Raw genomic sequence first — 55,698 nt, forward strand, 5'->3', positions numbered from 1 at the left:
CCGCTCCAGCCAAAAAGGTAGCAGCCAAGAAAGCCGCTCCCGCCAAGAAGGCCGCAGCTCCTGCTAAAAAAGCAGCCGCTCCAGCCAAAAAGGTAGCAGCCAAGAAAGCCGCTCCCGCCAAGAAGGCTGCAGCTCCTGCTAAAAAAGCAACCGCCCCTGCCAAGAAGGCCGCAGCTCCTGCTAAAAAAGCAGCCGCTCCAGCCAAGAAAGCCGTTGCCGCCCCTGCGAAAAAGCCCGCAGCCCCCAGCGCTCAAACCACTTTGAGCCCCCAAGCTGCATGGCCCTTTCCAACAGGGAACAAACCTTGAGAAAAAGGCTTTGCCTTTGTAAAAAACCCAAGCCTTGCTTGGGTTTTTTTATGGATAAAAAGCAATCAATCGATAACCAGAAACCACTTTGTCTGCATCAGGCAAGCTGATTTCCAAAGCAAACTCGGTCGCTGCCAACTCTTGTGCTGTCAGGGTCTTTTTGGCCCCCCAGACCTGCTCGGGCAACAAGACTTTGCGAACCACAGGTTTTTCTTGGGTATCCGTCAATGTCAACTCCAAGGCAGGTGCAGCCAACTGCATGGCTGAACGATTGCGGATTTCAGCCTGAATTTGGTAAACCTTGCCACGCAGTTTGACAAAAGACGAGCTCTCCAGCATGAGTGCTTCAACATCGCGCCAAGGATGCAGCGCGCATCCGGTACTGGCACACACTCTCTGCCACAGTGACTCCACCGCTGGTGACGCAGCAGCCATGCGATCGCGCTCACGCCATACAAATTGCCCCACCAATGCGGTAGAGAGCAGTATGGCAAAAGCCAAGGTGAGGCGGCGCTTCCAAACACTGATTGGCGCTGTACCCTGCATGAATGAAGGCACCGATGGCTCTGCCTCATGGTGCACAGCAGGGGTCCCGAGCTGCTCAAGCTCTTCAGTCCAAGGCTCAGAGACCAGCAAAGGCTCCGTATCGGGCATCAAGGACGTCGTTACCTGCTCAGGCGTGGCCACCGCACTAGGGCGAGCACCGTCCACTGGTGTGGCGGGGACGCTTGGCGTTTCTCGCCCAGTGGCTTGGACTCGCACCTCTGGCTGGGGCGATACATCCAAGTGAATGGACTTGGGATCTATGAGGTGTGCTTGGGCATCAAATACCTCATCGCATTGGCCACAACGAACCCACCCCTCTGACACACGCAATTGGTCTGGCACGACCTTGAACATGGTCATACAGGCTGGGCATTGGGTGATCAGACTCATACCGCCATTGTAGGGAGTCCAGACCATCCCACAGTAGCCACTCGCCCGTGCAGTGGTGCCGTTAGAAAGATGCGGTCATCAAAATCCAGCCATCTTCACTATCGGCCACTTGCAACGCGCAATAAGGTGCGTATGCGGCCTTGAGTTCATCGGCTTGGCGCTCCAAAATGCCTGCCAGCACCAGATGCCCGCTGGCTTGCACATGCGCACACAGCAGTGGTGCCAGCACCTTGAGTGGGGTGGCCAAAATATTGGCCAGTACCACCCCGTATTGGCCTTGGGCCAGTTCCGGCAAACCTGCTTGCACAGTCACACCATTGGCTTGGGCATTCTGCAAAGTGGACTCCACGGCTGCATCATCAATGTCCACGCCTGTGATGGAGGCCGCGCCGTACTTGGCAGCACCGATGGCCAAAATCCCAGAACCACAGCCGTAATCCAACACGCGCTCAGGCATGGCATTGCGCGCTATCCAGCGTAAACACATACGCGTGGTGGGATGCGTGCCAGTGCCAAAGGCCAAACCTGGATCGAGACGGATGATGTGCTGCGCTCCTGCTGGTGGCTCGTGCCAAGTTGGCACGATCCAGAACTCGGGCGTGATTTCCACCGGGGCAAACTGCGACTGGGTCAAACGCACCCAGTCTTGGTCTTGCACCTGCTCAATACCCACTGTGCTGCAATCTTCGTAAAAAGGCTGTGCTTCCAACACTTCTTGGGCATAGGCTGCGGCTTTTGCCTCGCTGAACAAGGCTGTGATGCGTGAGCGGTTCCAACCCGCTTTGGGCGGGGGCATACCGGGCTCCCCAAACAAAGCCTTTTCTGCATCGGTTTGGGCATCCGCATCTTCCACACTCACGCTCAGCGCATCGAGTTCATCGAGCGCATCGCTGAGCAGTTCTACCTTGTCCTCGGGAGCCAACAACCGCAATTCAAACATAGCCATCCTTAGCGCTTGCGCTGTTCCAACCAGTGCTCAAGGTAGTGGATGTTGGTTCCACCTTCGTTGAACTTGGCATCCACCATCAAATCACGGTGCAATGGAATGTTGGTCAAGATGCCTTCCACCACGGTCTCGGCCAATGCAGTGCGCATACGGGCAATGGCTTGCTCACGGGTGTCGCCGTGCACAATGATTTTGCCCACCATGGAGTCGTAATTGGGGGGCACGAAGTAGTTGTTGTACACGTGCGAATCCACGCGCACGCCAGGGCCACCGGGTGCATGCCACAGTGTCACGCGACCGGGTGATGGAATGAACTTGTACGGATCTTCCGCGTTCACGCGGCACTCGATGGCATGGCCACGCAGCGTGATGTCGCGCTGGGTAAAGGGCAACTTTTCACCAGCAGCCACCATGATTTGGGTCTTGACGATGTCAATACCGGTCACCATTTCGGTCACAGGGTGTTCCACCTGCACGCGGGTGTTCATTTCGATGAAATAAAACTCACCGTCTTCGTACAAGAACTCGAAGGTACCAGCACCACGGTAGCCAATGCGCTTGCAGGCGGCGACACAACGCTCACCAATGCGCTCAATCAACTTGCGGTTAATGCCCGGCGCAGGGGACTCTTCCAACACCTTTTGGTGGCGGCGTTGCATAGAGCAATCGCGTTCACCCAAATACACGGCGTTCTTGTGCTTGTCGGCCAGCACCTGAATTTCCACGTGGCGTGGGTTCTGCAAGAACTTTTCCATGTAGACCGCAGGATTGCCAAATGCTGCTTGCGCTTCGGCCTTGGTCATGGTCACCGCGTTGATCAGGGCCGCTTCGGTGTGCACCACACGCATACCGCGTCCGCCGCCACCGCCTGCCGCCTTGATGATGACGGGGTAACCAATGGATTTGGCAATGCGCTTGATTTCTGCAGGGCTTTCAGGCAATTCACCTTCCGAGCCAGGAACGCAGGGCACGCCAGCCTTGATCATGGCCTGCTTGGCCGACACCTTGTCCCCCATGATGCGGATGGACTCGGGTGTAGGGCCGATGAACTGGAAGCCACTTTGCTCAACGCGTTCAGCAAAGTCTGCGTTTTCACTCAAAAAGCCATAACCGGGGTGAATCGCTTCTGCATCGGTCACTTCGGCAGCCGAAATGATGGCAGGCATATTCAGATAACTTTGACCCGATGGTGCTGGGCCAATACAAACCGCTTCTTCGGCCAATTTCACGTATTTGGCTTCACGATCCGCTTCGGAATACACCATCACCGCCTTGATGCCCAGTTCGCGGCACGCACGTTGGATGCGCAAGGCAATCTCGCCACGGTTGGCGACCAAAATTTTCTTGAACATGGTCTGGTGCTTATTCGATGATGAACAGAGGTTGGCCGTATTCCACGGCTTGGCCGTTGTCGCACAGAATTTGTGTCACGGTGCCAGACTTATCGGATTCAATCTCGTTCAGAATCTTCATCGCTTCCACGATGCAGATGGTGTCACCCTCTTTCACCACGCTGCCCACTTCCACAAAAGACTTGGCGCCGGGTGCCGATGCACGATAGAACGTACCCACCATGGGGCTCTTGACAGTGTGGCCTGTGACGACAGGCGCTGCTTCCACCGCAGGAGCAGCCGCTGGCGCTGCTGCGGGAGCCGCTACTGGCGCTGCCGCCATGGGCGCTGCATACACTGGAGCGGCCACCGCCACTGCACCCGTACCCCCCTTGACAATGCGCACCTTGCCTTCGGCTTCGGTGATTTCCAACTCAGACACATTGGATTCAGACACCAGATCAATCAGGGTTTTGAGTTTACGAAGGTCCATGAATACTCCATCAAACCGGAATTTAACGAAAGCGCGACTGTAGCGCAGAAATGCACCAATTCGCGCCGAAAATCACTGATCTACAGTCAAAAAATAATAACTTCGATCATCTTTACCTGCATCCAAAAACTGGGCGAGGCGAGAAAAGCCCGTCGCAGGGCTAGAGAGAGGTCTCTATTTTAGCGCCTTCCAAGCAGCCAAATCCCCCTCTTGCAAGCGACCCATTTTGCGCTGCAGCACGCGCCCTTGTGAATCCAACACGATGGTAAAGGGCAAGCCCCCCACCAAATTACCCAGCGTGCGCGACAGGGCAATGCCTGCCGTATCCACCACCGCAACCGGATAGGTCACAGGATGTTGGGACAAAAACCGCTGCACCGACTCCATTTTGTCGGCGGCCAAACCAAGCACCTGCCAACCTGCGCCTTGGGTTTGGGCAAAAAAATCGTCCAGCATCGGCATTTCTTGCACACAAGGCGCACACCAACTGGCCCAGAAATTGAGCACTATGGGTTTGCCACGCAAAGACTGCATGGCCAGAACGCCACCACTGGGCGTTGGCCATTGCTGCTGCCAAAGGGCGGCCAAGGCCGCATCAACGGTGGTATCGGCCATGGTATCTGCCCCATGGGCTGCAGATTGTCGCCGCCAAGACCACCACGCCACGCCTGCCGTAGCAGCGACCCCCAAACCGGCCCCCATCCAAGCCAGCCAACGGCGACGCCCTTGGTCTGCCATGCGGTCAACCATGGTGAGCCTCCAGCAGACGACTCAGTGCGGCCGCATCGCCTCTCGGTTTGCGTCCCAAGCCATCGGCTTGCAAGGCACCGCGCAAATCATCAGCGTCATATATTTGCAAATGCACTCCCACAGTGGTGTGCCACTGCGGTATGGGCACATGCACACTCAAAGCCTCTACGGGGTCGCCGTGCAGTCCCCGCATGGTATGGGGTTCGTAGGAAACGCCTGCATCGATCAAAGCAATTTCGGCCGATTTGGGGTCATCACAAAAAAGCTGGATAAACACATCACTGTGCTGCGTAGCCCAGCCGTGCCACACCGCGCCGCTGATATGCGGATGGAACACAGCCATGCGCTGCATCCACTGCAAGGCCAGTTCGCGCAGCACGCGCAACTCTTGCGGCTGCGTGTCGGCGCAAAAAATGCTGATGTATTCCTGCACGGCCTCTTCCAGCTGCAGGTTGTCGGGCAAGGGCGCACGAGCCCCCAAACCCAGCGCCTTGACCGCGCGCTGCTTGGCCGCCGCAAAGTCCAGCCCTTCTTCCACCACCCAACGTGCCGCCACAGCGGCTATTTCTGATTTCTCATCGTCCATGGCTGCATTGTGCCTGCTGCTCTGCTCCAACAGTTTTCACATGCTGTTTGCTATTGTTTTTATAGCGCCTCCAGCAATATCCACGGGCTCAAGCGGCATAAAATACCTGTATGCACATTCATATATTGGGTATTTGCGGTACTTTCATGGGCGGCTTGGCCGCCTTGGCGCGTGAAGCAGGCCATCGTGTGACCGGTTGCGATGCCGGTGTTTATCCACCCATGAGCGACCAATTGCGCGCTTTGGGAATCGAGTTGATAGAGGGTTTTGGTGCCGAGCAAATGGCGCTCAAGCCCGATGTATTTGTCATTGGCAACGTGGTCAGCCGCGCCCGCTTGGCCGATGGCAGCCCCAAATTTCCCCTGATGGAAACCATTTTGGACAGCGGTGCACGCTACACCAGCGGGCCCCAGTGGTTGGCTGAAAACGTGCTGCAAGGCCGCCATGTACTGGCCGTGGCAGGTACCCATGGCAAAACCACCACCACCAGCATGCTGGCTTGGGTGCTGGAACAAGCTGGTTTGCAACCTGGCTTTTTGGTCGGCGGTGTGCCGCAGAACTTTGGCGTATCGGCCCGCTTGGGCCAAGGCGATTGCTTTGTCATCGAGGCCGATGAGTACGACACCGCCTTTTTCGACAAGCGCAGCAAGTTCGTGCACTACCGCCCCCGCACAGCGGTGCTCAACAACTTGGAATTCGACCACGCCGATATTTTTGACAACTTGAGGGCCATCGAGCGCCAGTTTCACCACTTGGTACGCACCGTGCCCAGCCAAGGCCGCGTAGTCGTCAATGGCCTAGAAGAAAGCCTGCAACGCGTGCTGGGCATGGGCTGCTGGAGCGGTTTGCGCAGCTTTGGCGCGACCGACTCGGACTGGCAAACCCATGGTGAACCGCACGACTTTGCCGTGCTGCACCAACACCAGCCCGTAGCCCACGTGCGCTGGGAGCTGACTGGGGTGCACAACCAACTCAACGCCTTGGCCACCATGGCAGCCGCTGACCATGTGGGTGTCTCTCCCGAGCAAGCCGCAGCAGCGTTGAGTCGTTTTGAAAGCGTCAAACGCCGCATGGAGGTGGTGGCCCAAGGCGTGCTCAAAGGACAAACAGGTAGCCCCGCCGTCACCATTTACGACGACTTTGCCCACCACCCCACGGCCATTCGCACCACCATCAACGGACTACGCCGCCGTGTGGGATCTGGGCGCATCTTGGCAATTTTTGAACCCCGCTCCAACACCATGAAGCTAGGCACCATGAAAGCGCAGCTGCCTTGGAGCTTGGAAGAAGCCGACTTGGCCTTCTGCCACAGCGGCGGATTGGACTGGAACGCCCATGAAGCCCTGCACAGCATGGGCGAACGCGCCCAAGTGGCCCCCACCATTGCTGCACTGCTGGAGCAAGTCGCCCACGCCGTGCGCCCCGGTGACCATTTGCTGTGCATGAGCAACGGCGGCTTTGGTGGTATCCACGGCCTGCTGCGCAATACCTTGCTGGAAGGAGCCCCCGCGTGACCACCCCCACCCCTGACACCACCCTGACCCTGAAACTGCCCGATGGCGCGCGCTTTGCCGACCTCAAGCTACGCCGCTGTGATGACCAAGCCATTGACATGGATATGGACTTGATCACCCGCATTTGCCTGCTCAACGGCTGGGATGTGACCAAGGTGCAATCCGATCCTGGCCCCATCGTCAGCACTATTTTGAGTGTCTGGTACCGCACCCACTTGGCAGAAGGCGGTCAGCCCGATCCGGTGATGGAGTCTCTGCGCCCCCAGCGCACGCTGCACTAAAACGGAGCCCAAGCTAACGCAGCACGACTAATCGCGCAGATAGTGGCGCAATGTGTCCTCTGCGGCTTGGCTCAGGGACAAGAAATTCAGACCAATCTTGAAGCCACCGGCCTCGCGCGCCAAAACGCTGTAGTTGATTTTGGCGCGTGCAGAGAACTCGGCCACACCGTACTGCAGTACCAAGCGCATGAACACGCTGCACGTATCACCTGGATGCAAGTTCAATTGGGAGGACACGCACATGCCTGAGTCACTGATGTCCAAGCTGTATTCATCGAGCTGCGTGCCATCTTGCAGCGTCAAAATGACGTGGGTGTGTAGCAACTTGCGGTTTTCTTTGCGCCTATCGTTTGCAACTTGATGGGGCGCTGCAAACGCAGGCGCGGAATCATTCTGTTCTGATTCTGACTCGGACATAGGGTCAATACAGAAGAGGGGCTGTGGATACCCCATTGTGCAACAAGCAGGCCAGCCACCACGCAACTGGCCTGCGTTGTTACAAATCACTCTCCATCAACCACGGCGGGTTTGCACCGCTTGCGACAGCACGCTGAGCACCGTTTCTGAGTCATCCCAGCCCAAGCACGCATCGGTGATGCTGGTGCCATAAGCCAACTTGCTCGGATCGTCTTTGCCGGGTGTGAACTTTTGGGCGCCCGCGCACAAATGGCTTTCCACCATCACCCCAAAAATGCGGTGCGAACCACCCGCCACTTGGGTGGCAATGTCTTTGGCCACATCCAATTGGCGCTCGTGCTGCTTGCTGCTGTTGGCATGGCTGCAATCAACCATCAGCGTTTCAGGCAACTTGGCTTTGGCCAGCTCAGCACAGGCAGCGGCCACGCTCTGGGCATCGTAATTGGGGGTTTTGCCGCCACGCAAGATGACGTGGCAATCGGGGTTGCCTTGGGTTTGCACAATCGCCACTTGGCCGTTTTTGTGCACCGACAAGAAATGGTGACCACCTGCGGCTGCTTGGATCGCATCGGTGGCGATTTTGATATTGCCATCGGTTCCGTTCTTAAAGCCAATGGGGGCAGACAAACCGGAAGCCAACTCGCGGTGCACTTGACTCTCAGTAGTGCGTGCACCAATGGCACCCCAGCTGATGAGGTCGCCCAAATACTGGGGCGAAATCACATCCAAAAACTCGCTGGCAGCAGGCAAGCCTAAACGGTTGATCTCCATCAGCAACTGGCGAGCGATGCGCAGGCCTTCGTCGATGCGAAAGCTCTCATCCAAATACGGGTCGTTGATGAGCCCTTTCCATCCCACGGTGGTGCGGGGTTTCTCGAAATACACGCGCATGACAATTTCCAGCGTGTCCTTGTACTGCTCGCGCAGCACCTTGAGGCGGCGTGCGTAATCCACGGCGGCTGCGGGGTCGTGGATGGAACAAGGGCCGATGATGACCAGCAGCCTGTCATCCTTGCCCGCCATGATGCGGTGGATGGTCTTGCGCGTGTCGGTCACCAGCTTTTCCATGGCCGTGCCGCGGATGGGGAAGAAGCGGATCAGGTGTTCGGGAGGAGGCAACATGGTGATGTCCTTGATACGGGCGTCGTCGGTCTGGCTGGTGCGATCGGCAGGTTGCTGCTGGCCTGCCCAAGCGGTTGCTGCGTCTGTCATGCGGTGGCTCCTGGTCTGAATAGGTAAAAAAAAACCGCCGGGGGTGCCGGCGGTTGGGTGTCTGGGTACTTTTCTGTCTTGGTACGTTCAGACCTCTCGACCGCCGGTGCAGCCAGAGAACCAAAAGTAACCAAAGAAGAAAGATGTCTTGAACATGGGGTTCAATGTAGCACAACTTTTTTACGCAGTACCACCGACGGTTAAACCATCGATGCGCAAGGTGGGTTGCCCCACACCGACGGGCACGCTTTGGCCTTCTTTGCCACAGGTGCCCACACCGCTGTCCAGTGCCAAATCGTTGCCAATCATGGACACCTTCTTGAGGCTTTCGGGGCCACTGCCAATGAGTGTTGCGCCCTTGACGGGGTACTGAATCTTGCCGTTTTCCACCCAATACGCTTCGCTGGCCGAGAACACAAACTTGCCACTGGTGATGTCCACCTGACCACCGCCAAAATTGACTGCGTACAGGCCCTTCTTGATGCTTTGCACGATCTCTTGCGGGTCTTTGTCTCCAGCCAGCATGTAGGTGTTGGTCATGCGCGGCATGGGCAAATGGGCATAGCTCTCACGGCGGCCATTGCCCGTGGGTTTGACACCCATGAGGCGCGCATTCATGTTGTCTTGGATGTAGCCACGCAAAATGCCATCTTCAATGAGCACAGTGCGCTGGGTAGCATTGCCTTCATCGTCTACGTTGAGCGAGCCACGGCGGTTGGCAATGGTGCCGTCATCGAGTACCGTCACGCCCTTGGCAGCTACGCGCTGACCAACACGACCACTGAATGCACTGCTGCCCTTGCGGTTGAAGTCGCCTTCCAAGCCATGGCCTACCGCCTCGTGCAGCAGCACGCCAGGCCAGCCGTTGCCCAGTACCACCGTCATTTCGCCAGCAGGCGCAGGGCGGGCATCCAAATTGGTCAATGCCGCGTGCACAGCCTGATCCACGTATTGGCTGATTTGCTCTGGACTGAAATAGGCCAAACCAAAACGCCCACCACCGCCACCGGAACCCACTTCGCGGCGGCCGTTTTTCTCGGCAATCACGGTAACGGACAAACGCACCAAGGGGCGCACGTCGGCTGCCAAGGTGCCATCCGCACGGGCCACCAGCACCACGTCGTATTCACTGGCCAAGCCGGCCATGACCTGCACCACACGCGGGTCTTTGGCGCGGGCGAGGCGCTCCACTTCTCCCAGCAAAGCCACTTTGGCGGTGCTGTCTAGGCTGTCGATGGGGTCTAGCGCACCATACAAACTGCGGCTCTTGGCAATCTTGCTTGCTATCTTTTTACTAGCAACCTTAGCGCGTCCATCTTGGCCTGCAGCCGCAATAGTGCGTACGGTTTGGGCTGCATCAAGCAGTGATGCAGCCGATATGTCATCCGAATAAGCAAAGGCGGTTTTCTCGCCCGCTACGGCACGCACACCCACCCCTTGGTCGATGGAGAAAGATCCGGTTTTGACAATGCCCTCCTCCAAGCTCCACCCCTCGCTGCGGGTGTATTGGAAGTACAGGTCTGCATCATCCACCTTGTGCTGCTGGATGACAGCCAGCGCCCGGTGCAGGTCTTGTTCATCCAAACCAAAAGGAGATAGCAACAAATGCTTGGCCGTTGCCAGCCGTTCAAGAGTAGGTTCACGCGCAATCATTGGGCCATTGTAGGGGCTGCTAAAGTTGAGTGCATGGCTATAGCAACAACCCCAACGGCCACACCGTTTTACCTGTCTCTTCTTCTCGCGCGACTGGCAGACCAAATCCTGCTGTTCATCGTCCCTCTGGTGGTGTACCAGCACACCCAAAGCACCTCGCTCACGGGCTGGGCGTTCTTTGTGGAGTCCTTGGCGCGCTTTGGTTCCTACCCCATTTGCGGCATTTTGAGTGACCGCCACCCGCCCCTGCAGCTACTGCGCCAAAGCCAAATGTGGCGCGCTGCTGTCAGTGCCTGCGGCGTACTGCTGTGGGTGCTGCCTTACATCGCCCCGCACCTGCTGCCGGGGCACACCGACATCGTGGTGCTGGTCATTATTTCCGCTGCCTGCGGTGTCTTCACCACCCAAGGCGTAATGGGTCGCGAAGTGCTATTGCCCCTGGCATTTGAAAGCGGCCACGGGTTGCAGCGCATCGTGGCACAAACCCAAATTGCCGACCAAATCGGCATGGTGGCGGGCCCAGCCTTGGCTGGTTTGGCCTTGGCACTGCTGCCTTGGCAAGGCGTGCTGGTCATCACCGCCGTGCTGTTTGTACTGGCCGACTTATCACTCGCTTGGTGGCAACGCAGTGCCGTGATTCGCCCCCACCACGCCGCCGATGAACCCCAAAACTGGTGGCCCGCCATGCGTACAGCGCTGGGGCATTTGTGGCATGTCAAAGGACTGAAAACCGCCACCCTCATCACCTCGGGCATCACCCTCATGCTGGGCATTACACAAGCCACGGCAGCGGCCATGTTCATGGGTTGGCTGCAGCAGACACCCAGCCAATACGCCCACCTGCAAACGGGCGGTGCTATGGCCACCATCGCCGTGCTGGCGTGGATAGCCCGTAGCCAATGGCGCGGCCACACCAACGGCATGATGGCCTACGCCATGATGTGGGTTGGCGTGCTCATCACCCTGCTCGTACCCCACCCTTGGGCCTACACCGCGGGCTTTTTGCTGGTGATTGGCTTTGACAAGATGTTCGCCGTCTACAACCGCATGCTGCGCCAGCGCTTGGTGCCCGCCCAAGACCTGGGCAAAACCACGGGGGTGCTGGTGCTGCTCAACAACCTGAGCCAACCGCTATCGGGCTTGCTGGTGGGCGTATTTGCCCAAGCGGCCGATGCCAGGCCACTCATCGCCTGCATCGCCGCATGGGTGGCCGCGCTGGGCAGCCTATGGTGGTGGCAGCGCAGGGTGTGAGGGGCTACAACAGTACCTGTTTGTCGGCAAACGCTTTACCCCACACCTTGATCTGGTACTGGCGCTCCCCATACTGGAAATAAGGGTCTAGCGCCAGCAAGGCCTGCACGCGCTCCATGCTGGCTGCTTCGACCACCCACAACCCACCGGTGAAGGCACCACCGGGCTCATCACGCAGACCGCCTGCGATCAAAATTTCATCGGCATGCGCCTGCAAAAACTGCAAGTGGGCTTGGCCATGCTGCTCACGCACGGCATTCATGCTGGGGGGATCGGTAAACAACACAGCAAAACGCATGGGTATCTTTCTAAAAATGGCGATAAAAGGGTAGTTGGCTTTTGCAAAGCAAGTACTTTGTGCAAAAGAGTGCCTATTTTTTCATGGAAAACCATTAATTGTTGGAAAAAACCGACACCACGGTATTTCCAAGGCCCGTACCTTCCGGGCCATGCCAAAAACCATCTGGGACATTTCTGCGCCGGTGTACGCCGGCAGCCCCGTCTTCCCCGGGGACACACCTTATCAACAGCAATGGGGTGCCACCATCGGGCCGGGTTGCCCGGTCAATGTGGCCAGCATCACCCTATCGCCCCACGTGGGCACGCATGGCGATGCACCGCTGCACTACGACCCCGAGGGGCAAACCGCAGGCGAGCTGGATTTGACGCCCTATATAGGGCCCTGCCGCGTGATCCACGCCATCCAGCCTGCTGGTGGTGGACTCATCACCCTGGAGCACCTGCGCCACGCGCTGACCGACCTGCCGCCGCGTGTGCTGGTGCGCACCTACGAGCGCATGCCCGTAGCCCAGTGGGACAGCCAACTGAGCGCCTACCACCCTGAGACCGTGCGCGCTCTGGCCGACTTGGGCGTGCTGCTGATTGGCATAGACAGCGCCAGCATCGACCCCGCCGACAGCAAGACGCTGGACAGCCACCAAGTGATTCGCCAGCGCGGCCTGCGCGTGCTGGAAAACCTGGTGCTGGACGAGGTGACCGAGGGTGACTACGAGTTGATTGCCCTGCCCCTCAAGCTCATGAGCGCCGATGCCAGCCCCATACGGGCCATCTTGCGCCGCTGAATTTCGCTGCTGAATCTTTTTTCTTTTGGAGACCTGACATGACCACCGATTTCACCGCTCCCACGATGCTGGAGCAATGCCGCGCTTTGGATGCGCAAGACCCGCTGCGCGCCATGCGCCAACAATTTGACTTGCCTGCAGGGGTGATTTACCTGGACGGCAACTCGCTGGGCCCCCTGCCCCGCCGCACGGCTGAGCGGGTGGCGCAAGCCATCCATGGCGAATGGGGCACGGGCCTGATTCGCAGCTGGAACAGCGCTGGCTGGTTCGAAGCCCCCCAGCGCGTGGGCGACAAGATAGGCCAACTCATCGGTGCCAATGCCGGGGAAGTGGTGGCTACCGATACCACCAGCATCAACCTGTACAAGGTGCTCAGTGCTGCAATTTCTATAGCAAAGAATGACCATCCCACGCGCTCTACCGTGGTATCGGAGCGCAGCAACTTCCCGACCGACTTGTACATCGCCGAGTCCCTGTGCCGCCAGCACGGCCTGACACTGCAACTGATAGAACCCGAAGAACTGGCTGGCCTGCTGGCATCGCCCGCAGCCCCAAACATCGCGGTGCTGATGCTCACCCACGTGAACTACCGCACCGGTGCCATGCACGACATGGCCAGCGTGACCGCCGCAGCGCATGCAGCCGGTGCGCTCATGGTGTGGGACTTGGCGCACAGTGCCGGGGCGGTGCCCGTGGACTTGAACGGAGCCAACGCCGACTTTGCCGTGGGCTGTGGCTACAAATACCTCAACGGCGGCCCCGGTGCCCCCGCGTTTGCGTGGGTGAATCCGCGCCTGGCAGACCGCTTCTGGCAGCCTCTGTCGGGCTGGTGGGGCCATGCAGCGCCCTTCCAGTTCACGCCCGACTATCAACCCGCCCCCGGCATTGCCCGCTACCTGTGCGGCACCCAGCCGATACTGAGCCTGACGGCGCTGGAATGCGGGCTGGACACTTTCTTGGGCGTGCGCGACTGCGTGGCTGGCGAGCCCATGGCGGCGTTGCGCCGCAAGTCACTGGCCCTGACGGACTTGTTCATCGCCCGCGTGGAGGCGCGCTGCGCAGGCCACGGCTTGCGCTTGGTGACACCGCGTGAGCACCAGCAGCGTGGATCGCAAGTGTGCTTGGCCCGCGACGAAGGGGCTTACGCCATGGTGCAGGCGCTCATCGCCCGTGGCGTGATTGGCGACTACCGCGCCCCCGATGTGTTGCGCTTTGGCTTTACGCCGCTGTACCTGAGCTTTGAAGACGTGTGGAACGCTGCCGAACACCTGGCTCAAGTGCTGGAGAGTGGCGAGTGGCGCCAACCCGAGTTCAACCGCCAACACGCCGTGACCTGAGGAGACCTGCATGAACCACAACACCCCAACACACAGCGGCTGCCCTTTCCATAGCGGGCCGTCAGGGCTAGACGCCCCCCCACAAGCCCAGACCAACGGTGTGGGCGAAGGCATCGTGCGCGAGGAAAAAGCCCAGCTCGACTTCAGCCAGAGCATGAGCTATGGCGACTACCTGCAGCTAGACGCCATCCTGAACGCCCAAAAGCCACTCTCACCCAACCACAACGAGTTGCTGTTCATCATCCAGCACCAGACCAGCGAGCTGTGGATGAAGCTGATGCTGCACGAGCTCAAAGGCGCGATAAGCCACATCGCGCAAGACAGCTTGCCCGAAGCCTTCAAGATGCTGGCACGGGTGAGCAAAATCATGGAGCAACTGGTACACGCATGGGACGTGCTGGCCACCATGACGCCACCCGAGTACAGCGCCATCCGCCCCTACTTGGCACAAAGCAGCGGCTTTCAGAGCTACCAATACCGCTGCATCGAGTTCAGCCTGGGCAACAAAAACGCGGCCATGCTCCAACCCCACGCGCACCGCCCCGAACTACTGGCACAGGTGCAAGCCGCATACCAAGCCCCATCGCTGTACGACGAAGCATTGCGCCTGATGGCGCGCCGGGGCTTGACCGTGCCCAGCAGCCACTTGCAGCGCGACTGGAGCCAACCCTACAGCGCAGACGATGGCGTGGAGCAAGCGTGGCTGCAGGTCTACCGCACCCCCCAAGCGCACTGGGACTTGTACCAACTGGGCGAAGAACTGACCGACCTGGAAGACGCCTTTCGCCTCTGGCGTTTCCGCCACCTGACCACGGTAGAACGCGTCATCGGCTTTAAGCGCGGCACGGGCGGCACGGGCGGCGTGAGCTATCTGCGCAAGATGCTGGACGTGGTGCTATTTCCCGAGATTTGGCGTTTGCGCACGGAGTTGTAAGCAGCTTAGAAGCCAAACTAGCCTCTAACCCTTGTGCAGCAAGCTCAAGCAGCTATCAAATTGATAGCTGCCTGGAGCGTCAACGGGCGGGCTTTCTGCTGCAATTTCGGTTGCACTGCCACGCAGTGATGACACATGCAAGTGTCACCATACAGGCAGACTGAGACAAAAAAAACGCCCCTCGAGAGGGGCGTTTTTTGTCAGGCTGATCACTGCGTATCGCGGCAGTTCCAGCGTTCGTAGAAGTAAGTCGTTGTACCGCTAGTCCAATACGCCAGTTCAACTGAGCGTGTTTTAGGATAGGCACTGCGGCATTGATCCCAAGCAGATTGCCAGCCAAGCTGCCAAGCGGCATTGAATGACGTTACCGTCACCGACACATTGCCTTTGAATGGCTTCACCAGAACCCAGCCAAGAGTTCCAGCCTCTGCGCTAGCAAACATGCCAGCAAGCAAAGCCACGGCTGCCAGTTTGCGAATAAAAATACCTGATTTCATAACAACTCCGTTGTAAAACCATGAATGAAAATAGGAAAACTTCAGATAACTTTGTGCGCAAATACACATTAATGACGCACAGCACCATCTTACGATAAGTAAGTATAAAAAAGTTAACAAATTTACTTACAGAACAAAAAGATTGCGCTAATCCCACTTGGGCAAGGCAACTTCGTGCAGACCTTGGCGCAAAGCGGCGTAGTCGGGCACCACACTGGCCACGGTGTCCCAGAAACGTGGGCTGTGGTCCATGACACGCAGGTGGCTCAACTCGTGCGCCACCACGTAATCAATCAGCGCTGGGCGGCAATGGATGAGGCGCCAGTTCAAGCGAATAGATCCATCGCTTTTGGCACTGCCCCAGCGGGTGCTAGCATTGCTCAGGCGCAAGCGCGTGTAGCGCACCTGCAGCAAAGGGGCAAAGTGGTCTAAGCGCTGGGCAAAGTACACCAAGGCTTGGCGCATGAGCCACGCCTGCACGGCATCGCGGACTTGGGTGCTGCTGGCGCTGCTGGGCAAGCCCATGTGCAACTGCTGCGTGCCATCGGCGGCCTGCACCAGCAAAGCACTGCGCAGGCTGCGGGTTTGACCAGACCCCAGCACCAATTGCACCGCATGCCCCAGATACGGAAAAGTAGCGCCATCGGCCCAGTCCACTTGGGCATGCTGTTGGCGCTGGCCGCGTTCTTGCACCTCCAAGAGCTTGCGCACGATCCAGTCCGACTTGCTGCGCAGTGCAGTGTCTACCTCGCTCAATGGCGTCCAGCTGGGTGCTCTGACACTCAGGCCATCGGCTCCAACCGTAAAACCAATGCTGCGACGCCGTGCACGGGCAAAGGCATACGCCACCACCACGCCATCGAGCATGATCTCGCGGTTGGCTTGCGGGTGGCGATAGACCTTGAGGGTGTGCTCCAACGGCAGCTCGGTTTGCAAGGCGACAGGGGCCATGGCGTGGCTAACGTTGGGGGAAAGAGGTGGCCTTTACTGGTAAGCCTCGGGGTCGAGACGGCGCATCTCCGATTCGATCCAGGCCTGCACTTCGCGCATCAGTTCGTCTGCTTCGCGCCCTTCACTGGGGATGGGTTTGCCAATGGACACATCCACCACACCAGGCGTTTTCACAAACGCTTTGCGGGGCCAGCATTTGGCCGATGTCACCGCAATCGGTATCACCGGCACACCGGTTGCCAGTGCCAAGCGGGTACCGCCCGTGCGGTACGTACCCTGCTCGCCCCGGGGAATGCGGGTGCCTTCCGGGAACATGATGACCCACACGCCTTGGTCCAGCAGGCGCTTGCCTTGGCGCACCACTTTGTTAAAGGCTTCGGCGCGCTGTTTGCGGTCGATGTGGATCATGTCCAAGCGCGCCATCGACCAACCAAAGAAGGGCACATACAACAGCTCCTTCTTGAATACATAAGCCAAGGGATGCGGCATGATGGCCGGCAGCAGAAACGTCTCGAAGGTAGATTGGTGCTTGACCAACAAAATGGCCGGATCGCGCTGACCACTAGGCAGGTTTTCCATGCCCGTAATCCGCACTTCAATACCCAAGATGACACGCGCACCCTGCACAGCCAAACGCAGCCACACCGCAGCAATCCACCACAGGGGTTCACCCCGCTGGAACAAAGAGCGCCACATCAAATACAGGGCCACCGGCACTACGGTGGCCATCATCCACAGCATATGCAGCACGGAACGCACCAAACTCCAGCCCCACGATGCGCGGGTGCGCTGGTTCCACTGCTGGGCCCATTGGGCCGCTTGAGTCAGCATAAAAAGCTCCTAATCAGGTAGTAGGCTGATCGCGTGTCAGCAGGTAGTCCACAAAGCCGGACAAATCCTCGTGCACCACGGTGTGGGCGGGGAACGAGTCGGGCAACTGACGTCCCCGGTAGGCTTCGCCCTTGCCTGTGAGCACCAAATGCGGTTCACACCCCACGGCAGCACCGGCCACCAAGTCACGCGAGGTATCGCCCACCACAGGCACTGTGTGCAAATCCACCCCGAAACGCTCACCAATTTGCACAAACAAACCCGGTTCGGGCTTGCGGCATTGGCATTGCTCTTCTGGGGCATGGGGGCAAAAGAAAATGGCCTCGATGCGCCCGCCCACTGCAGCGAGCAGGCGGTGCATCTTGCCGTGCATGGCGTTGAGGGCGGACATGTCAAACAAGCCCCGTCCCACGCCAGACTGGTTCGATGCCACCACCACGTGCCACCCCGCATGGTTGAGGCGGGCTATGGCTTCCAGCGCACCGGGCAGAGGCACCCATTCATCGGCAGACTTGATGTAATCATCGCTGTCCTCATTGATGGTGCCGTCACGGTCCAAAATGACCAACTTCATGTGTTTGCCCTCCGCGCTGTGCATGGTTTATGCCGCCAAACGAGACAGATCAGCCACTTGGTTCATGGCCAGTTGCAAGGTCTTGAGCAGCCCCAAGCGGTTCAGGCGCAAGTCGTCTTGCTCAGCATTGACCATGACGTCATCAAAGAAGGCATCCACCGGCGTGCGCAGCGCGGCCAAGGTCTGCAGCGAGGCGGTGTAATCACCCGCTTGGAACTGCGCGTCGGCCTCGGGCTTGAGCTTTTGCAGCGCGGCATACAAAGCTTGCTCGGCATCTTCTTGCAGTAAAGCGGGGTTGACGTGGGCATCCACCGCCACTTCGGCCTTCTTCAAGATGTTGCTCACGCGCTTGTTGGCTGCAGCCAAAGAAGGCGCTTCGGGCAAAGCGGCAAACGCACGCACCGCAGCCAAGCGTTGGCCCACATCGCCCAAGCGCTGGGGACGCTGGGCTAGCACCGCATCGACCTCTTGCACGCTGTAACCTTGCTCGCGCAGGCTGCCAGCCAGTCGGTCGTAGATGAAGTCTGCCAAGGCTGCCGTGGCATCGGTTATCTTGTCGCCAAACGCTGGCACAGCGCTTTGCAACAAAGGCACCAAGTCCAGCGGCAGGTTCTTTTCGCTCAGCATGCGCACCACGCCCAAAGCGTGGCGGCGCAGGGCGAAGGGGTCTTTGTCGCCAGTGGGCAGGTTGCCAATGCCGAACATACCGACCAAGGTTTCCAGCTTGTCGGCCAATGCCAAAATGGTGCCCGTCTGGTTGCGGGGCAACTCATCGCCTGCAAAGCGGGGTTTGTAGTGGTCTTCAATGGCAATGGCCACACCGTCGCGCAGGCCTTCGTGGCGGGCGTAGTAGCCCCCCATGACACCTTGCAATTCGGGGAACTCGCCCACCATATCGGTCAGCAAATCGGTCTTGGCCAACAGGGCCGCTTCCTGCACCTTGTGGTCCAGCATGTCAAAGTGGTCTTTGTCATCCACGCTAAATGGCGTGGTGGCCATGCGCAGTTGGTTGACGATGGCATGGGCCATCGCGCGCACGCGCTCAGCCCGCTCACCTTGCGTGCCCAACTTGTTGTGGTAGACCACTTTGGCCAGACCCGGCACACGGCTGGCCAGGGTCTTTTTGCGGTCTTGGTCAAAGAAGAACTTGGCGTCAGCCAAACGGGGACGCACCACACGCTCGTTGCCACCGATCACGGCACTGGCGTCAGCGGGGCTGATGTTGCTCACCACCAAGAACTGGTTGGTCAACTTGCCTGCTGCATCCAGCAAGGGGAAGTACTTCTGGTTGGCCTTCATGGTGAGAATCAGGCACTCTTGCGGCACTTCGAGGAATTGCTTTTCAAACGCGCAGATGAGCACATTGGGGCGCTCCACCAGTGCGGTCACTTCGTCCAGCAGGGCATCGTCTTCAATGGGCTTGCAGCCGCCTCCCACTTGGGCAGCGGCGGCCTGCAGTTGGCGGGCGATTTCGGCGCGGCGTTCGGCATAGCTGGCAATGACGGCACCGTCGTCGCGCAGCGTAGCGGCGTAGGCCTCGGCGTGGGCGATGACCACGGGCGACTTGGCGGCCTCAAAACGGTGGCCGTGCGTGCTGTTGCCAGCCTGCAAGCCCAGTGCCGACACGGGCACCACGGTCGAACCATGCAAGGCCACCAAACCGTGGGCGGGGCGCACGAAGCTGACGCTGGTCCAGCCAGGCAACTCGCAGCCGCTTTCCAGCTGGTAGCTCATGACCTTGGGAATAGGCAGCTTGGCAATGGCTTCCTGCAAGGCTTTTTGCAGGCCTTCGGCCAGCGTAGCGCCTGCCACGGTGCTGTGCAAAAACAGGGCTTCGGCTTTGCCATCGGGGGCCCGCTGCAGGCCGGCCACGGCAGCGGCAGGGTTGCTCACGTCCACGCCCAAGGCTTGCAGTTTTTTCAACAGTGCGGGGGTGGCGGCACCATTGGCGTCCAGCGCCACGGCCACGGGCATGAGTTTTTGCGCCACAGCTTTGTCGGCCGCCTTGGTGGCCACTTGGGCCACTTGCACCGCCAAACGGCGCGGCGAGGCATAGGCGGTCACAGCCGCATCGGCTGCGGCCAAGCCTTGGGCTTTGAGGCTATCGGCCAGCACAGTAGCGAAAGCATCGCCCAGTTTCTTCAGGGCTTTGGGTGGCAGTTCTTCGACGAAAAGCTCAACCAACAAGGTGTCTAGCAGGGTGGGGTTTGTCATTGTTCTTGTCTCCGTGCTCAGGCGTTTTTGGCAGGCGTTGCGGGCATTTGGGCAATCCACTCGCGCGGGGCCATGGGAAAGCCCAAGCGCTCGCGGCTGTCGTAGTAGCTTTGGGCCACGGCACGCGCCAAGTTGCGGATGCGACCGATGTAGGCGGCGCGCTCGGTCACGCTGATAGCGCCCCGGGCGTCCAGCAGGTTGAAGCTGTGCGCGCTCTTGAGCACTTGCTCGTACGCAGGCAAGGCCAGCTGCTGTTCGATGAGGTATTTGGCTTGCTTTTCGTGCGCGTTGAAAGCGTGGAAGAGGAACTCCGCGTCGCTGTGCTCGAAGTTGTAGGTGGACTGCTCCACCTCGTTTTGGTGGTACACATCACCGTACTTCAGAGTGTCGGTCCACTGCAGGTTGTAGACATTGTCCACGCCTTGCAGGTACATGGCCAGGCGCTCCAAGCCGTAGGTGATCTCGCCGGTAGCGGGCTTGCAGTCGATGCCGCCCACTTGCTGGAAGTAGGTGAACTGCGTCACTTCCATACCGTTGAGCCAAACCTCCCAGCCCAAGCCCCAAGCGCCCAGTGTGGGGTTTTCCCAATCGTCCTCGACAAAACGGATGTCGTTTTTCTTCAGGTCAAAACCCAGCGCTTCGAGCGAGCCCAGATACAGCTCCAAGATGTTGGCTGGCGCTGGCTTCAAGACCACTTGGTACTGGTAGTAGTGCTGCAAGCGGTTGGGGTTGTCGCCATAGCGGCCATCTTTGGGGCGGCGGCTGGGCTGCACGTAGGCGGCCTTCCAAGGCTCTGGGCCAATGGCGCGCAAAAAGGTGGCGGTGTGGCTGGTGCCGGCCCCTACTTCCATGTCGTAGGGTTGCAGCAAGGCGCAGCCTTTGGAATCCCAGTATTCCTGCAAGCGCAGGATGATTTGCTGAAAAGTAAGCATGGTGTGTTGTTATGCGTTAGGAGCCCTGCGCTATTGCCGGGCACAAGAGCGGCATTTTACGGGCGGGAACCCTGCTGCCAGCGCCACAGGCCCCACCACAGCAGCAGGCACAGCGCCCACAAGGGCCACAGGCCATAGGCCGCTACCCAACGCGCATAGGGTGTGAGGCCACTGCGCCCCTGCACCGCCGCCTGCAGTACAGCGCGTTCGCCATAGGGCAAGGCTACTACCACTTGCCCGGTATGGCTGACGATGGCCGTTGCCCCGGTATTGGTGGCGCGCAGCACGGGACGCTGGAACTCCATGGCCCGCACGCGCGAGATGTGCAAGTGCTGATCCAGTGCCACGGTGTTGCCAAACCAAGCCAGATTGCTCACATTGGCCAAGATGGTGGGCTGCTGGTCGGGCTTGGCAAAGCGGGTGGCGATTTCTTCGCTGTACAGGTCTTCGTAGCAAATATTGGGGGCAACCAACTGACCTGCCACCGGCAAGGGTACTTGGCCCAAATCCCCCCGGGCGAAGGAGTCCAGCGGAATGCTCATGAGCCGCATAAACCACTTAAAGAGGGGCGGAATGAATTCGCCAAACGGCACGAGGTGGTGCTTGTCATAGCGCCACTGCGCCAGTGCTGGGTTAGACCCCCAAGCCAACATGGAGTTGGTATACCCCACCTGCTGATTGCCCAGTGGAATACCGACCAAGGCCGTGGTACGGCTGGCCGCAAAGTGCTGCTGCAGCGTGGACAAATAGTCGCCGGGCAACTGGTAGGGCAACAGTGGAATAGCCGTTTCGGGGGCCAGCACCAAGTCCGACTGTGCGCTGCGCAGTTGCGCGCCATACCAATCGAGCGCGAGCGGAATGCCCGTGCCCATTTCAAACTTTTCGTCTTGGGGGATAGCGCCTTGCAGCAACTCCACCCGCAGCACGCCGCTACTGGCGGTGAAGTTCTGCGCCGCTGGTGGCAACAGCCAACCGAGCAAGAGCCCCGCAGCGCATACCGCCAGCACCACACTGCGCACACGCTGGCCCAGCACCATCCAGACGGCAGGCACTGCCGCCAAGGCGGCTGCCAGCCAACCAGCACCGAACACCCCCACCCATGGGTAGGTGGCGGACAAGGGGCCATCGACCCACGCGTAGCCCACACCACCCCAGCCAAAACCTGTCAGCACCCAACTGCGCAAACCCTCAGCCAACGTCCAGCAGCAGGCAAAAGCCAAGCCCCACGCCAGTGGGCGCTGCAGCATCCAGCGCCGCAGCACATAACCCAACACCGCGTAGTAGCTGGCCAAGAAGGCCGCCAACAAGACCACCGCCACAAGCGATAACCACAGCCACAGGCCGCCATACACATGCATAGCCACCACCAGCCACCAAAAGGTGGCCGCCAGCCATGCGGTGGCAAAGCACCAACCCTGCCACAGGGCTTGGCGTGCACTGACAGCGTGCCGCCAATGCCACGCCAACACCGCCAAGGCCGCCCACTGTAGTGGCCACAATGGGACACCGCGTGCTGGCAGCCATGCCGCGCCGCCATCAAACGGCTCAGCAAAAGGCCATGCCAAGCTCACCGCATGAACCAGACCCGCTATCAAAACGATAGCTGCCACAGCAATATCTGTAAGCCTTACAGGCCGATTCATCATGCAGAAACGTCAGCAACTGGTGACACTTTGAACCACTTCACAGCACCGCCTTTGGTGTGCATCACGACAAAGCGCAAGCCCCCCAATTCGGCGTGCTCGCCGCGCTTGGGAACGTGCCCCATTTCGTGGGCAATCAAACCACCGATGGTGTCAAAACTGGTACCAAAGCTGGTGTCGGGGTCGGAGCTGGCCAAATGGACGTCAAACGCTTCATTGACGCGTTCAATCGGCGTATCACCACTGACGCGCCAGGTTTTGTCGGCCAAGGAGAAGATGTCGCCCTCGTCTTCGGCGACATCGAATTCGTCCTCGATCTCGCCCACGATCTGCTCGAGCACGTCTTCAATGGTGATAAGCCCAGCCACCCGGCCGAATTCGTCAATCACCACAGCCAAGTGGTTGCGGTTGCCACGGAATTCGCGCAGCAAGTCGTTTAGGCCTTTGGATTCGGGCACGAACACGGCTGGGCGCAACAAGGCGCGGATGTGCAGTTCTGGGGCGCGCTGCAGCTTGAGCAGGTCTTTGGCCAGCAAGATACCAATGATGTTCTCGCGCTCGCCTTCGTACACCGGAAAACGGGAATGCCCGGTATCGATGACAGTGTGCAGCATGGACTCCAGCGGTGCAGCAATGTCAAGCAAGTCCATGCGCGGGGCCGGCACCATGACATCTCCGGCGCTCATGTCGGCCATGCGGATCACGCCTTCGAGCATGACGCGCGATTCGGCTCCGATGATCTGATTGTCCTCAGCCTCGGCCAAAGTTTCTATGAGTTCATCCTTGGAGTCGGGCCCCGGGTGGATGAACTCGGCAATTTTTTGCAGCAAGCTGCGTTTGTCTTCTCGTGGCTCACCCGCTCGCGCGGGCGGGGGATGGTCAGCGCCCATAAACGTCCTCAAATCGCACAATATCGTCCTCGCCCAAGTAGCTGCCGGACTGCACTTCAATCATTTCCAAAGGCACTTTGCCGGGGTTTTCCAGCCGATGACGGGTGCCCAAAGGGATGTAGGTGGACTGGTTTTCTGACACCAGCAACACCTGCTCGCCCACCGTCACGCGGGCGGTACCACTGACCACAATCCAGTGCTCGGCACGGTGATGGTGCATTTGCAAGGACAGTGCCGCACCCGGTTTGACTTGGATGCGTTTGACCTGAAAGCGTTCGCCCGCATCCACACTGTCGTACCAGCCCCAGGGACGAAATACCTTGCGGTGGTACTGCCCTTCGCTGCGCTGGGTTTGCTTGAGACGATCAACGATCTTCTTCACATCCTGCGTTTTGTCTTTGTGGGCCACCAGCACGGCATCGGCGGTTTCGACGACGATCAAGTCATCCACCCCCACACAGGCCAGCAAACGCCCTTCGGACAGGGCCAAGGTATTGCGGCTGTCGTGCAACAGCACGTCGCCTTGGGCCACGTTGCCTTGGGCGTCTTTGGGTAGCACGTCCCACAGGGCATCCCAGGCCCCCACATCGGACCAACCCGCCGCTAAGGGAATCACCACGGCTCGGGGCAGGTCTGCTGCTGGCTGGGCCGTAGCAGCGATGCGCTCCATCACGGCATAGTCAATCGAATCGCTGGGGCATGCGGCAAAAGTTTGTGCATCCACGCGCACAAAATCGCCATCGGTGCGACCTTGCCAACTGGCTTGCTCGCAAGCGGCTGCAATGTCGGGGCGGCACACTTGCAGTGCACGCAACCACACCGACGCACGCACCATAAAGAGACCGCTGTTCCACGAGTAAGCACCTTCATCCAAATAGCGCTGAGCGGTGGCCAAGTCGGGTTTTTCCACGAACCGCTGGATGGTTCGCGCCCCCAGTGCATCGGCTTGACCTGCGGCTTGGATATAGCCGTAGCCCGTTTCAGGGGCGTCGGGGGTGATGCCAAAGGTCACCACTTTGCCAGCGGCGGCGGCGGCGGCACCTTGGCGCACCACCTGCTGAAAAGCAGCCGTATCCACAATAACGTGATCTGCTGGCATGACCAGCAGTACTGGGTCGTCTTGACTTAGCTTTTGCGCAGCATGGGCGGCAATGGCCAAAGCCGGCGCAGTGTTGCGCCCTGTGGGTTCGAGCAATACCGTGCCAGGACGCTGCATTTGGCGCAATTGCTCGGCAATCACAAAGCGGTATTCCTCGTTGCACACCACCAAGGGGGAGAGCAAGTGCAAATCTTGGATGCCATCCAAACGGCGCAGTGTGGCCTGCAGCAAAGAATCTTCCCCCAGCAAGGGCAAGAGCTGCTTGGGGTATTTTTCACGGCTCAAAGGCCACAAACGGGTGCCTGAGCCTCCAGAGAGGACAACAGGCAATACGGTCACAAAGTCGGTCATGAACGGTTAGTTAGGCAATCAAACGTGGCCACGGGCATCGCCCCAGCGCAAGTGCGAGCGGTCATCGCCACGGTACAAGGTTTCACCACGGCGATCGACGCAGTAGTGGCGCGACACAATCATCTCGTGGAAGTAAGCGCCTTTGGGGATGCGCACATAGTCAAACAGCACGCTGCGCATCACACAAGCACCACCACTGATGACACTGCCATTGCCAATCCATGCTGGCCCCACGATGGTGGCACCGGGCTCCAAAGTCACGCTAGACCCAATATAAACGGGACCTTCAATCGTTACCTTATCCCAGTCGATACGCGTATTGAGACCTACCCACACACCGGGACGCACCTCGGTACCAGGCATGGGCATATTGTCCACTTCGCCTTTGAGCACACGCTGCAACACCGACCAGTAGTCGCTTACGCGACCAATGTCTAGCCAGTGGAAAGCCCGGTTTTGCACATAAAAAGGGGCTTTTTGCGCCACCAACTGCGGGAACAGCTCAGAACCAATGTCGTATTCCTTGCCCGCAGGAATCATGTCCAGCACTTGGGGCTCGAACAAATAAATACCGGTGCTGGCCAAGGTAGAGAGGGCTTCTTCGGGTTTAGGCTTTTCTTGGAATGATTGAATGCACCCTTCCTCATCAGCCACCACGATGCCATAGGCGCGCACTTGCTCGCGCGGTACATCCAAGGCCACCACACTGGCCAAAGCTTGCTTGGCCTTGTGCTCGGCAATGGCTGCCGTGATGTCCAAATCAATCAGCGCATCGCCGCACAGTACCAACGTTGTTTCATCAAAAAAACCACTGAAATCTTGAATCCTGCGCATCCCCCCCGCCGACCCCAAGGGACGAGGCACGACATCGCCGTGCTCCACCACCCCTTCGTAGGAATAACCCAACTCCACGCCCCAGCGGCGTCCATCGCCAAAGTAGCGTTCAATGGCCTGGTGGTGGTAAGCCACGTTGACCATGATCTGGCGCACACCGTGGCGGGCCAAATGCTCAATCAAGTACTCCATCACCGGTTTGCCCAAAATGGGCACCATGGGCTTAGGCAAATCATGGGTCAATGGTCGCACCCGGGTCCCCTGCCCGGCCGCCAGAATCATCCCTTTTGTCATCTAGTTTCCTTGTTAAAGTGGCAAGCTTACTGCATGCATGTATGCGCCCCTACAGTGGCCCGATAATGGAGACTGTGCGCTATACAGCGCATAACCATACAACAACAAGGTTACACACTATGACGATTTTGGTGACAGGTGGGGCAGGGTTTATTGGCAGCAATTTCGTGCTGGACTGGTTGGCGCAAAGCCAAGAGAGTGTTGTCAACGTGGACAAGCTCACTTATGCAGGCAATTTGGCCAATTTGGCCAGCCTGCAAGGCAACCCAGGGCATATTTTTGTGCAAGGCGATATTGGTGATCGCGCCCTGATCGAAAAGCTGTTGAAACAACACCAAGTACGGGCAGTCGTGAACTTTGCAGCCGAAAGCCATGTGGATCGCTCTATCCACGGACCCGGCGAGTTCATCCAAACCAACATCGTGGGCACTTTTGGCTTGCTGGAAGCCGTGCGTGCGCACGTCAACGGCTTGTCAGACACAGACAAGGCGGCATTTCGCTTCCTGCATGTGAGTACCGATGAGGTATACGGCAGCCTGAGCCCCGACGCTGCTGCATTTACCGAACAGCATCGGTACGAGCCCAACAGCCCCTACTCGGCCAGCAAGGCTGCCAGCGACCATTTGGTGCGCGCTTACCACCACACCTATGGCCTGCCCGTGCTGACAACCAACTGCAGCAACAACTACGGCCCCTACCATTTCCCCGAAAAACTGATTCCACTCATGATCGTCAACGCCTTGGCAGGCAAACCCCTGCCCGTGTATGGCGACGGCATGCAAATCCGCGACTGGCTGTACGTGAAAGACCATTGCAGCGCCATTCGCCGCGTGTTGGAAGCCGGTCGTTTGGGTGAAACCTACAACGTGGGCGGCTGGAATGAAAAACCCAATATCGAGATCGTGCGCACCATTGCCAGCTTGCTCGATGGTCTACGTCCGCGCGCCGATGGCAAGTCCTATGCCGAGCAAATCAGCTACGTGACTGATCGCCTTGGACACGACCGCCGCTACGCCATTGATGCCCGCAAAATCGAACGCGAACTGGGCTGGAAACCCGCTGAAACCTTTGAGAGTGGAATCCGTAAAACCGTGCAGTGGTATTTGGATAACCAAGAATGGGTGGCGCAAGTGCAAAGCGGTAGCTACCGCGATTGGATTGCCCAGCAATACCAAGGCTGAACATGAGTCAGTCCACCACATGCCCCACCATTTTGTTGTTGGGCTGCAATGGTCAAGTCGGCTGGGAGCTCCAGCGCTCCCTGAGCGTGCTGGGGCACTTGGTCAGTCTGGGTAGCCGCAGCAGCCTCAACCCCCATGGTCTGTGCGGCGACTTCACCGATTTGGTGGGTTTGCAAGCCACGCTCGATAGGGTGCAGCCCCACATCATCGTCAACGCCAGTGCTTACACGGCCGTCGACAAAGCTGAGGCCGAACCAGCCTTGGCCACACAAATCAACGCTACAGCGCCCGCTCTGCTGGCTGAGCATGCGGCCAAAACAGGCGCATGGCTGATTCATTTCAGCACCGACTATGTGTTCAACGGCCAAGGTGACCGCCCTTGGCAAGAGGACGACACACCAGCCCCCTTGAGTGTGTATGGTCAGAGCAAACTGGCTGGTGAGCAAGCGGTGGCTCGGCACGCCAAACACCTGATACTGCGCACTAGCTGGGTCTATGCCAGCCGCGGCGGCAACTTTGCCAAAACCATGCTGCGCTTGGCCAGCGAGCGCGATACGCTGCGGGTGATCAACGATCAGTGGGGAGCCCCTACATCCGCCGAATTGTTGGCCGATGTGGTGGCGCAAGCCATTCCGCAATTGCAGCGCAACCCCGCTTTAGCAGGCAGCTACCACTGTGCTGCAACGGGCTATACCACATGGTTTGATTACGCGCGCTTGGTACTCACACTGGCACAAGCCCACGGACACACACTGACAGTAAAGCCCGAGCTGGTAGAGGCGATCCCCACCAGCGCCTACCCCACCCCGGCCCAACGTCCACTCAATTCGCGCCTCAATACCCACAAACTGCAAACCCACTTCGGCCTGCAACTACCCCACTGGGAGTCGGGCGTTCGCCGCATGTTGACTGAAATTACAGGGAGTTAAACAACAATGACCACACCACGCAAAGGCATCATCTTGGCAGGCGGCTCGGGCACACGCCTATACCCAGCCACACAAGCCGTGAGCAAACAGCTACTGCCTATTTACGACAAGCCCATGATCTACTACCCCTTGAGCACACTGCTGCTAGCGGGTATCCAAGAGATTTTGGTCATCAGCACCCCCCAAGACACTCCCCGCTTTGAGCAATTGCTCGGCGATGGCAGCCAGTGGGGAATTCGTTTGCAATATGCCGTGCAACCCTCCCCCGACGGACTGGCGCAGGCTTTTTTGATTGGCGAATCCTTTTTGGATGGGGCACCAGCCGCTTTGGTATTGGGTGACAACATTTTTTATGGCCATGATTTTGCAAGCTTGCTCCAAGCAGCCAACCAGCAAACGGCTGGTGCTACCGTGTTTGCCTATGCGGTGCATGACCCCGAACGCTATGGTGTGGTGGAGTTCAATGCGCAAGGACACGCCATCAGTCTGGAAGAAAAGCCCAAAGCCCCTAAGAGTCGCTACGCTGTAACAGGCCTGTATTTCTACGACCAACAAGTCGTGGAACTGGCCAAGCAAGTCAAACCCTCTGCGCGTGGTGAATTGGAAATTACCGACCTCAACCGCCTCTACTTGGAGCGCGGAAAACTCGATGTGCAAACCATGGGACGGGGCTATGCTTGGCTAGACACGGGTACGCACGAATCCATGCTCGAAGCCAGCCAATTCATCCAAACCATTGAAAGCCGCCAAGGCCTTAAAGTGGCCAGTCCAGAAGAAATCGCTTGGCGCAGCGGCTGGATTGATGATGCACAACTGCAGCGCTTGGCACAACCATTGGCCAAAACTGGCTATGGGCAATACCTGCTGCGCCTGTTAACTGACAAGGTCTTTTAAACACCACTATGCAAGCTATTCCAACCGCTATCGCCGATGTTCTGCTACTCAAACCGAAAGTTTTTGGCGATGAACGCGGCTTTTTCTTCGAAAGCTTCAACGAACGAATTTTTCGCGAAGTGACCGGGGTGGTCTTGCCTTTTGTACAGGATAACCACTCGAAATCGGCCTATGGGGTGTTGCGCGGATTGCACTACCAAACCGAACAAGCACAAGGCAAGCTGGTACGCGTCGTGCAAGGCGCTGTATTCGATGTCGCCGTGGACATTCGGCGTGAATCCCCTACTTTTGGGAAATGGGTAGGGGAAATCTTGAGTGCTGATAACAAACACCAAATGTGGATTCCACCGGGTTTGGCGCACGGCTTCTTGGTTTTGAGTGAAAGCGCCGAATTTTTGTACAAAACCACGGACTACTACGCCCCCCAGTTCGAACGCAGTATTGCATGGAACGATCCCACTTTATCGATAGATTGGCCTGCCCTGAATGACGCCAGCACACCACGTTTGTCTGCAAAAGACGCTGACGCGCTTTCATTTTTGAATGCTTGTGCTTAAATAAGCCGACTTCGGACTGCCTATGGACACCCCTGTTGCACTACCCTCGGATGAATTGCAAAACTTGCCAGGTATTGGCCGTGCATTGGTTGCGGCTGGCAAAGTAGATGCCAACACTGTTTCCAGCATCTTCAAGCAGTCGCAATTAGACAAAAAAGGCTTCTTACCCAGCCTACTGGCATCAGGGGCAGTATCGCCCTACAACTTGGCTCACACTCTATCCATGTCGTTCGCCGTTCCTTTACTGGATCTGAATGCGATAGACCCCAACCGACTCCCCAAATCTTTGCTAGACCCCAAAATTTGTAGTGAGTTTCGTGTTTTGGTACTAGCCAAGAAGGGCAATCGACTCACCGTTGCCACGGCAGATCCATCCAACCAGACGGCGGCCGAACGTATCCGATTCACAACACAAATGGCCGTAGACTGGGTTGTCGTCGAATACGACAAACTCAGCCGATTGGTGGAAGCAGAAACGGCCTCTGCTACCGAAACCATGAATGACATCATTGGCACTGATTTCGACTTTGCAGACGTCCAAGCCGACGTAGTGATTGACGAAACCCAGTCCAGTACAACAGAAGTGGAAGATGCGCCTGTTGTGCGCTTTTTGCAAAAAATGCTGTTGGATGCTTTCAGCATGCGGGCTTCGGATTTGCACTTTGAACCCTATGAGCACAATTACCGAGTGCGCTTTCGCATAGACGGTCAATTGCGAGAAATAGCCAGCCCGCCAATTGCTATCAAGGACAAGTTGGCATCTCGCATCAAAGTCATTTCACGCATGGACATCTCGGAAAAGCGCGTTCCGCAAGATGGCCGTATGAAATTGAAAGTGGGCCCCGACAGAGTCATCGATTTTCGTGTCAGTACCTTGCCTACCCTTTTTGGCGAAAAAATTGTGATTCGTATCCTAGACCCCAGTAGCGCCAAACTGGGCATTGATGCACTGGGGTATGAGCCAGAAGAAAAAGAGCGTTTGCTTAGCGCGATTGGCCGCCCTTACGGGATGATTCTGGTAACAGGCCCCACGGGGTCGGGTAAAACCGTGTCGCTTTACACCTGTTTGAACCTGCTCAATCAACCAGGCGTCAACATTGCGACAGCAGAAGACCCTTCGGAAATCAACCTGCCGGGGGTTAATCAAGTCAACGTCAATGAAAAGGCAGGATTGACCTTTGCCGCAGCGCTGAAGTCATTTCTGCGCCAAGATCCCGACATCATCATGGTGGGGGAAATTCGCGACCTAGAAACGGCCGACATTGCCATCAAAGCAGCCCAAACCGGTCACTTGGTTTTGTCTACTTTGCATACCAACGATGCCCCCACCACACTAACGCGTATGCGCAACATGGGCATCCAACCATTCAACATCGCCTCCAGCGTCATATTGATTACAGCCCAACGCTTGGCGCGGCGTTTGTGCAGCAACTGCAAAGAGCCGTTGGATATTCCAGATACCGCTTTGCTGGACGCAGGTTTCAAACCCAGTGAGTTGGATGGTAGTTGGAAGCCCTATAAAGCAGTTGGTTGCTCAATGTGCAACAACGGCTACAAAGGCCGCGTTGGCATTTACCAAGTGATGCCAATTAGCGAGGCCATCCAAGAAATTATTTTGCGCGATGGCAGCGCACTGGAAATTGCAAGGCAAGCCGAAGCAGAAGGCGTTCGCTCTTTGCGACAGTCTGGTTTGTACAAGGTCAAATTGGGTATGACGTCGTTGGACGAAGTGTTGGCCGTAACCAACGAATAAACAGTAAGAGGATCGTATGGCAACCGCAAAACCAAGCACCACGGGAAAAGAGCAAGTCTTTGAGTGGGAAGGCAAAGACCGGGGTGGCAAACAGGTGCGTGGAGAAATGCGGGCACAAGGGGAAAACCAAGTGCGCTCCTCTCTGCGTCGCCAAGGTATTACGCCGAGCAAAATCAAAAAACGCAAAATGCGGACTGGTAAGAAAATCACGTCCAAAGACTTGACTATCTTCACCCGCCAGCTAGCCACCATGATGAAAGCTGGTGTGCCTTTGTTGCAAGCATTCGACATCGTTGGACGCGGCAACCCCAACCCCAGTGTGACCAAACTGCTCAATGACATCCGCTCCGATGTGGAAACGGGCACATCACTGAGTGCGGCATTCCGCAAATACCCCATGTATTTTGACAACCTGTACTGCAATTTGGTGGAAGCAGGTGAAGCAGCAGGTATTTTGGATCAGCTGCTGGATCGGTTGGCTGTTTACATGGAAAAAACCGAGGCCATCAAATCCAAGATCAAGTCTGCACTGATGTACCCCATCGCCGTCTTGGTGGTTGCTTTTGTGGTGGTCTCAGTGATCATGATTTTTGTGATTCCATCGTTCAAGCAAGTATTCACTTCGTTTGGAGCGGATTTACCCGCCCCCACGCTGGTTGTTATTGCTATGAGTGAGTTCTTTGTGAGCTACTGGTGGCTGATATTTGGTGGGCTAGGAGGTGGTTTGTACTTTTTCATGCAAGCTTGGAAACGCAACGAAAAAATGCAAATCGTTATGGATCGACTCATGCTGCGTTTGCCAGTGTTTGGGCCGTTGGTTGATAAAAGCTGCGTAGCCCGTTGGACTCGCACACTCGCCACCATGTTTGCAGCTGGCGTTCCTTTGGTGGAAGCACTGGATTCTGTCGGTGGAGCATCTGGCAATGCGGTTTTTTCTTCTGCAACCGAAAAAATTCAACAAGAAGTGTCCACCGGCACATCCCTGACAGTTGCTATGACCAATGCCAACGTCTTCCCCAGCATGGTGCTGCAAATGTGCGCGATTGGCGAAGAATCTGGCTCTATCGACCACATGCTTGGCAAGGCGGCTGACTTCTTTGAAGCGGAAGTTGACGACATGGTGGCAGGTATTTCAAGCCTGATGGAGCCCATCATCATCGTTGTCTTGGGCACTGTGATTGGTGGAATTGTGGTCTCCATGTACTTGCCTATCTTCAAGCTCGGGCAGGTGGTTTGATGCCATTGCAAGACATACCTGTACCTTTGTGGATCGCTTTTTGGGGATTTATTGGTTTACTTATTGGCAGTTTTTTGAATGTCGTGATTCATAGATTGCCGCGCATGATGGAAGAAGAATGGAAAGCTGAGTGCCAGCAATTCATCAACCCCGAAGCCCCTCGCACAAGCGTAACCATCAGCCTGCTGCACCCACGCTCACGCTGCCCGCATTGTGACCATGCGATTCAGTGGTACGAAAATATTCCGTTGGTGAGCTATGTGATGTTGCGTGGACGATGCTCTGCTTGCAAACAACCGATTAGCACGCGCTACCCCATAGTAGAACTAATCACCGCCGGGTTATTCGCTTGGTGTGCAGCGCAACATGGCTACAGTGCAGCCTGTGTGCTATGGAGTATTTTTGCAGCAGCGTTGCTGTCATTGGCGTTGATTGACTGGGATACCACGCTACTGCCGGACAGCATTACCTTGCCCTTGCTCTGGCTTGGGCTGATTGGTGCAGCTTTGGGCTGGAGCTCCAATTCTTTATTGCCCCACTTCTGGGGAGCGGTTGTTGGGTACACCTCTTTGTGGAGCATTTACTGGGCTTTCAAGCTCCTCACTGGCAAAGAAGGTATGGGGTTTGGTGACTTCAAACTATTTGCAGCACTTGGAGCATGGTTTGGTTGGCAAGCCTTGTTGCCTATTATTCTGATGGCGTCCATAGTCGGCTCTGTCGTTGGGTTGATACTCAAACTCAATGCTTCACTCAGGCCAGGGGGCTACATCCCATTCGGCCCCTTTCTAGCTGGCGGCGCTTTTGCCTGTCTCTTTCTAGGGCCCCAAACCATCATGATGGGTATTGGCTTGTAGTAGCTAGTCATGTTGCAACAAGGATGGTGCATAGGGCTAACTGGTGGGATTGGCAGTGGCAAATCAACCGCTGGGCGCTTCTTTGCAGAGTGCGGCGGCACAGTGATAGAGGCGGATGCCATATCGCACCAATTGACTGCAGCGGGTGGTGCTGCTATTGCTGCGATACGCAAGCAACTGGGCGACTCTTTTGTTCTTCCTGATGGCTCATTGGACAGACAACGGACTCGAGAACACATTTTCCAAACACCGCATGCCAAACAAACACTGGAGCACATACTCCATCCGCTGATTCGCCATGCCATGCTGGAAAACGCATCAGCGGCACAAGAACAAGGCCAGCGCCTGATCGTTATGGACATACCTTTACTGGCAGAAAGTCCACAATGGAAGCCTTTATTGGACTGCATATGCGTAGTCGATTGTGATGAAAGCACCCAAATCAAACGGGTGATGCAACGCAACGGACTTACATCCGATCAAGTTCAGCAAATCATGCACAACCAAGCCAGCAGATCTGAACGTTTGGCATGTGCAGACATGGTTTTGCGCAATGACACACAAGACTTGATGAATTTGAGGCAACAAGTTACGTCTGTCTGCCAGCAGTTGGGGCTATGATTGCGCAAGCAGAGAGAAATAGCGTGACACTGTACGAATACCCACTCAACGAGCGCGTTAGAACCTATTTGAGGCTTGAGCACTTGTTTCTGCGCTTAAGCCTTCTCATGGCGCGTACAGAACCATTGGATCACCACTACGCCTTGGCAACCATCTTTGAAGTGATGGATGTGGCCTCGCGGGCTGACTTGAAGTCCGATGCTCTGAAAGACTTGGACAAGCAAAAACAAACACTCAACAGTTACCGCGGTAATCCGGCCATTGCAGAGAATGTATTGGATGCCGTGGTGGCGCAAATCGACCAATGCTTTACCAACCTGAATAACCAAACCGGCAAAGCAGGACATAGCCTGACTGAGAACGATTGGTTGATGAGTATTCGCAGCCGCATCAACATACCTGGCGGCACCTGCGAATTCGATTTGCCCACTTATTACGCTTGGCAGCAAAAACCTGCTGCGCAGCGACAAGCTGATTTGCAGCGATGGGCTCAGACACTGTCGCCATTGGCCGAAGCCATCCATCTTTTACTGAAAATGCTGCGTGAGACAGGTGGAGCTCAAAAGGTGGTGGCTAGCAATGGCCAGTTTCAGCAAATTCTTCCACAAGGACGCACATTCCAATTGCTGCGTTTGTCCATCGATCCGCTCTTAGCACTGATCCCGGAAATCAGTGGGAATCGGCTCATGGTGTCCATTCGCTTGCTACAACATCAATCTGACGATCGTTTGCAGCCAAGCCACCAAGATGCGGCATTTGAACTCACTCTTTGTTCTTAAACAGAGGTGCCGCCTTGTCCACTGAACCAAAGCGCATTTTGACTGTGCCGTGTCCCCAATGCGGGGAGCAAACCCTCTACGCCAGCAGCAACCCCTATCGCCCTTTTTGCAGCCAACGCTGTAAAGCCATCGACTTTGGGGCATGGGCAAGCGAAACATTCAGAGTTCCCACTGAAGCACCACCAGAAGATGCCCCATTTGGGGACCCCAAGTTGCACTAGCAAAACGCCACTAGGCAACCTAGCAACTTGAAGCTTGCGGGTTGAAGCACCTAACTGTCAGAATGCGTAGTACCGAGAAAATGGCGCTCGGAGGCAAGCCAAGCCAATACTGGTATGGTGCCGGGCAATACAGGCTTTACAAGCACGGGTAGTTGTTGCCACGCATAGTGTTGTTGTTCACGCATTTCAAGCTCACCCATCCACTGGGTCACTTTGCAAAAATGCAATCGCACCAAGGCGTGCGGATAGTCGACCAACTCTTCACGCCATCGTTCAATGGCTTGTACCTGTATACCCAACTCTTCCTGCAATTCACGGGACAGCGCTTGCTCAATAGATTCACCAGCTTCTAGCTTGCCACCAGGGAACTCCCAATAACCAGCGTACACTTTGTCTGCTGGGCGACTGGTGAGCAAAAAAGCTCCGGATGCGTGCAACAAAACACCGACTGCAACATCGACTATTTTGCGTGGGCCAGTTTCATGGCGTTGCTGGTCTGCATCAACCATCAATACTGTTTTTTGCAGTTCACTCATGTGCTTGTCGCCCAGTAAAATCACGGGCAAATTGGTACGCTACGCGCCCACTGCGAGCACCTCGCTCCAAAGCCCAAAGCAAGGCCTGCGGACGGCAAGCAGCGATGCGCTCGGCACTCACGCCCATATGAGTCAGCCAATACTGCACGATACGCCAATATTCTTCTTGGCTAAATGGGTAGAAACTGAGCCACAGTCCAAACCGCTCTGATAAGGAAACCTTCTCTTCCACCACCTCACCAGGGTGAACCTCCCCCTCGGGTGTATGGGTATAGGTCAGGTTTTCACTCATGTACTCGGGCAACAAATGGCGCCGATTGCTGGTGGCATATATCAGCACATTGGGACTGGCTGCGGCTATTGAACCATCAAGCACCGATTTCAGCGCTTTGTAGCCACTTTCACCTTCTTCAAAACTCAAGTCATCGCAAAAGATGATAAATTTTTCTGGGCGATCTGCAATGAGATCAACCAAATCTGGCAAATCCACCAGATCGTGTTTATCCATTTCAATCAAACGCAAGCCTTGGTCTGCAAACGCCTGCAAACACGCCCGCACCAAAGAAGACTTTCCCGTGCCGCGGGCTCCTGTTAACAAGACATTGTTTGCGGGTGCACCACGCACAAATTGCTCGGTATTACGGAATATCTTGTCCTTTTGCTGATCGATATCACACAAATCACGCAACTGGATGCTTGCCACGTGTTTAACTGCACTCAGCACACCCCTTCCACTGCGCGTGCGCCGATAGCGAAATGCCACGGATTCTGTCCAATCGGGCGCCTGTAGCGGCTGCGGCAAACTCGCTTCTACCCGCTCCATGAATGCCTCTAGGCGGGCTAAGAAAGGAACTAAGACTGACCAATCAGAACCAGAAGACATGGAAAAAGACCATTAAGAGCGGTAATCGGCGTTGATGGTGACGTAGTCATGGCTGAAGTCACACGTCCATACGGTATCTTGCGCCTGACCACGTCCAAGCTGAACACGCACCACTATCTCTGATTGCTTCATGACGCGCTGTCCATCGGCTTCTAGGTAATTAGGGTGACGTCCGCCGCGAGTTGCGACATGCACATCATCCAAGTACAACTCGATCTTGGACTGATCTAAATCCACAATCCCAGCATACCCAACCGCAGCCAAGATCCGCCCCAGATTGGGATCACTTGCGTAAAAAGCAGTTTTCACTAGCGGTGAGTGCGCAATCGCATACGCCACCTGACGGCACTCTGCGGCAGAGTGCCCTTGCTCCACCTGAACTGTGATGAATTTGGTAGCGCCTTCACCATCACGCACGATGGCTTGCGCCAGTTGACGTGCTACATGCAGCATGGCCTGGTATAAGCGCTGACCATCCTCACTGTCCCACGATGCAATTTCGGTGTGATTTGCCTGATTGGTGGCTATGAGCACAAAAGAATCGTTGGTCGAGGTATCACCATCCACCGTGATACGGTTGAACGATCCTTCAGCCAACTGCAAGGCCAGAGATTGCATCAACTCAGGTGCAATCTTGGCATCTGTTGCCATAAAACCCAACATAGTGGCCATGTTGGGACGGATCATGCCAGCACCTTTACTAATGCCTGTGATACGTACTGTTTGCCCACCAATCTGCACACTGGCGCTGTAAGCTTTGGGCTGGGTATCGGTTGTCATGATGCCTTCGGCCGCTCTGAGCCAATGGTTCTCATGCAAGTCGGCCAAAGCAGCATCCATGCCCTGAACTACACGCTCTACTGGCAGCTGCTCCATGATGACACCAGTAGAAAAAGGCAGTACTTGCTCTACGGCCAAACCCAATCGCTGAGCCAAACCTTCGCAGGTAACCCGAGCATTGTGCAGGCCTTCAGCCCCTGTCCCTGCATTCGCATTACCAGTGTTAATGAGCAAGGCACGAATTTCTTGTCCACTGTGCAAATGCTCACGGCACACTTGTACCGGAGCAGCACAAAATCGATTGGATGTGAAAACACCCGCCACGCGGCTACCGGGGGCCAGTTTGAAAATAGTCAGATCTTTGCGGCCTTGTTTGCGCACACCGGCTTCGGTGACGCCAATCGTAACGCCTGCAATTGGCAGCAAGGCAGTCGCCTCGGGAAGAGAAAGATTAACGGGCATCAGAGTTCCTCAAGACAGCTTGCCGTGGCACTGTTTGTATTTTTTACCGCTGCCACACGGGCAAGGGTCATTACGCCCAACGCGCGGCACTTCTTGAATCAAGGTAGATGGATCAACCGACGTTTCAACCTCGCCAGTTTCCGTCGGTGCGCTATAGGTCACATTGGCCACATGACTGGCTTGCTCCTCTATTTGCTCAGCAGCTTGATCTAGCTGCTCTGCCGATTGGATGCGCACATTCATCGTTACACGGGTGACTTCGTTCTTCACCGAGTCCAGCATCTGGCCAAACAATTCAAACGCTTCGCGTTTGTATTCTTGCTTGGGCTGCTTTTGCGCATATCCACGCAGGTGGATACCTTGTCGCAAATAATCCAACGCACTCAAATGATCACGCCAGTGGGTGTCCATGCTCTGTAATAGCACCATGCGCTCAAACGGAGCAAAATTTTCAACCCCTACCGTTTCGACTTTGGCTTGGTAGGCGGCATCGGCTGCATTCAAGACCATTTGCACGATTTCTTCATCAGTAATGGCATGCGCTTCAGCGACCTTAGCAAGCAAATCTAGTTGGATATTCCACTCTTGAGTCAAGGTATTTTGCAACCCAGCAATATCCCATTGCTCTTCCATCGACTCGACAGGTACATGCTGACGCGCCAAATCTTCGAAAGCCCCTTGGCGCAGTGCCTCAATACGCTCGTGGATAGCTTGTGCCTCCAAAATACCATTGCGCTCGGCATAAATCACCTTGCGCTGGTCGTTGGATACGTCGTCGTACTCCAACAGTTGCTTGCGAATATCAAAGTTGCGTGCCTCCACCTTGCGCTGTGCACTTTCAATGCTGCGGGTCACAATGCCGGCCTCAATGGCTTCGCCCTCTGGCATCTTGAGCCTGTCCATAATGGCTTTGACTCGCTCACCAGCGAAGATACGCATGAGTGCGTCATCCAAACTGAGATAAAAACGAGATGACCCTGGGTCACCTTGTCGCCCGGAACGACCACGCAATTGGTTGTCAATACGACGGGACTCATGGCGTTCTGTGGCAATGATGCGCAAACCACCCAGTGCCTTCACCGCTTCATGCTCTTGCTGCCACTGTGCACGCAACACAGCAATCTGTGCTTCTTTATCAGCGGCTGATAACGCATCATTGGCTTCAATTGCTGCCAGTTGCTTCTCGATATTGCCACCCAAGACGATATCCGTACCACGGCCAGCCATGTTGGTCGCAATCGTGATCATTTTGGTACGTCCAGCTTGGGCAATGATGTCCGCTTCGCGGTCATGCTGCTTGGCGTTCAGCACTTGGTGCGGCAAACCAGCCTGCTGCAGTAGCTGAGAAATGATTTCTGAATTCTCAATTGACGTCGTGCCTACCAGCACGGGCTGTCCGCGCTCATAACATTCACGAATATCGGCAATTGCAGCGTCGTATTTTTCCTTGGTCGTTTTATAGACACGATCCAACTGATCTTGGCGACGATTAACGCGATTGGGAGGTATTACCACGGTCTCCAAGCCATAGATGGTTTGGAATTCAAACGCCTCCGTATCGGCTGTCCCGGTCATACCACCAAGCTTGCCATAGAGGCGGAAATAGTTCTGGAAGGTGATGGATGCCAACGTTTGGTTCTCGGCCTGAATCGCCACGCCTTCCTTGGCCTCCACTGCTTGGTGCAAACCATCGCTCCAACGGCGTCCCGCCATCAATCGGCCGGTGAATTCATCAACAATCACCACTTCCCCATTCTGCACCACGTAATGCTGATCACGGTGGTAAAGGTGGTGTGCACGCAAAGCGGCATACAAGTGGTGCACCAAGGTGATATTGGCTGGGTCGTACAAAGACGAGCCTTCAGGGATCAAATTCAACTCAGCCAAAATCAACTCGGCTTTTTCATGCCCTGCTTCCGTCAAAAATACTTGGTGACTCTTCTCATCCAAAGTGAAATCACCCGGTTTGGTAATACCTTGCCCTGTGAGAGGATCAGCCTCGCCTTCTTGCCGTACCAAACGTGGGACGAGTTGGTTAATCGACAAATACAAAGCAGTATGGTCTTCTGCTTGACCACTGATGATCAAAGGAGTGCGCGCTTCATCGATAAGGATGGAATCAACTTCATCCACAATCGCGTAATTCAGGCCTCGTTGAACACGATCGGCCACCTCATAGACCATGTTGTCACGCAGGTAATCAAAACCGTATTCGTTGTTAGTTCCATACGTGATATCTGCCCCATAAGCTGCTTGCTTCTCTTCCCGTGGCGCATGGGCTTTGTTGATACCCACAGTCAATCCTAAGAAGTTATAAAGCTTGGACATCCACTGGGCATCACGACTAGCCAGGTAGTCGTTGACGGTCACCACATGCACACCCTTGCCAGTCAAGGCATTGAGATATACCGGCAAAGTCGCGGTCAAGGTTTTACCTTCACCCGTGCGCATTTCCGCGATCTTGCCGTAATGCAATGCCATACCGCCCAATAGCTGTACATCGAAGTGACGCATTTTCATCACACGCTTAGAGGCTTCACGCACCACAGCAAATGCTTCAGGCAACAAATCATCCAAGCTACTACCCTGGGCTAAACGCTGCTTGAATTCTTGCGTTTTCGCTTGCAAGTCAACGTCGCTCAATCGCTCCAACTGCGATTCCAAGCTGTTGATACGGCCCACAACCGCTTTGTATTGACGCAGCAGTCTGTCGTTGCGACTGCCAAATAGTTTGGTGAAGAAATTGAGTGCCATGAATGCGGATACGCACCTTGCAGGGTATGCAAGCCAACGTACAAAAGGATTAAAAAGGGTTAAGGCAAATACACCGTCAAACTCTGCGCACCCAGCACACAAAGTCTGGGTAACGAAGCATTTTAGCGTTCCATTACGGCACTTGCCGCAGCACGCGCTCCTAGGCGTTCTCCACCTGCTTTCAAGAACTTCTCAGGATCTTGCGGAACACCCTGTACCAATACCTCAAAGTGCAGATGTGGTCCGGTAGAGCGTCCAGTAGTTCCAACCTCGGCAATCAATTGCCCTCGTTTGATCAAATCCCCTTTCTTGACAAACACTTTGGAAGTATGCGCATAACGCGTAATCAGATTATTGCCGTGGTCAATTTCAATCATGTTGCCGTATTGGAAATGGAACTCTTGTGTGACGACCACCCCGCCTGCCGCAGCCAAAATTTTGGTTCCCACATCTGCAGGGAAGTCCAATCCTGTGTGCAGCGCAGAACGGCCAGTAATGGGGTCAATGCGAAAGCCAAACGGAGAGCCTATTGGGACATTGGGCACTGGCACTTGGGTAGGAATCATCATTTTTTTGATCTTCTGCTCAAAAAGACGTGACTCCAAAACGGTGAACATGTCAGAACGTATGCCCAGCACCTTGTCCATAGACTCCATGGTACTGTCCAAATCTTGCAAACTGAGATTGGGGCCAGGTATGTATACGCCACCTTGACCATCTTTGATCTTGAAGTCCGATGGATTCAAACCTGCAAGTCCCGACACACGCTCACTGATGGACTCCAATTGGGTCATCTTGACTTGCATCTCACCCAAACGCTTGGCTAGAAGCTCAATGTTCTCCTTCAAATACCGGTCGCGCTGGGCGAATTCATCTTTGACCACCAAGCGCACCATACTGCCAATGATTGGCCAACCATCCCGTGCACCTTTGAGAAATACCCAATGGTAGAGCACCGCCGAAAGGAGCATCACAACCACCGCCAGAACCAATATGGCAGCCAATAAACGGGGGCCGCTGAGGTGATACGCACGGCTTTTTGCCATCCATGCATCAGTGATAATGATCTGCATACCTGCATGCTCCTTCAGTCCGATGATACGAAATTCCCCTCCCCGCTCCGCCTACCAAGCCGTACTCGATAGCAGTGAATTGCACAACATTGCTGCAAGAGCATTGGAGTCCAAGGAGCGCTTGCGAAGCGTCAAATCGCTTTTACCACCAGCCTTATATGCCAACGTAGAAGCTGGGCCCATAGAAGGTACTACTTGGTGCTTGATCTTAAAAACGAGCGTTGCAGCAGCAAAAGTGCGACAATTGGTGCCAGCTATGCAAGCACATTTACGCACCAAAGGGTGGGATGTGCAAACGATTCGTTTGAGGATTGCTACAGACGTGTAGCTAAAGAAATGGTGCCGGTTGTCGGATTCGAACTGACGACCTACCGCTTACAAGGCGGGTGCTCTACCAACTGAGCTAAACCGGCACAGCGCGCATTATATACTGCTAAAAAAGGGCCAAAAAGCTTCGCAGCAGTTATTTGATGCGTGTGAGTGAAGGACGCTTGGCCTCCGCTTTGCTCTCAGGCACAATGTCAGGCTCTGTAGCTGGTGCTACAAGCGCTTTTTCTACAGGGAAAGCCATGCCTTGGCCATTTTCCTTGGCATAAATGGCTGCAACCCGCACGACAGGAAAACTGATATCGCGTGCTACACCCCCAAAGCGCCCTTTGAAGCCAATGTAGTCATTGAGCAAACTCAAGGAGCCGGTAGCGTCGTAGCTAATGTTGAGAACAATCTCACCATCTTTCACGTATTCCATAGGAACCCGCACCGACTCATCCACCGCCACCACAATGTATGGAGTGAAACCATTATCCGTACACCATTCGTGAATAGCGCGAATCAAATAGGGTTTGGTAGATGGCAGATCTTGGGTCATGGAATACCTTTACTTGCGCATTACCTTCTCAGAGGGTGTCAGCGCCTCAATGTATGCAGGCCGAGAGAAAATGCGCTCTGCGTACTTGAGCAGAGGAGCAGCGTTTTTGCTCAACTCGATACCATAGTGATCCAAACGCCACAGCAAAGGGGCAATCGCCACATCCAGCATAGAGAATTCTTCACCCAGCATGTACTTATTCTTCAAGAAAACAGGTGCCAACTGGGTCAAGCGGTCACGGATATGGGCACGGGCTTTTTCTACCGACTTATCGGTCGATTTGGCACCACGGGCTTCCATCACGGAGACGTGCGTAAACAACTCTTTTTCAAAGTTCAACAAGAACAAGCGTACGCGTGCGCGATCCACTGGATCTCCAGGCATGAGCTGGGGATGTGGGAACCGTTCATCAATGTATTCATTGATGATGTTGGACTCGTACAAGATCAGATCGCGCTCGACCAAAATCGGCACTTGACCATACGGGTTCATAACACTGATGTCTTCGGGCTTGTTGTACAGATCAACATCACGGATCTCAAAATCCATGCCCTTTTCAAACAGCACAAAACGGCAGCGATGTGAAAAAGGGCAAGTGGTTCCCGAATACAAAACCATCATGTCAGCAAACTCCTAAAAACGAAAAGACTGGAAGCGGATGACCGCATCCAGTCCTACATCATAAATTGTGAACGTAAAGCTTTACTTTACGTCCTTCCAGAAAGCGGCATTTAGCCGCCACGTGATGAAGATAAGGCCTGCCAAAAACAGCAGTACCCACTTACCAATTTGCTGGCGGTGTTCCTGAGCAGGCTCACCCATCCATTGCAAATAATTCACCAAATCGGCGACAGCCCGATCATACTGCTCTGGCGTCATCGATCCTTCGGTGACCGGCTTCCAGCCCTTAAAGACATGATTTTCTTGTCCATGGGCTTGCTCTACTTCAAACACGGCTTCGCGTTTTCCCTGCAGTTCCCACAAGGCATGCGGCATGCCAACATTGGGAAACACCATATTATTCCAACCCGAAGGACGGCTTGGATCCACATAGAAAGTACGCATATAGGTGTACAGGTAATCGGCACCTGAGCCACCCAAACCGTCCCGCGAACGGGCAATCAACGTCAGGTCAGGCGGATTGGCCCCAAACCATTCTTTGGCCTGCTTGGGATCAATCGATGCCTTCATGGTCTCCCCCACTTTGTCAGTAGTGAAGAGCAAATTGTCTTTGATTTGCTGCTCTGTGAGGCCAATGTCTTTCAAGCGGTTAAAGCGCATGAAAGCAGCCGAGTGACAACTCAGGCAGTAATTCACAAAGAGACGGGCACCATTTTGCAGTGAGCCTTGATCCTGCAAATTAATCGGCGCTTTGTCCAAAGGAAAACCGCCTGTATTGGCCTGTGCAGCCATGACCAAACCCAGCGCTGCCACTGCCGAAACAATGATTTTTTTCATGAAATGAACTCCGGCCTTGAGTGGGGTTAGTGGGATTGGAAAGTCACGCGGCTTGGCACTGGCTTGCATTGCCCCAACGCACTCCACCATGGCATTAGCAGGAAGAAGCCAAAATAAAACAGTGTGCCCACTTGCGATACGCGCTCACCGATTGGCGATGGTGGTTGTACGCCCAAGTAAGCCAGTACCACGAAGTCCACCACAAACACGGCATACACGTATTTGTGCCAACTCGGACGGTAGCGGATCGACTTCACAGGGCTGCGATCGAGCCAAGGTAAGAAGAACAGGATGACAACCGCACCGCCCATTACCACAACACCCCAGAACTTGGCTTCGATGAGCAACAGCAGCGCACTAGCAACAACACCAGCAACCAATACAGCACCCTTGGTTGCATTGGGCAACTTGAGCTTCCAAACAGATCCCGCAGCACCCAGCAACACACAAACGATCAGCACGTAGACCATTTGTGTAGTGATAGCCCGCAGCATGGAATAAAACGGCGTGAAGTACCACACTGGCGCAATGTGCAACGGTGTCTTGAGCGGATCGGCAGGAATGAAGTTATTGGCTTCTAAGAAGTAGCCTCCCACCTCCGGCGCGAAGAAAATGATTGCACAGAACACAAACAAGAACACCGCCACACCAAAGATGTCATGCACCGTGTAGTAGGGGTGAAAGGGTATGCCATCAGTAGGCGCTGTAGCAGACCAGCGGTTGCCTTTGGGGCCGGCTTTGATCTCCACCCCGTCAGGATTGTTGGAACCCACATCGTGCAACGCCAACAAGTGCGCAACTACCAAGCCCAGCAGTACCAGTGGCACCGCGATAACGTGGAAACTGAAAAAGCGGTTCAGCGTGGCATCACCCACCACATAGTCACCACGGATCAGCAGGGCCAAATCAGGGCCAATCAAAGGCACAGCAGAGAACAGGTTCACGATCACCTGCGCGCCCCAATAGGACATTTGCCCCCATGGCAGCAAATAGCCCATAAAGGCCTCGGCCATCAGGCACAAAAAGATGGCACAACCAAAAATCCACACCAGCTCACGTGGCTTGCGGTACGAGCCATACAGCAGCCCCCGGAACATGTGCAGATACACCACGACAAAGAAGGCCGACGCGCCGGTGGAGTGCATGTAACGGATCAGCCAGCCCCACGGTACATCGCGCATGATGTATTCCACTGAAGCGAAAGCCAAGGCCGCATCGGGCTTGTAGTGCATGACCAAAAAAATTCCGGTCACGATTTGGATCACCAGTACCAAGAGGGCTAGCGAGCCAAAGATGTACCAGAAGTTGAAATTCTTCGGCGCGTAGTACTCCGACATGTGCAGCTTGTAGGCCGCGAATGCGCTCGGAAAGCGGTTCTCAAACCAGTTAGTCACCTTGGCACTCACGGGCGCATCCGCGGCGATTTCTTTGAATTCAGCCATAGTCTCTTGCTCCTCAGGCCTTCTTGTCTTCACCGATTAACAACTTGGTGTCCGACAAATACATGTGCGGTGGCACTTCCAAGTTATCGGGTGCGGGTTTGTTCTTGAAAACGCGGCCAGCCATATCGAATGTCGAACCGTGGCAGGGGCACAAAAAGCCTCCTTTCCAATCGTCTGGAAGAGATGGCTGGGGCCCCGCCTGAAACTTGTCATTGGGCGAGCAGCCCAAATGCGTGCAAATGCCCACCACTACCAAATATTCAGGTTTGATAGCACGCGCCACATTGCGGGCATACTCAGGGGTCATATCAGGCTTGCGGTCAGATTGTGGATCGACCAACTGGGCGTTCATTCCTTCCAATGCTTTGAGCTGCTCGGGCGTGCGACGAATAATCCACACGGGTTTCCCGCGCCACTCCACCACCTGCTTCTCGCCAGGGTTCAGGGCACTGATGTCCGCCTCTACGGCTGCACCAGCCGCTTTCGCCCGCTCCGAGGGCTGAATAGAACTCACAAACGGTACGGCAGTGGCAACGCCACCCACTGCACCAGCGCAGCCAGTGGCAATCAGCCAGGCACGCTTGCTGTTATCAATCTCTGGGGGAGAGATGGTCGAATCACTCATGAGAAACCTCAAGAAACAGGGCCACAGGGTCGGTGAAACGATTCTATTGAAGCCCCCCCGGAAAGCGCTATGCTTGGCCGCTAGAAACCACCGAAACCGTCATACTTCATGACATTAATCAAACTTAGCCACAGGAGTCATTCATGAGCATGCTGCAGGAATTCAAAAATTTCGCCATCAAAGGCAACGTGATTGACTTGGCCGTGGGGGTCATCATCGGTGGTGCGTTTGGCAAGATCGTTGATTCGGTTGTAGGCGACCTCATCATGCCGCTCGTGGGTGCGGTTATCGGCAAACTGGATTTCTCTAACCTGTTTCTGACCTTGGGCACGGTGCCTGAAGGTACCGCCCACACCTTGGATGCGCTCAAAAAGGCCGGTGTACCGGTGTTTGCCTATGGCAGCTTTATCACCGTTGCGGTGAACTTTGCCATTCTGGCCTTCATCATTTTCATGATGGTCAAGCAAATCAACCGCCTGAAAAAAGAGGCTCCAGCACCAGAGCCAACACCCGCTGTCATACCAGAAGACATCGTGCTGCTGCGCGAAATTCGCGACAGCCTCAAGAAGTAAGACTTGTTAGCTGGCGGGCCATGGCAATGGCCTGCCACAAGCTAGAAGGATCCGCCAAACCTTGGCCTGCAATATCAAATGCTGTTCCATGGTCTGGGCTAGTGCGAACCAAGGGCAAGCCAAGAGTCACGTTCACCCCGTCGCTCACACCATCGTACTTGACTGGTATCAAGCCTTGGTCGTGGTATTGCGCCACCACCACATCAAACTCACCTGGCTTGTGCGCCGTGCTACGGGCGCGCATGAATACAGTATCGGGTGCAATCGGATCTGAAACATGGGCACCCTCTGAGCGGGCTTGCACAATGGCTGGTAGCAAAATGTCCAGTTCCTCCCGACCAAAAAGGCCGCCCTCTCCAGCATGCGGATTCACCCCTGCCACCGCTATGCGTGGTTCGCGCCCCAACATGGCATACAAGGCCTTGCGCGTGATCTGCAAGGTTTGCAAAACATGAGGGGTCGTAATGGCATCCAAGGCTTGGCGCAAACCCATGTGGATAGTCACCAAGACCACACGCAGCTGGGGATTGGCGAGCATCATGCGCACAGGCATATCCTCTACTGCCTGGCCGGCAAAACGGGCTGCGCAGGCTTGCAGCAACTCGGTGTGACCGGGGTAGTTCTGGTAGCGCGAAGACAGATGCAAAGCCTCTTTGTGCAGGGGGGCCGTCACTACCGCAGACACATCGCCTTGCAAAGCCAGCTGCGCAGCCGCCTCCACAAACAAACCCGCACTGTGCCCCGCTGCTGCATGCACCTGCCCCCACGGCACAGCAGGCAGAGCGTCCCCCACTTGCAAAACTGCAATGGTATTGGTCGGCATATCCAGCGCCTGCCCCACCTGCTCTACACGCTGCACATGCCACTGGGCTGTAGCGGGATGCACAGCCAACGCGCGCTGCATCGTGGCCACGTCGCCAACCACCACGCTGCCACGCATGTCAGCAGCGTGCAGGGCAAAGCACTGGGCGATGATTTCGGGACCAATGCCTGCTGCATCCCCCATGCTGATAGCCAATCCTTTGGAATTCACGCTCTGTCCCTTCAAGCTGGATTGTCAATGTCCACAAATACATGCTCTATGCCCAACTGCTGCGCCAAGTGCTGCCCCAAAGCTTGCACGCCATAGCGCTCAGTCGCATGGTGACCACAAGCCAAATACGCTACACCGCATTCGCGTGCGTAGTGGGCTTGAGGCTCCGATATCTCCCCAGTGATGTAGACCTGCGCGCCAGCTGCAATGGCCGCCTCAAAGTAGCTTTGTGCACCACCGGTGCACCACGCCACCCGCTCCACAGGCCCTTGGTGGCTTGGAATCGATACCACAGCATGCTGCAAAACTGCTTCACAGTGCTGCGCCAAGGCTTGCACACTAGGCCAAGGCCCTGCAATCCCTTGCCCCAAACAGCCCAACATCTGCTCGCCAAACTGGCTGTGCACCTGCAAGCCTAGCTGTAGCCCTAGCTGCACGTTATTGCCCCACAGAGCATGGGCATCTAGCGGTAGGTGATAAGCCAGCAAGTTGATATCGTGGGCCAGCAAAGTGCCTAAGCGTTGGCGCATCCACCCTGTCACGCGCCCATCGTAGCCACGCCAAAACAGTCCATGGTGCACGAGCACCGCATCGGCTTGCAACCGCACGGCTTCTTCAATCAATGCCAAACTGGCAGTGACTCCAGTCACCAGACGGCGCACCAACGTTTTGCCCTCCACTTGCAAACCATTGGGGCCATAGTCTTTGAAGCGCTCAGGCTGCAGCACCGTATTGCAATAGTCCACCAAAGCCTGTCGGCTGCATGTCATGGGTTCACCTCATCAGAGTTGTCTATTTCGATTGAGCAGTCACAGCCTTGGCCTGCCGCTATCCAGCGTGTGACCAAACTGCGCAACACAGCCCAGCGCTGCACCGCCACCAGCACGCCGCAGTGGTAGCGCTGTTGCTGCACATTCCACCGCAAAGCAGTACAAGCACCTTGCCTGCGCCGCGATACCAGCACCCCTATCGGACAGGGTTCGGTGGCACAGCACACCCCGCAGCCATTGCATGGCTGCCCCCAATCTGGCTTGGTTGGGGCACGAGATTGAAGGTAAATGGTTTTTCGCACAATGGGCACCAAAGCAAGGGCAGCACTCTACTGCTTTTCACAAAGACTGAGAGCCAGTCAATGCTGCACCTACAATCCCCCAGACTTTGCAAGGTTCAAGACGATGAAACGCATTTGGCTGCTGTTTGCACAAACCACCACCGTACTACTGGCCGCATATTTTGTGGTCGCCACCCTCAAACCCCAGTGGTTGCAGCGTGGCCCTGAGCAAACCACCACCAACAATATCGCCCTGTGGCAAGCCCCGCCCACAGGCAAGCAAGACATTCCGGCAGGCAGCTACCGCGTTGCAGCCCAAAAAGCGTCTGCCGCCGTGGTCAGCATCAGCACCAGCAAAAAAGGCAGCGCCAGCACGAGCGATCCATGGCAGCGTTTCTTTGGAGACAACTCTGACGATGATCAAGAAGGCCTGGGCAGTGGCGTCATCGTCAGCGAAAGTGGCTACATCCTGACCAACAACCACGTGATTGAAGGAGCCGATGCGATCGACGTGTTGCTCAACGATGGCCGCCATGCCAAAGCCGACATCATTGGTACCGATCCAGACAGCGATTTGGCGGTACTCAAAATTAACCTTGACCGCTTGCCCATCATCGTGCTGGGTGACTCCGAAAACCTGCAAGTGGGCGACCAAGTGCTGGCCATTGGCAACCCTTTTGGTGTCGGTCAAACCGTGACCAGCGGCATCGTAAGCGCCTTGGGACGCAGCCAGCTGGGACTCAATACCTTTGAAAATTTCATCCAGACCGATGCCGCCATCAACCCTGGCAACTCGGGTGGTGCTTTGGTCGATACCAACGGCAACCTGCTGGGCATCAATACCGCCATTTATTCACGCTCGGGTGGCAGCATGGGGATTGGATTTGCCATCCCTGTTACCACCGCCAAAATGGTGCTGGAAGGCTTGGTCAAAGATGGGCACATCACACGCGGTTGGATTGGTGTAGAGCCCAATGACCTGAGCCCCGAATTGGTAGAAACCTTCGCCGTAAAAAGCGAGCATGGCGTCATCATCACCGGTGTCTTGCAAGGAGGGCCCGCAGCCAAAGCTGGTCTCAAACCAGGGGATGTGATCGTTTCGGTTGCGGGCAAGAACGTAGCCAATGTGAGCCAACTGCTCAATACCGTATCAGCCCTCAAGCCAGGGGTAGAAGCCAAATTCACCATAGAACGCAAGGGGGAGAATGTCAGCATGGCCATCATCCCCGGCGTTCGCCCCTCACCCAAACAGACCGCCAAGCGCTAATCAGCGCAGGTTGCATGAAGCCGTTTAGGCTTCAGAGGAGGGGGAAGTCGCCTCTTCCTCCTCTGGCTTTTGCGTGTATCGCATGAAAAAGCCCGCTGCCCACAGCCCCACCTCGTAGAGCAAACACATGGGGATGGCCAAGGACAGCTGCGACACCACGTCGGGAGGCGTCACCACAGCGGCCACCACAAACGCGCCAACAATGAAGTAGCTGCGCCATGCTTTGAGTTGCTCGATCGTCACAATCCCCATGCGGGTGAGTAAAACCACCACCACAGGCACTTCAAACGACAAACCAAAGGCCAAGAACATGGACAACACGAAGTCCAGATACGCCTCGATGTCAGGAGTCGCCGCGATGCTCTTGGGGGCAAAGCCCTGGATGAAGGCAAACACTTTGCCAAAAACAAAGAAATAGCAAAACGCCACGCCGACAAAGAACAACAGGGTACTGGAAATCACCAAGGGCACCACCAAGCGCTTTTCGTGACTGTACAAACCAGGGGCGACAAAAGCCCACACTTGGTACAGCACCACAGGCAGGGCCAGCAACAAAGCGGCCACCATCAGTATTTTCAGCGGCACAAAAAAGGGCGCGACCACCGAGGTGGCAATCAACTTGCTGCCTACAGGCAATGTGTGCACCAAGGGCGCGGCCAACCAGTCGTACAAGCCCGCTGGCCCAGGGTAAATAGCCAATACCACCATGGCCACAGCCACTGCGATAAGAGCCTTGACCAGCCGATCACGCAGCTCCATCAAATGCTGGATAAAAGGCTGCTCAGTTCCTGCAAGCTCGTCTTGCGGATCGTTTTCGTTGGCCATGGGCTGTAAGGGACTCGGGATGTATCAGACTTGGGGTTTCTTGGGACGAAAGCGCGCTACACGGGCAGAGCCAGACTGCACATGGGTGCGCGTGCCATGGCGAACTTTGTACCAGCGTGGCGTAGCACCCCGCTTGAGGCGCCAGTTTTTCTGCGGATGGCGGTAGCTGGGGTAAACCGGATCACTCTCAACGCTGGACTCAGGGCCTTGGATCTGCTGTTCAAAATCACTGGCGTAGGTCTGTACGGCCTGCTCCACATTGCTGGCAGCTTGCTGAACTGTATCGCGCATTTTGCGCAACTCATCAAGCTCCATGGAGCGGTTAACCTCGGCCTTCACATCGGCCACATAGCGCTGTGCTTTGCCCAGCAGCGTGCCCACGGTGCGGGCCACACGCGGCAGTTTTTCAGGGCCAATGACGATCAGCGCGACTGCGCCAATCAAGGCCATTTTGGAGATGCCAAGATCAATCACAGGCCGCTCCGGTTGGACAACTGCTCAGCACGCACTGCGCAGTCATCAAGGTTTTTCTTTGGCTTGCACGTCGATGGTTTGGCCTTCTTTGGCCGCGCTGTTGTGGGCCACTTGCTGGCTGGTAGGCGCTGGTTTGGCAGCATCCTCGGCGTTGCCATCCTTCATGCCGTCTTTAAAGCCTTTGACGGCTGAACCCAAATCGGTGCCAATGTTTTTCAGCTTTTTGGTGCCAAAAATCATCACCACGATAGCCAACACAATCAGCCAATGCCAAATAGAAAAAGAACCCATGGTACGTACTCCTAAATATTGCTGGTTATTCTAGTCCTGCCCTGTGGCGCAGGAATAAACCAAGATCAATCAACCCTTAGCCCAAGGGCGGGGGCCACCAATCACATGCAGATGCAAATGGTGCACCTCTTGCCCACCATCTTGCCCAGTATTGGCGATCAGGCGAAAGCCCCCATCCGGATAGGGCCTGCAGCCCTGCTCTGTTGCCAAACGCGGCGCCAAAGTCATGATGTGCCCCATCAACTGCGCATGCTCAGGCCCCACCTGGGCCATGCTGGCAATATGCAGCTTGGGGATGATGAGAAAGTGCACCGGTGCCCACGGACTGATGTCGTGAAAAGCGTACACCTGCTCGTCCTCGTACACCGCACGCGACGGAATTTGCTTGGCTGCGATCTTGCAGAACAAGCAGTTGGGGTCAAAACCGGGGGAATGGACGGAATGTTGGCTCATGCAAACTCCTGCAAAACGATCAACGCGGCTGATTCAGCGACTCTTGCGCCTCACGGTCTTGCGCTTTGCGCAAGGCTTTTTCTTCCAGCCCGCTCAAACCTTCGCGGCGAGCCAATTCAGCCACCACGTCGTGCGGATGTAAGCCGTAGTGGGACAAAGCAATCATGCTGTGAAACCACAGATCAGCCACCTCGTACAGCAGCTTATCAACTCCTGCGCCGTGATCCACGTCTTTGGCCGCCATGACCACCTCAGTGGCCTCCTCGCCAATCTTTTTCAGAAAAGCATCGGGGCCTTTGGCCATGAGACGGGCCACATAACTGGCTTGGGGATCGCCGCCGTTGGCGGGTTTTCGGCTCTCGATGGTGGCAGCCAAGCGCGCCAAAACATCTTGGGATTGCAGGGTATCGCTCATAAAAAGCTCACTCGGTAGGCTTGTAAATGCTGTGCGGGTCTTTGAGCACAGGATCGACTGCTTGCCATTGACCGTCTTGCAAGATGCTGTAAAAGCAGCTGTGGCGGCCCGTGTGACAGGCAATACCAGGTTCGTGGCCCGTTTGCGTGACGCGCAGCAGCACTACGTCGTTGTCGCAATCCAAACGAATTTCGTGTACCTGCTGCACATGGCCGGACTCCTCGCCCTTGAACCACAGCTTGTTGCGCGAGCGGCTGAAGTACACGGCTTGGCGTAGCTGGGCAGTTTGGGCCAAAGCCTCGCGGTTCATCCACGCAAACATCAGCACATCGCCCGTGCTGTGTTCTTGGGCAATCACCGGCACCAAGCCTTTGTCGTCCCAACGCACAGCGTCGAGCCAGTTGTCTGTAGCAGTCATGGGTATCTCTTTACAGCGTTAAATGCGCACCGGAATGCCACGCGATGCCATGTGCGCTTTGGCCTGAGCGACGGTGTATTCACCATAGTGGAAGATGCTAGCGGCCAGCACGGCATCGGCACCGCCTTGCTGCACACCATCGGCCAAATGGTCCAGATTGCCCACACCACCGCTGGCGATGACGGGCACGCTGACCGCATCGGCCACAGCGCGGGTCAGAGCCAAGTCGAAACCGCTCTTGGTGCCATCGCGGTCCATGCTGGTGAGCAAAATTTCACCCGCGCCCCGGCGCGCCATGTCACGGGCCCATACCACAGCGTCCAAGCCGGTGTTTTTGCGCCCGCCGTGGCTGAACACATCCCAACCGGGGCCCACAGGAACACCGTTGACCAAGCGCTGCTCGTCGTCGGCGCTGCGGCGCTTGGCGTCAATGGCCACCACAATCGCCTGTGCACCAAACTTGCTCGAAGCATCCTCAATGACTTGGGGATTGGCAATGGCTGCCGAGTTGAAACTGATTTTGTCCGCCCCTGCGTTGAGCAAGCGGCGCACATCCTCGACCACCCGCACCCCTCCGCCCACAGTGAGCGGAATGAACACCTGCGAGGCCACGGCTTCGATGATGTGCAGAATCAGGTCACGCCCATCGCTGGTGGCGGTGATGTCCAAAAACGTCAGTTCGTCAGCCCCTTGGTCGTTGTAGCGGGCAGCGATTTCCACCGGGTCGCCCGCATCGCGCAACTCCACAAAGTTGACGCCTTTGACCACGCGACCACCAGTCACGTCTAGGCAGGGAATGATGCGTTTAGCGAGCATAAAAACCTTTGCGGCGAGGCGCCATCATCCATTCAACTCGTCGGCGCGGGCCTGCGCTTTTTCAAAGTCCAAGTCGCCGGTATAAATGGCGCGGCCACAGATCACGCCCTCTACCCCCTCGTCCTGGACGGCGCACAGGGCTTCGATATCGGCCATATTGCTCAGACCACCCGAAGCGATGACGGGGATGGTGAGGGCTTGCGCCAGCTTGACGGTGGCCTCTACGTTGATGCCCGTGAGCATGCCATCACGGCCAATGTCGGTGTAGATGATGGATTCGACGCCGTAGTCTTCGAACTTCTTGCCCAAATCCACCACATCGTGTCCCGTGAGTTTGCTCCAGCCATCGGTGGCGACTTTGCCGTCCTTGGCGTCTAGGCCCACGATGATGTGGCCGCCAAAGGCCGTGCAGGCATCGCGCAAGAAGCCGGGGTTTTTCACCGCTGCCGTGCCGATGATGACGTAGCGCAGACCGGCATCGAGGTAGCGCTCTATGGTGTCCAGATCGCGGATACCGCCACCCAACTGGACGTCGATTTCACTGCCCACCTCTTTGAGGATTTGGCGAATCGCTTGCTCGTTCTTGGGATGACCGGCAAACGCACCGTTCAAGTCCACCAAGTGCAGGCGTCTAGCGCCTTTGTTCAACCAGCCTTGGGCCATGGTAGCCGGGCTGTCGCTGAAGATGGTGGATTGATCCATATCGCCTTGTTTGAGGCGAACGCAGTGGCCGTCCTTGAGGTCGATTGCGGGAATGAGCAGCATGATGCTTAAAAGCTAGTTGAGAAAAAATCAGGGATTCCAGTGCAGAAAATTGCGGTACAGGGCTAGGCCCTGGTCGGCGCTTTTCTCTGGGTGAAACTGGGTCGCAAAAATATTATCGCGCGCCACAGCACAGGCAAAGCGTACACCGTAATCGGTGCTGCCCACCACATGCTGGGGGTTGCTGGGTGCGGCATAGTAGCTGTGCACAAAGTAAAAGTAGCTGCCATCGGGGATATCACCCCACACGGGATGGCGGGGTGCACTGCCGTCTGAGCCGGTTTGCCACACTTGGTTCCAGCCCATTTGCGGCACTTTATAGCGGCTACCATCAGCTTGCAGTTGGCCTTCTAGGTCAAAGCGCACCACGCGCCCGCCTATCAGCCCCAGACTGGCGGTATCTTGCTCATCGCTGTAGTCCAGCAGCATTTGCATGCCCACGCACACGCCCATGAGGGGCTTATTGGCCGCAGCATGCATCACGGCGTCGAACATGCCGCTCTCGTGCAGCTCGCGCATGCAGTCGCGCATGGCCCCCTGACCGGGCAGCACCACCCGCTCTGCGTCCATCACCTCTTGGGCACTGCGCGCCCACACCACCTCAACCCCGACTTGGCTGGCTGCATGCACCACGGCCTGAGTGACCGAGCGCAAATTGCCCATGCCATAGTCCACCACGGCAACTTTTTTCATAGCGACTTACAGGCTTCCTTTGGTCGAAGGGATCACGCCCACCGAGCGGGGGTCGATCTCCAGCGCAAAACGCAGGGCGCGGGCAAAAGCCTTGAAGATGGTTTCGGCTTGGTGGTGGGCGTTGCGGCCTTTGAGGTTGTCGATGTGCAAGGTCACCAAGGCGTGGTTCACAAAGCCTTGGAAAAACTCATAAGTCAGCTGGGTATCGAACGCGCCGATCATGCCAGCGGTGAAGTCCACGTGCATGTCCAGACCGGGGCGGCCCGAGAAGTCCACCACCACACGGCTCAAAGCTTCGTCCAATGGCACGTAGGCGTGGCCGTAGCGGCGCAGGCCTTTCTTGTCGCCCACGGCTTTGGCAAACGCCTGCCCGATGGTGATGCCCACATCCTCGACGGTGTGGTGGCCATCAATATGCAAGTCGCCCTGCACGTCCACTTCCATGTCAATGAGACCGTGGCGGGCAATTTGGTCCAGCATATGGTCAAAAAAACCAATGCCTGTGGAAAGGCGGCTGGTGCCCGTGCCGTCCAAGTTGACACGCACACGGATACGGGTTTCAGCGGTTTGGCGCAGCACT

General features: G+C 56.2%; 61 protein-coding genes, 1 tRNA gene and 1 pseudogene (1 of these 63 only partly in view). 19 read left to right on the forward strand and 44 right to left on the reverse strand.

Going from position 1 to position 55,698, the window contains the following annotated elements; all coding sequences use genetic code 11:
- Nucleotides 1-308 (forward strand): annotated as a pseudogene (locus KIK84_RS03425) (histone); the annotation flags it as partial.
- Between the two features lie 48 nt (nt 309-356).
- Here the strand turns inward: KIK84_RS03425 and KIK84_RS03430 are convergent.
- From KIK84_RS03430 to KIK84_RS03455, 6 genes are all read right to left on the reverse strand, one after another.
- Nucleotides 357-1,244 carry a zinc-ribbon and DUF3426 domain-containing protein gene (locus tag KIK84_RS03430; protein WP_214121605.1) on the reverse strand — a complete coding sequence of 296 codons (888 nt, stop codon included), beginning with the start codon at nt 1,242-1,244 and terminating at the stop codon, nt 357-359.
- 61 nt (nt 1,245-1,305) lie between these two features.
- On the reverse strand, nt 1,306-2,184 hold the full coding sequence (prmA, locus tag KIK84_RS03435; protein ID WP_214121606.1) for a 50S ribosomal protein L11 methyltransferase: 879 nt from the start codon (nt 2,182-2,184) through the stop codon (nt 1,306-1,308).
- An 8-nt stretch (nt 2,185-2,192) separates the two neighbouring features.
- Nucleotides 2,193-3,542, reverse strand: coding sequence for an acetyl-CoA carboxylase biotin carboxylase subunit (gene accC / locus KIK84_RS03440; protein WP_214121607.1), 1,350 nt, complete (start codon nt 3,540-3,542; stop codon nt 2,193-2,195).
- A gap of 10 nt (nt 3,543-3,552) precedes the next feature.
- The gene (gene accB / locus KIK84_RS03445) at nt 3,553-4,014 is read right to left on the reverse strand and encodes an acetyl-CoA carboxylase biotin carboxyl carrier protein (protein ID WP_214121608.1); all 462 of its coding nucleotides are present in this window, start codon (nt 4,012-4,014) and stop codon (nt 3,553-3,555) included.
- A gap of 174 nt (nt 4,015-4,188) precedes the next feature.
- Nucleotides 4,189-4,764, reverse strand: a complete 576-nt coding sequence (locus tag KIK84_RS03450; protein WP_214121609.1) for a TlpA family protein disulfide reductase — start codon at nt 4,762-4,764, stop codon at nt 4,189-4,191.
- The gene (locus tag KIK84_RS03455) at nt 4,757-5,350 is read right to left on the reverse strand and encodes a hypothetical protein (protein WP_214121610.1); all 594 of its coding nucleotides are present in this window, start codon (nt 5,348-5,350) and stop codon (nt 4,757-4,759) included. The genes KIK84_RS03450 and KIK84_RS03455 overlap by 8 nt, the downstream gene beginning before the upstream one ends.
- Before the next feature lie 110 nt (nt 5,351-5,460).
- Between KIK84_RS03455 and mpl the strand changes: the two genes are divergently transcribed.
- A complete protein-coding gene (gene mpl / locus KIK84_RS03460) occupies nt 5,461-6,864 on the forward strand; it encodes a UDP-N-acetylmuramate:L-alanyl-gamma-D-glutamyl-meso-diaminopimelate ligase (protein WP_214121611.1) in 1,404 nt (467 codons plus the stop codon).
- A complete protein-coding gene (locus KIK84_RS03465) occupies nt 6,861-7,145 on the forward strand; it encodes a hypothetical protein (RefSeq protein WP_214121612.1) in 285 nt (94 codons plus the stop codon). Before mpl ends, KIK84_RS03465 begins: the two co-directional genes overlap by 4 nt.
- 27 nt (nt 7,146-7,172) lie before the next feature.
- Here KIK84_RS03465 and KIK84_RS03470 read toward each other — a convergent pair whose 3' ends face one another.
- The 3 genes from KIK84_RS03470 to tldD form a co-directional block, all read right to left on the reverse strand.
- Entirely contained in the window at nt 7,173-7,598 is a 426-nt protein-coding gene (locus tag KIK84_RS03470; RefSeq protein ID WP_349815895.1) for a PilZ domain-containing protein, read from the reverse strand.
- Between the two features lie 60 nt (nt 7,599-7,658).
- Nucleotides 7,659-8,774 carry a 3-deoxy-7-phosphoheptulonate synthase gene (locus KIK84_RS03475; protein WP_214121614.1) on the reverse strand — a complete coding sequence of 372 codons (1,116 nt, stop codon included), beginning with the start codon at nt 8,772-8,774 and terminating at the stop codon, nt 7,659-7,661.
- A 180-nt stretch (nt 8,775-8,954) separates the two neighbouring features.
- Nucleotides 8,955-10,427 (reverse strand): metalloprotease TldD, encoded by a 1,473-nt coding sequence (gene tldD, locus KIK84_RS03480; protein ID WP_214121615.1) that lies wholly within the window; start codon nt 10,425-10,427, stop codon nt 8,955-8,957.
- Nucleotides 10,428-10,460: 33 nt separating this feature from the next.
- Here tldD and KIK84_RS03485 point away from each other — a divergent pair, with 33 nt between their 5' ends.
- On the forward strand, nt 10,461-11,678 hold the full coding sequence (locus KIK84_RS03485) for an MFS transporter (protein WP_214121616.1): 1,218 nt from the start codon (nt 10,461-10,463) through the stop codon (nt 11,676-11,678).
- Nucleotides 11,679-11,682: 4 nt separating this feature from the next.
- Here the strand turns inward: KIK84_RS03485 and KIK84_RS03490 are convergent, their stop codons facing one another.
- Nucleotides 11,683-11,976 (reverse strand): YciI family protein, encoded by a 294-nt coding sequence (locus KIK84_RS03490; protein ID WP_214121617.1) that lies wholly within the window; start codon nt 11,974-11,976, stop codon nt 11,683-11,685.
- A gap of 151 nt (nt 11,977-12,127) precedes the next feature.
- Here KIK84_RS03490 and kynB point away from each other — a divergent pair, with 151 nt between their 5' ends.
- The 3 genes from kynB to kynA are packed head-to-tail and all read left to right on the forward strand — an operon-like array spanning nt 12,128 to nt 15,031.
- Nucleotides 12,128-12,760, forward strand: coding sequence for an arylformamidase (gene kynB / locus KIK84_RS03495; protein ID WP_214121618.1), 633 nt, complete (start codon nt 12,128-12,130; stop codon nt 12,758-12,760).
- Nucleotides 12,761-12,798: 38 nt separating this feature from the next.
- Nucleotides 12,799-14,097, forward strand: a complete 1,299-nt coding sequence (gene kynU, locus KIK84_RS03500; RefSeq protein WP_214121619.1) for a kynureninase — start codon at nt 12,799-12,801, stop codon at nt 14,095-14,097.
- A 10-nt stretch (nt 14,098-14,107) separates the two neighbouring features.
- On the forward strand, nt 14,108-15,031 hold the full coding sequence (gene kynA / locus KIK84_RS03505) for a tryptophan 2,3-dioxygenase (protein ID WP_214121620.1): 924 nt from the start codon (nt 14,108-14,110) through the stop codon (nt 15,029-15,031).
- A 209-nt stretch (nt 15,032-15,240) separates the two neighbouring features.
- Here the strand turns inward: kynA and KIK84_RS03510 are convergent, their stop codons facing one another.
- The 10 genes from KIK84_RS03510 to KIK84_RS03555 form a co-directional block, all read right to left on the reverse strand.
- On the reverse strand, nt 15,241-15,528 hold the full coding sequence (locus tag KIK84_RS03510; RefSeq protein ID WP_214121621.1) for a hypothetical protein: 288 nt from the start codon (nt 15,526-15,528) through the stop codon (nt 15,241-15,243).
- 147 nt (nt 15,529-15,675) lie between these two features.
- Nucleotides 15,676-16,479 (reverse strand): M48 family metallopeptidase, encoded by an 804-nt coding sequence (locus KIK84_RS03515; RefSeq protein ID WP_214121622.1) that lies wholly within the window; start codon nt 16,477-16,479, stop codon nt 15,676-15,678.
- A gap of 33 nt (nt 16,480-16,512) precedes the next feature.
- The gene (locus KIK84_RS03520; protein WP_250207787.1) at nt 16,513-17,220 is read right to left on the reverse strand and encodes a lysophospholipid acyltransferase family protein; all 708 of its coding nucleotides are present in this window, start codon (nt 17,218-17,220) and stop codon (nt 16,513-16,515) included.
- 103 nt (nt 17,221-17,323) lie between these two features.
- Complete coding sequence (gene gmhB / locus KIK84_RS03525) at nt 17,324-17,884, reverse strand: D-glycero-beta-D-manno-heptose 1,7-bisphosphate 7-phosphatase (RefSeq protein ID WP_214122289.1); 561 nt, start codon at nt 17,882-17,884, stop codon at nt 17,324-17,326.
- Nucleotides 17,885-17,911: 27 nt separating this feature from the next.
- On the reverse strand, nt 17,912-20,098 hold the full coding sequence (gene glyS / locus KIK84_RS03530) for a glycine--tRNA ligase subunit beta (protein ID WP_214121624.1): 2,187 nt from the start codon (nt 20,096-20,098) through the stop codon (nt 17,912-17,914).
- Between the two features lie 17 nt (nt 20,099-20,115).
- Nucleotides 20,116-21,030, reverse strand: coding sequence for a glycine--tRNA ligase subunit alpha (gene glyQ, locus KIK84_RS03535; protein WP_214121625.1), 915 nt, complete (start codon nt 21,028-21,030; stop codon nt 20,116-20,118).
- 56 nt (nt 21,031-21,086) lie between these two features.
- Entirely contained in the window at nt 21,087-22,640 is a 1,554-nt protein-coding gene (gene lnt / locus KIK84_RS03540; protein ID WP_349815896.1) for an apolipoprotein N-acyltransferase, read from the reverse strand.
- Between the two features lie 32 nt (nt 22,641-22,672).
- Nucleotides 22,673-23,563 carry a CorC family transporter gene (locus KIK84_RS03545; protein WP_214121626.1) on the reverse strand — a complete coding sequence of 297 codons (891 nt, stop codon included), beginning with the start codon at nt 23,561-23,563 and terminating at the stop codon, nt 22,673-22,675.
- On the reverse strand, nt 23,553-25,013 hold the full coding sequence (locus KIK84_RS03550; RefSeq protein ID WP_214121627.1) for a mannose-1-phosphate guanylyltransferase/mannose-6-phosphate isomerase: 1,461 nt from the start codon (nt 25,011-25,013) through the stop codon (nt 23,553-23,555). The genes KIK84_RS03545 and KIK84_RS03550 overlap by 11 nt, the downstream gene beginning before the upstream one ends.
- Nucleotides 25,014-25,031: 18 nt before the next feature.
- On the reverse strand, nt 25,032-26,141 hold the full coding sequence (locus KIK84_RS03555) for a nucleotidyltransferase family protein (protein ID WP_502757535.1): 1,110 nt from the start codon (nt 26,139-26,141) through the stop codon (nt 25,032-25,034).
- Nucleotides 26,142-26,260: 119 nt separating this feature from the next.
- Here KIK84_RS03555 and rfbB point away from each other — a divergent pair, with 119 nt between their 5' ends.
- The 10 genes from rfbB to KIK84_RS03605 are packed head-to-tail and all read left to right on the forward strand — an operon-like array spanning nt 26,261 to nt 35,167.
- Nucleotides 26,261-27,322 (forward strand): dTDP-glucose 4,6-dehydratase, encoded by a 1,062-nt coding sequence (rfbB, locus tag KIK84_RS03560; protein ID WP_214121628.1) that lies wholly within the window; start codon nt 26,261-26,263, stop codon nt 27,320-27,322.
- A 2-nt stretch (nt 27,323-27,324) separates the two neighbouring features.
- Entirely contained in the window at nt 27,325-28,251 is a 927-nt protein-coding gene (rfbD, locus tag KIK84_RS03565; protein WP_214121629.1) for a dTDP-4-dehydrorhamnose reductase, read from the forward strand.
- A gap of 6 nt (nt 28,252-28,257) precedes the next feature.
- A complete protein-coding gene (rfbA, locus tag KIK84_RS03570) occupies nt 28,258-29,145 on the forward strand; it encodes a glucose-1-phosphate thymidylyltransferase RfbA (RefSeq protein WP_214121630.1) in 888 nt (295 codons plus the stop codon).
- 8 nt (nt 29,146-29,153) lie between these two features.
- A complete protein-coding gene (gene rfbC / locus KIK84_RS03575; RefSeq protein WP_214121631.1) occupies nt 29,154-29,702 on the forward strand; it encodes a dTDP-4-dehydrorhamnose 3,5-epimerase in 549 nt (182 codons plus the stop codon).
- A gap of 22 nt (nt 29,703-29,724) precedes the next feature.
- Nucleotides 29,725-31,455: a type IV-A pilus assembly ATPase PilB gene (gene pilB, locus KIK84_RS03580; protein WP_214121632.1), complete on the forward strand. Its 1,731-nt coding sequence runs from the start codon at nt 29,725-29,727 to the stop codon at nt 31,453-31,455.
- 16 nt (nt 31,456-31,471) lie between these two features.
- Nucleotides 31,472-32,692 (forward strand): type II secretion system F family protein, encoded by a 1,221-nt coding sequence (locus KIK84_RS03585; RefSeq protein WP_214121633.1) that lies wholly within the window; start codon nt 31,472-31,474, stop codon nt 32,690-32,692.
- On the forward strand, nt 32,692-33,546 hold the full coding sequence (locus KIK84_RS03590) for a prepilin peptidase (RefSeq protein WP_214121634.1): 855 nt from the start codon (nt 32,692-32,694) through the stop codon (nt 33,544-33,546). Before KIK84_RS03585 ends, KIK84_RS03590 begins: the two co-directional genes overlap by 1 nt.
- A gap of 9 nt (nt 33,547-33,555) precedes the next feature.
- Nucleotides 33,556-34,167: a dephospho-CoA kinase gene (coaE, locus tag KIK84_RS03595; RefSeq protein ID WP_214121635.1), complete on the forward strand. Its 612-nt coding sequence runs from the start codon at nt 33,556-33,558 to the stop codon at nt 34,165-34,167.
- Between the two features lie 23 nt (nt 34,168-34,190).
- Complete coding sequence (zapD, locus tag KIK84_RS03600; RefSeq protein ID WP_214121636.1) at nt 34,191-34,946, forward strand: cell division protein ZapD; 756 nt, start codon at nt 34,191-34,193, stop codon at nt 34,944-34,946.
- Nucleotides 34,947-34,990: 44 nt separating this feature from the next.
- Nucleotides 34,991-35,167: a DNA gyrase inhibitor YacG gene (locus KIK84_RS03605; protein WP_502757542.1), complete on the forward strand. Its 177-nt coding sequence runs from the start codon at nt 34,991-34,993 to the stop codon at nt 35,165-35,167.
- A 50-nt stretch (nt 35,168-35,217) separates the two neighbouring features.
- On the opposite strand, the gene KIK84_RS03610 is transcribed toward KIK84_RS03605, so the two are convergent.
- The 11 genes from KIK84_RS03610 to petA form a co-directional block, all read right to left on the reverse strand.
- Nucleotides 35,218-35,703 (reverse strand): NUDIX domain-containing protein, encoded by a 486-nt coding sequence (locus tag KIK84_RS03610; protein WP_502757536.1) that lies wholly within the window; start codon nt 35,701-35,703, stop codon nt 35,218-35,220.
- Nucleotides 35,696-36,526, reverse strand: a complete 831-nt coding sequence (locus KIK84_RS03615; protein WP_502757543.1) for an ATP-binding protein — start codon at nt 36,524-36,526, stop codon at nt 35,696-35,698. Before KIK84_RS03615 ends, KIK84_RS03610 begins: the two co-directional genes overlap by 8 nt.
- A gap of 72 nt (nt 36,527-36,598) precedes the next feature.
- Nucleotides 36,599-37,828: a bifunctional glutamate N-acetyltransferase/amino-acid acetyltransferase ArgJ gene (argJ, locus tag KIK84_RS03620; protein WP_214121639.1), complete on the reverse strand. Its 1,230-nt coding sequence runs from the start codon at nt 37,826-37,828 to the stop codon at nt 36,599-36,601.
- 9 nt (nt 37,829-37,837) lie between these two features.
- A complete protein-coding gene (gene secA / locus KIK84_RS03625) occupies nt 37,838-40,582 on the reverse strand; it encodes a preprotein translocase subunit SecA (protein ID WP_214121640.1) in 2,745 nt (914 codons plus the stop codon).
- 122 nt (nt 40,583-40,704) lie between these two features.
- On the reverse strand, nt 40,705-41,655 hold the full coding sequence (locus tag KIK84_RS03630) for a M23 family metallopeptidase (RefSeq protein ID WP_214121641.1): 951 nt from the start codon (nt 41,653-41,655) through the stop codon (nt 40,705-40,707).
- Nucleotides 41,656-41,992: 337 nt separating this feature from the next.
- Nucleotides 41,993-42,068 (reverse strand) — tRNA-Thr (locus KIK84_RS03635).
- Between the two features lie 50 nt (nt 42,069-42,118).
- The gene (locus KIK84_RS03640) at nt 42,119-42,523 is read right to left on the reverse strand and encodes a ClpXP protease specificity-enhancing factor (protein ID WP_214121642.1); all 405 of its coding nucleotides are present in this window, start codon (nt 42,521-42,523) and stop codon (nt 42,119-42,121) included.
- A gap of 9 nt (nt 42,524-42,532) precedes the next feature.
- Complete coding sequence (locus tag KIK84_RS03645) at nt 42,533-43,144, reverse strand: glutathione S-transferase N-terminal domain-containing protein (protein WP_214121643.1); 612 nt, start codon at nt 43,142-43,144, stop codon at nt 42,533-42,535.
- An 81-nt stretch (nt 43,145-43,225) separates the two neighbouring features.
- Nucleotides 43,226-43,981: a cytochrome c1 gene (locus KIK84_RS03650; protein WP_214121644.1), complete on the reverse strand. Its 756-nt coding sequence runs from the start codon at nt 43,979-43,981 to the stop codon at nt 43,226-43,228.
- 26 nt (nt 43,982-44,007) lie between these two features.
- Nucleotides 44,008-45,423: a cytochrome b gene (locus tag KIK84_RS03655; protein ID WP_214121645.1), complete on the reverse strand. Its 1,416-nt coding sequence runs from the start codon at nt 45,421-45,423 to the stop codon at nt 44,008-44,010.
- 13 nt (nt 45,424-45,436) lie between these two features.
- Complete coding sequence (petA, locus tag KIK84_RS03660) at nt 45,437-46,033, reverse strand: ubiquinol-cytochrome c reductase iron-sulfur subunit (protein WP_214122293.1); 597 nt, start codon at nt 46,031-46,033, stop codon at nt 45,437-45,439.
- Nucleotides 46,034-46,191: 158 nt separating this feature from the next.
- On the opposite strand from petA, the gene mscL reads away from it, so the two are divergent.
- Entirely contained in the window at nt 46,192-46,620 is a 429-nt protein-coding gene (gene mscL, locus KIK84_RS03665; RefSeq protein ID WP_214121646.1) for a large conductance mechanosensitive channel protein MscL, read from the forward strand.
- Here the strand turns inward: mscL and pdxA are convergent.
- The 3 genes from pdxA to KIK84_RS16890 are packed head-to-tail and all read right to left on the reverse strand — an operon-like array spanning nt 46,610 to nt 48,566.
- A complete protein-coding gene (gene pdxA, locus KIK84_RS03670) occupies nt 46,610-47,626 on the reverse strand; it encodes a 4-hydroxythreonine-4-phosphate dehydrogenase PdxA (RefSeq protein ID WP_214122294.1) in 1,017 nt (338 codons plus the stop codon). The two genes, mscL and pdxA, sit on opposite strands and share 11 nt — an antisense overlap.
- 38 nt (nt 47,627-47,664) lie before the next feature.
- Complete coding sequence (locus KIK84_RS03675; protein WP_214121647.1) at nt 47,665-48,423, reverse strand: Nif3-like dinuclear metal center hexameric protein; 759 nt, start codon at nt 48,421-48,423, stop codon at nt 47,665-47,667.
- Entirely contained in the window at nt 48,420-48,566 is a 147-nt protein-coding gene (locus KIK84_RS16890; RefSeq protein WP_349815897.1) for a hypothetical protein, read from the reverse strand. The genes KIK84_RS03675 and KIK84_RS16890 overlap by 4 nt, the downstream gene beginning before the upstream one ends.
- 262 nt (nt 48,567-48,828) lie before the next feature.
- On the opposite strand from KIK84_RS16890, the gene KIK84_RS03685 reads away from it, so the two are divergent.
- Nucleotides 48,829-49,971 carry a S1C family serine protease gene (locus KIK84_RS03685; RefSeq protein ID WP_214121648.1) on the forward strand — a complete coding sequence of 381 codons (1,143 nt, stop codon included), beginning with the start codon at nt 48,829-48,831 and terminating at the stop codon, nt 49,969-49,971.
- Nucleotides 49,972-49,995: 24 nt separating this feature from the next.
- On the opposite strand, the gene tatC is transcribed toward KIK84_RS03685, so the two are convergent.
- The 10 genes from tatC to hisB all read right to left on the reverse strand — a co-directional run.
- On the reverse strand, nt 49,996-50,796 hold the full coding sequence (gene tatC, locus KIK84_RS03690; protein WP_214121649.1) for a twin-arginine translocase subunit TatC: 801 nt from the start codon (nt 50,794-50,796) through the stop codon (nt 49,996-49,998).
- A gap of 24 nt (nt 50,797-50,820) precedes the next feature.
- The gene (tatB, locus tag KIK84_RS03695; protein ID WP_214121650.1) at nt 50,821-51,270 is read right to left on the reverse strand and encodes a Sec-independent protein translocase protein TatB; all 450 of its coding nucleotides are present in this window, start codon (nt 51,268-51,270) and stop codon (nt 50,821-50,823) included.
- Between the two features lie 45 nt (nt 51,271-51,315).
- Entirely contained in the window at nt 51,316-51,561 is a 246-nt protein-coding gene (gene tatA, locus KIK84_RS03700; protein WP_214121651.1) for a Sec-independent protein translocase subunit TatA, read from the reverse strand.
- A gap of 69 nt (nt 51,562-51,630) precedes the next feature.
- A complete protein-coding gene (locus KIK84_RS03705) occupies nt 51,631-52,014 on the reverse strand; it encodes a histidine triad nucleotide-binding protein (RefSeq protein ID WP_214121652.1) in 384 nt (127 codons plus the stop codon).
- 19 nt (nt 52,015-52,033) lie between these two features.
- Nucleotides 52,034-52,429, reverse strand: a complete 396-nt coding sequence (locus tag KIK84_RS03710; RefSeq protein WP_214121653.1) for a phosphoribosyl-ATP diphosphatase — start codon at nt 52,427-52,429, stop codon at nt 52,034-52,036.
- A 7-nt stretch (nt 52,430-52,436) separates the two neighbouring features.
- The gene (gene hisI / locus KIK84_RS03715) at nt 52,437-52,847 is read right to left on the reverse strand and encodes a phosphoribosyl-AMP cyclohydrolase (RefSeq protein ID WP_214121654.1); all 411 of its coding nucleotides are present in this window, start codon (nt 52,845-52,847) and stop codon (nt 52,437-52,439) included.
- Between the two features lie 18 nt (nt 52,848-52,865).
- Nucleotides 52,866-53,663, reverse strand: a complete 798-nt coding sequence (hisF, locus tag KIK84_RS03720) for an imidazole glycerol phosphate synthase subunit HisF (RefSeq protein ID WP_214121655.1) — start codon at nt 53,661-53,663, stop codon at nt 52,866-52,868.
- A gap of 24 nt (nt 53,664-53,687) precedes the next feature.
- A complete protein-coding gene (hisA, locus tag KIK84_RS03725) occupies nt 53,688-54,428 on the reverse strand; it encodes a 1-(5-phosphoribosyl)-5-[(5-phosphoribosylamino)methylideneamino]imidazole-4-carboxamide isomerase (RefSeq protein WP_214121656.1) in 741 nt (246 codons plus the stop codon).
- Between the two features lie 27 nt (nt 54,429-54,455).
- A complete protein-coding gene (hisH, locus tag KIK84_RS03730) occupies nt 54,456-55,118 on the reverse strand; it encodes an imidazole glycerol phosphate synthase subunit HisH (protein ID WP_214121657.1) in 663 nt (220 codons plus the stop codon).
- A gap of 6 nt (nt 55,119-55,124) precedes the next feature.
- Nucleotides 55,125-55,698, reverse strand: partial view of an imidazoleglycerol-phosphate dehydratase HisB gene (gene hisB, locus KIK84_RS03735; protein WP_214121658.1) — the 3' portion only. The gene runs 71 nt beyond the window's last position; only the last 574 of its 645 coding nucleotides appear in the window; the start codon falls outside the window, past its right edge; it ends in the stop codon at nt 55,125-55,127.

The sequence above is a fragment of the Curvibacter sp. CHRR-16 genome, assembly GCF_018474005.1.
In the GTDB taxonomy this organism is placed as follows: domain Bacteria; phylum Pseudomonadota; class Gammaproteobacteria; order Burkholderiales; family Burkholderiaceae_C; genus Allorhodoferax.

Coding starts and splice junctions, on each gene's coding strand:
- KIK84_RS03545 (WP_214121626.1), bottom strand. CDS start 23,563: ATGGGCGCTGACCATCCCCCGCCCGCGCGAGCGGGTGAGCCACGAGAA.
- tatA (WP_214121651.1), bottom strand. CDS start 51,561: ATGGGTTCTTTTTCTATTTGGCATTGGCTGATTGTGTTGGCTATCGTG.
- KIK84_RS03630 (WP_214121641.1), bottom strand. CDS start 41,655: ATGCAGATCATTATCACTGATGCATGGATGGCAAAAAGCCGTGCGTAT.
- KIK84_RS03515 (WP_214121622.1), bottom strand. CDS start 16,479: ATGGCCCCTGTCGCCTTGCAAACCGAGCTGCCGTTGGAGCACACCCTC.
- KIK84_RS03550 (WP_214121627.1), bottom strand. CDS start 25,013: ATGACCGACTTTGTGACCGTATTGCCTGTTGTCCTCTCTGGAGGCTCA.
- pilB (WP_214121632.1), top strand. CDS start 29,725: ATGGACACCCCTGTTGCACTACCCTCGGATGAATTGCAAAACTTGCCA.
- KIK84_RS03520 (WP_250207787.1), bottom strand. CDS start 17,220: ATGCTGTGGATGATGGCCACCGTAGTGCCGGTGGCCCTGTATTTGATG.
- KIK84_RS03710 (WP_214121653.1), bottom strand. CDS start 52,429: ATGAGCGATACCCTGCAATCCCAAGATGTTTTGGCGCGCTTGGCTGCC.
- rfbA (WP_214121630.1), top strand. CDS start 28,258: ATGACCACACCACGCAAAGGCATCATCTTGGCAGGCGGCTCGGGCACA.
- KIK84_RS03485 (WP_214121616.1), top strand. CDS start 10,461: ATGGCTATAGCAACAACCCCAACGGCCACACCGTTTTACCTGTCTCTT.
- KIK84_RS03655 (WP_214121645.1), bottom strand. CDS start 45,423: ATGGCTGAATTCAAAGAAATCGCCGCGGATGCGCCCGTGAGTGCCAAG.
- rfbD (WP_214121629.1), top strand. CDS start 27,325: ATGAGTCAGTCCACCACATGCCCCACCATTTTGTTGTTGGGCTGCAAT.
- KIK84_RS03470 (WP_349815895.1), bottom strand. CDS start 7,598: ATGGGGTATCCACAGCCCCTCTTCTGTATTGACCCTATGTCCGAGTCA.
- tatC (WP_214121649.1), bottom strand. CDS start 50,796: ATGGCCAACGAAAACGATCCGCAAGACGAGCTTGCAGGAACTGAGCAG.
- KIK84_RS03475 (WP_214121614.1), bottom strand. CDS start 8,774: ATGACAGACGCAGCAACCGCTTGGGCAGGCCAGCAGCAACCTGCCGAT.
- prmA (WP_214121606.1), bottom strand. CDS start 2,184: ATGTTTGAATTGCGGTTGTTGGCTCCCGAGGACAAGGTAGAACTGCTC.
- KIK84_RS03685 (WP_214121648.1), top strand. CDS start 48,829: ATGAAACGCATTTGGCTGCTGTTTGCACAAACCACCACCGTACTACTG.
- kynA (WP_214121620.1), top strand. CDS start 14,108: ATGAACCACAACACCCCAACACACAGCGGCTGCCCTTTCCATAGCGGG.
- gmhB (WP_214122289.1), bottom strand. CDS start 17,884: ATGAAGTTGGTCATTTTGGACCGTGACGGCACCATCAATGAGGACAGC.
- KIK84_RS03640 (WP_214121642.1), bottom strand. CDS start 42,523: ATGACCCAAGATCTGCCATCTACCAAACCCTATTTGATTCGCGCTATT.
- pdxA (WP_214122294.1), bottom strand. CDS start 47,626: ATGGGGGATGCAGCAGGCATTGGTCCCGAAATCATCGCCCAGTGCTTT.
- rfbC (WP_214121631.1), top strand. CDS start 29,154: ATGCAAGCTATTCCAACCGCTATCGCCGATGTTCTGCTACTCAAACCG.
- secA (WP_214121640.1), bottom strand. CDS start 40,582: ATGGCACTCAATTTCTTCACCAAACTATTTGGCAGTCGCAACGACAGA.
- KIK84_RS03510 (WP_214121621.1), bottom strand. CDS start 15,528: ATGAAATCAGGTATTTTTATTCGCAAACTGGCAGCCGTGGCTTTGCTT.
- accB (WP_214121608.1), bottom strand. CDS start 4,014: ATGGACCTTCGTAAACTCAAAACCCTGATTGATCTGGTGTCTGAATCC.
- KIK84_RS03675 (WP_214121647.1), bottom strand. CDS start 48,423: ATGACATGCAGCCGACAGGCTTTGGTGGACTATTGCAATACGGTGCTG.
- KIK84_RS03450 (WP_214121609.1), bottom strand. CDS start 4,764: ATGGTTGACCGCATGGCAGACCAAGGGCGTCGCCGTTGGCTGGCTTGG.
- kynB (WP_214121618.1), top strand. CDS start 12,128: ATGCCAAAAACCATCTGGGACATTTCTGCGCCGGTGTACGCCGGCAGC.
- accC (WP_214121607.1), bottom strand. CDS start 3,542: ATGTTCAAGAAAATTTTGGTCGCCAACCGTGGCGAGATTGCCTTGCGC.
- hisH (WP_214121657.1), bottom strand. CDS start 55,118: ATGAAAAAAGTTGCCGTGGTGGACTATGGCATGGGCAATTTGCGCTCG.
- KIK84_RS03585 (WP_214121633.1), top strand. CDS start 31,472: ATGGCAACCGCAAAACCAAGCACCACGGGAAAAGAGCAAGTCTTTGAG.
- glyQ (WP_214121625.1), bottom strand. CDS start 21,030: ATGCTTACTTTTCAGCAAATCATCCTGCGCTTGCAGGAATACTGGGAT.
- KIK84_RS03590 (WP_214121634.1), top strand. CDS start 32,692: ATGCCATTGCAAGACATACCTGTACCTTTGTGGATCGCTTTTTGGGGA.
- argJ (WP_214121639.1), bottom strand. CDS start 37,828: ATGCCCGTTAATCTTTCTCTTCCCGAGGCGACTGCCTTGCTGCCAATT.
- KIK84_RS03610 (WP_502757536.1), bottom strand. CDS start 35,703: ATGAGTGAACTGCAAAAAACAGTATTGATGGTTGATGCAGACCAGCAA.
- KIK84_RS03430 (WP_214121605.1), bottom strand. CDS start 1,244: ATGAGTCTGATCACCCAATGCCCAGCCTGTATGACCATGTTCAAGGTC.
- hisA (WP_214121656.1), bottom strand. CDS start 54,428: ATGCTGCTCATTCCCGCAATCGACCTCAAGGACGGCCACTGCGTTCGC.
- KIK84_RS03455 (WP_214121610.1), bottom strand. CDS start 5,350: ATGGACGATGAGAAATCAGAAATAGCCGCTGTGGCGGCACGTTGGGTG.
- rfbB (WP_214121628.1), top strand. CDS start 26,261: ATGACGATTTTGGTGACAGGTGGGGCAGGGTTTATTGGCAGCAATTTC.
- tldD (WP_214121615.1), bottom strand. CDS start 10,427: ATGATTGCGCGTGAACCTACTCTTGAACGGCTGGCAACGGCCAAGCAT.
- coaE (WP_214121635.1), top strand. CDS start 33,556: ATGTTGCAACAAGGATGGTGCATAGGGCTAACTGGTGGGATTGGCAGT.
- mpl (WP_214121611.1), top strand. CDS start 5,461: ATGCACATTCATATATTGGGTATTTGCGGTACTTTCATGGGCGGCTTG.
- hisI (WP_214121654.1), bottom strand. CDS start 52,847: ATGACTGCTACAGACAACTGGCTCGACGCTGTGCGTTGGGACGACAAA.
- mscL (WP_214121646.1), top strand. CDS start 46,192: ATGAGCATGCTGCAGGAATTCAAAAATTTCGCCATCAAAGGCAACGTG.
- KIK84_RS03705 (WP_214121652.1), bottom strand. CDS start 52,014: ATGAGCCAACATTCCGTCCATTCCCCCGGTTTTGACCCCAACTGCTTG.
- hisF (WP_214121655.1), bottom strand. CDS start 53,663: ATGCTCGCTAAACGCATCATTCCCTGCCTAGACGTGACTGGTGGTCGC.
- KIK84_RS03645 (WP_214121643.1), bottom strand. CDS start 43,144: ATGATGGTTTTGTATTCGGGAACCACTTGCCCTTTTTCACATCGCTGC.
- KIK84_RS03650 (WP_214121644.1), bottom strand. CDS start 43,981: ATGAAAAAAATCATTGTTTCGGCAGTGGCAGCGCTGGGTTTGGTCATG.
- kynU (WP_214121619.1), top strand. CDS start 12,799: ATGACCACCGATTTCACCGCTCCCACGATGCTGGAGCAATGCCGCGCT.
- KIK84_RS03615 (WP_502757543.1), bottom strand. CDS start 36,526: ATGGAGCGGGTAGAAGCGAGTTTGCCGCAGCCGCTACAGGCGCCCGAT.
- glyS (WP_214121624.1), bottom strand. CDS start 20,098: ATGACAAACCCCACCCTGCTAGACACCTTGTTGGTTGAGCTTTTCGTC.
- KIK84_RS03555 (WP_502757535.1), bottom strand. CDS start 26,141: ATGACAAAAGGGATGATTCTGGCGGCCGGGCAGGGGACCCGGGTGCGA.
- KIK84_RS03490 (WP_214121617.1), bottom strand. CDS start 11,976: ATGCGTTTTGCTGTGTTGTTTACCGATCCCCCCAGCATGAATGCCGTG.